This window comes from Nocardioides sp. CCNWLW239, from assembly GCF_037137035.1.
In the GTDB taxonomy this organism is placed as follows: Bacteria; Actinomycetota; Actinomycetes; order Propionibacteriales; family Nocardioidaceae; genus Nocardioides.
This window is the reverse complement of the sequence record NZ_JBBBNW010000002.1, coordinates 571,053-619,400: the sequence shown is the minus strand read 5'-3', so window position 1 is coordinate 619,400 and position 48,348 is coordinate 571,053. Positions and strand designations below refer to the sequence as shown.

Genomic DNA, 48,348 nt, shown 5'->3' with positions numbered 1-48,348 from the left:
GCGCCGGCCCCCCCCCCCGCCCCCCCGCCCCCCCCCCCCGCCCCCGCCCCCCCCCCCCCCCCCCCCCCCCCCCCCCCCCGACCGGGGTGACGTCTCGGTGAGCTGTGCCGTCCAGTGGGCGGAACGATCGTGTGTTTTCACATCCACTCGACTAATTCGAGTAATGTCCTCGACATTCGTAACCCGATCGACCTTGACTCGGCAGGGCAGAAGTGAGGAACCAGATGAAGAAGATCAAGGTTGCCGTGGCGTTGGCCGCGGCGAGCATCCTGGCCTTGACTGCGTGCGGTGGCTCCGGCGGCGGTGACGCGGAGTCGATCTCCATCGTCGGCTTCGCCGTCCCCGAGACGGCCAACAAGGCGATCGCCAAGGAGTTCAACAAGACTCCCGAGGGAGAGGGCGTCACCTTCGAGACCTCGTACGGCGCCTCGGGCGACCAGAGCCGCGCGGTCGAGTCGGGCCTGAAGGCCGACTACGTCCACCTGTCCGTCGGCACCGACGTGCAGCGCCTGGAGAAGGCCGGCCTCGTCGACGCCGCCTGGGATGACGGCGACAACAAGGGCATCGTGTCCAGCTCGATCGTCGTGCTCGGGGTCCGTGAGGGCAACCCGAAGAACATCCAGGGCTGGGAGGACCTGATCAAGCCGGGCGTCGGTGTGGTCACCGCCAACCCGGCCTCCTCCGGGGCGGCCCGCTGGAACGCTTTGGCCGCCTGGGGCTCCGTGGTGAAGAACGGTGGCAGCGAGGAGGAGGGCAAGGCGTACCTCGACAAGCTCTTCAAGAACGTCGTCACCCTCACCAACTCCGGCCGCGACGCCACCACCGCGTTCCTCGGCGGCACCGGCGACGTGCTGCTCGCCTACGAGAACGAGGCGATCCTCGCGGCCCAGCAGGGCGAGGGCTTCGAATACATCATCCCGGACTCCACGGTCCTGATCGAGAACCCGGGCGCCATCCTGAAGGACTCCTCCAAGCCGTCGCAGGACTGGCTCGACTTCGTCCTCGACCCGAAGGGCGGCCAGAAGCAGTTCGCGCTCACCGGCTTCCGCCCGGTCAACACCGCCGAGCCCGGCGTCGTGGACTGGGACGCGATCGGCCTGAAGCCGGAAGACATCAAGGGTGCCAAGGACCCGGCCGACCCGTTCCCGGCACCGAAGCAGCTCCTCACCCTGGAGAACGACTTCGGCGGCCGCGACTGGTCGGGCGTCAAGGAGAAGCTCTTCGGCACCGGTGAGGACGGCGAGGCGGTCGGCATCGTGACCGAGGCCATCGCCAACTCCGGCAAGGCCTCGCAGTAGTCCGGTCATGACCGCAACCATCCCTGAGGTCCGGCCGGCTACTCCTCGGCCCAGCCGGCCGGCCTCCACTCTGACAAGAACCAGCGGCATCGGGCTCGGCATCACGATGCTCTGGTTCAGCCTGCTCGTCCTCATCCCGCTGGTCGCGGTGATCATCACCGCGTCCAGCGGGGGCTGGTCCGCCTTCGTGGACCAGCTCACCAACGAGCAGACCGCCTCCGCGATCCTGCTGACGATCCGTGCGGCCGTCGTGGTCACCCTGATCAACATCGTCATCGGCACCGTCATCGCCTGGGTCCTGGTCCGCGACAGGTTCTGGGGCAAGGGCCTGCTCGAGGTCATCATCGACATCCCGTTCGCGCTGCCGACGATCGTCGCCGGCCTGGTGCTGCTCTCCCTCTACGGCGCCGAGTCACCGCTCGGACTGCACTGGGCGAACACGTCGATGTCGGTCTACCTGGCGCTGGCCTTCGTGACCCTGCCGTTCGTCGTACGCATGGTGCAGCCCGTCCTCGAGGAGCTGGACGCCGACGTGGAGGAGGCTGCGGCCTCCCTGGGAGCCTCGCGGTTCACCACGTTCCGGCGGATCATCCTGCCGTCGCTGGCCCCGGCCATCGCGGCCGGTGCGGCGCTGTCGTTCGCGCGCGGAATGGGGGAGTACGGCTCCTTGGTCCTGCTCTCCGGCAACCTGCCGTTCGAGTCCGAGGTCGCCTCGGTCCGGATCCTGTCCGCGATCGAGAACGACAACCCGGAGGGCGCGGCGGCGATCGCGGCCATGCTGCTGGTCGTCTCGCTGCTCGTCATCGTCGTCCTCGACCTGATCCAGCGGAGGATGGTGCGCCGTGGCTGAGACACGTCGAGCGCCGCGGACGCCACTGACGTACGTCCTCCGGCTGACCGTCATCGCCTACCTGGGGCTGCTGGTCGCGTGGCCGGTCATCCTCATCGCCTGGAACGCCTTCCATGTGCCTGACGTCGGGTTCACGACGGAGGCATTCGCCAGCATCTTCAGCGACCCGCAGATGATGGCAGCGATCCGGCTGACCTGCGTCGCCGCGGTGGTGGCAACGCTGATCAACCTGGTCTTCGGGGTCTCGGTCTCGCTGCTGCTGGTGCGTACGGAATTTCCCGGCAAACGCCTCCTCAGCGCGATGATCGACCTGCCACTGTCGGTCTCTCCGATCGTGGTCGGCCTGGCGCTCGTGCTCGTGTACGGCGGGCGGGACGGCTGGTTCGGGCCGGCGCTGGAGTCCGCGGGGATCCAGATCATCTTCTCGACCCCCGGGATCATCATGGCGACCGCGTTCGTGTCGCTGCCGCTGGTGATCCGCGAGGTCATCCCGGTGCTCGAGGAGATCGGCACCGAGCAGGAGCAGGCCGCCGCGTCCCTGGGCGCCAGCTCGTGGCAGACGTTCTGGCGGATCACGCTGCCGGGCATCAAGTGGGCCGTCATCTACGGTGTCGTGCTCACTCTGGCCCGCTCGCTCGGCGAGTTCGGCGCGGTCAAGGTCGTCTCCGGCAACGTACTCGGCCAGACCCGCACCGCGACCCTCGCCGTCGAGGAGAAGTATCTGAACTTCGACCAGCAGGGCGCGTACGCCGTCGCCTTCCTCCTCGCCAGCGTCTCGGTCGTCTGCATCCTCATCGTCTTCGTGCTGCGCGCCCGCGGTGCGCGCGTGCGCTGAAGACTCTGACACGAAAAGGGGCACATCCCATGAGCATCGAAGTAAGCGGTGTCAACAAGCGTTACGGCGACTTCGTCGCGCTGGAGGACATCAACCTGACCATCCCGACCGGCCAGCTGACAGCCCTGCTGGGGCCCTCCGGCGGCGGGAAGACCACCTTGCTGCGAGTGATCGCCGGGCTGGAGACGCCCGACTCGGGGTCGGTCGTGATCGAGGGCAAGGACGCGACCTCGCTGCCCGTCCAGAAGCGCAACGTGGGCTTCGTCTTCCAGCACTACGCCGCGTTCAAGCACCTCTCGGTGGCCCGCAACGTCGCCTTCGGTCTGGAGATCCGCAAGCGTCCCCGGGCTGAGATCCAGGCGAAGGTCGCGGAGCTGTTGGAGCTGGTGCACCTCTCGCAGTTCGCCGACCGGCTGCCCTCTCAGCTCTCCGGTGGCCAGCGGCAGCGGATGGCGCTGGCGCGTGCGCTCGCGATCGAGCCGTCGGTCCTGCTGCTCGACGAGCCGTTCGGGGCGTTGGACGCGAAGGTACGCAAGGAGCTGCGCGACTGGCTGCGGCGGCTCCACGACGAGGTGCACGTCACCACCGTCTTCGTGACCCACGACCAGGAGGAGGCCCTCGAGGTCGCCGACGAGATCGTCGTCGTCAACCAGGGCGGCATCGAGCAGATCGGGACCCCCGAGCAGCTCTACGACGAGCCGGCCAACGACTTCGTGATGTCCTTCCTCGGCGACGTGACCACGCTGGGCGGCTCGTTGATCCGTCCCCACGACGTCGAGGTCACCCCGTCGCCACTCTCCGAGCACTCGCTCGAGGGGACCGTCTCGCGCGTCCTGCGGATCGGCTTCGAGGTGCGCCTCACGGTCCTCACCGATGATGGCGAGGTCGTGACCGCCGAGCTGACGCGTACGCATGCCCGGGCCCTGCAGCTCGAGGAGGGCGTCAACGTCTTCGTCACGCCGTCGCCGGGGGCTTACACGATGCGGGCGCCTTCGTCGGCGGCGTAGGGCGGCGGCGCCGGGGGCGGCGGCCGTTCGTCTAGGTATGCAGAGAAACCGTCACTTCCCGTGCGGAACTCCGCGTGGGAAGTGACGGTTCGGCTGCGTACCTAGACGAACATCCAGCTGCTCAGTGAGGCAGCCAGGCCTCGTCGCGCGCGGTGCGGGTGGTGACCTCGTCGGGCAGCTCGCGGGCGGCGAGCTCGGCGATGGAGACCTTCTCGAAGACCTCGCGGAGGGAGTCGCGCGCGGCGATCCAGACATGCTGGAGGACCTCGGCGCGCTCGTTGTAGGTGACCGCCTCGGGGCGCAGGCCGTAGACCGAGACCAGCGGGCCGTCGACGGCACGGATCACGTCGGCGACGGACACGTCCGACGCCTTGCGGGCCAGGCGCCAACCGCCCGACTGCCCGCGCTGCGAGATGACGACGCCGGCCTTGCGGAGGTCGGCGAGGATCGCCTGCAGGAAGCCGTGAGGGATCTCCTGGGCGCGGCCGAGCTCCTCGGCGCTGACAGCTTTTCCGTCCTCGCGTGCGGCCATCTCGATGAGGGCGCGGAGGGCGTAGTCGGACTTGGCAGATACTCGCACGGCCACATTCTTGCAGATGAATGCAGAATTTCGCTCAATCTAGTGGTCAAGTCCACTTTCATTCGCGAGCGTCTCGGCCCGCGCCTTGAGAGCCTCCGCGTGACGCCGGAAACCCTCCGCGACCCGCTCGGGGCCAGCCAGCCCGACCAACGGGCCGGAGAACTCCTCCACCGTCTCGTAGTGCGTCGGCCGGCCCGGTCGCTGGGTCAACCGCTGGTGGCGTACGCCGCGGACCAGGCCGATCCGCGCCGGCCAGCCCTCGTAGACATAGGCGAGGTGGGCCTCTGCCGTCCCGTCCTCGCCGAGGACCGGCGCCTCGAGCGCCGAGATCCGCTCCGGTGAGCGCGCGCGGCCGCCGTCGGCCCAGGTCACGTACAAGACGATCGGGTTGCCGACGGCCGCCGGCTGCGCGGTCTCGGCGCGGACGACGAACGGGTTCCACGCCGCGTACGCCTCGGTCTCCACCATCACCCGCCAGACGGTCTCGATCGGAGCGTCGATCTCGACCGAGGCTCGCGGGTGCTCGTAGGCCACGGGTCAGCGGTAGTTGATGAACTGGACCGCGAAGTCGTAGTCCTGCTCCTTGACCAGCGAGATCACGGTCTGCAGGTCGTCGCGCTTCTTCGACGAGACGCGGAGCTCGTCACCCTGGACCTGCGCCTTGACGCCCTTGGGCCCCTCGTCGCGGATCAGCTTGGAGATCTTCTTCGCGTCCTCGGAGGAGATGCCCTCCTTGAGCGTGATCGAGATCTTCGACTGCTGTCCCGACTGGCGCGGCTCGCTGGCGTCGAGGATCTTCAGCGACTGCTTGCGCTTGATCAGCTTGTCCTGGAAGACCGAGAGCACCGCGCTGGCGCGGTCGTCGGCGGAGGCGGAGATCTCGATCCCGTGCTCTCCGCTCCACTCGATGGTCGCGTTGGTGCCCTTGAAGTCGAACCGCGTCGCGACCTCCCGCGCGGTCTGGCTCAGCGCGTTGTCGACCTCCTGACGGTCGATCTTGCTCACGATGTCGAACGACGAGTCAGCCATGACTCTCTCCTCTAGCTTCTGACCAGGTCTGTGGTGCCTTCACCCTAGAACCTCGTCCCGTTTTCGTACGCCGCCAGGCCCTGCGCTATTGTTTATTGCTGTCGCGATCCCCTTTGCGGGGGAGCGTGTACAACCCAGGCAGATTGCCCGAGCGGCCAATGGGAGCGGACTGTAAATCCGTCGGCTTTGCCTTCGAAGGTTCGAATCCTTCATCTGCCACGCCTGGGAGAACGCCCCGGTGACCAGCGGAAACGTTGGCCACCGGGGTGTTTCGCTTGTCTGGCCGTGTCGGGCGGCGTAGGAGGGTCACCGGCTGTCTGTGCCCTACGTGCGCCCTGAGCGAGATGGGCAGGCTGCACGTCGCCGAGAGCCCTGGGAGGCGGGGCCACGTCTCTGGCCGGACCCTGAGCACCAAACCGACGCCACCCAGCGGCCGTTTGCGGGACACAGCTGGTCCCCGGGCCTCTACCGTTTTTCGATCCGTTTTGAGAAAGTCCGAATATGGTGGGGCAGGGGGTATTGCGCGTTGCGGTGGTCAGCCCGCAGGAAGTCGTCATGCGCGGGATCGTCTCGATGCTCGCTGACTATCCCGACCGCGTGGTCGCCACTGCCGTTCCGTCCGCCCGCAGCGTCGGGGCCGGGGCCGACGTGATTCTGTACGACACCTTCGGCCTGTTCCTCGGTGGCGGCCCGGAGCTGTTCAGCCTGTTGGACGAGTCGGATGCGAAGGTGCTGATCTTCAGCAGAGACCTGCGCCCCGACCTGCTCGCCCTGGCCTACACCCTGGGTGCCAGCGCCTGGATCTCGATGGGCGTGCACGCCGACGAACTCGTGCGCAGCATCGAGCTCACTGCTGCCGGCGAGCCGATCAGAGAGCCTCAGGGCGATCGGCAGGGCACGATGGCTGGGCTCACCTCCCGGGAGATCGAGGTCCTCAAGCTGATCGCCGAGGGGCTGTCCAACCAGGACATCGCGGAGAAGCTCGCCATGAGTGGCAACACGCTCAAGAGCCACATCCGTCAGACGTACCGAAAGATCGAAGTCACGACGCGCAGCCAGGCGGTCGGTTGGGCGCGCGCCCATGGTCTGGCTTCGCCGGTTGAGCTCGGCTGAATCGGGCGCCGGCTGCCCCCGGGGCGCTCCGACTTATGCAGGCCGGTGTCTTCGCTGTGGCTCGCCCAAGACCGCGGCTTGCTGTGACCCGTTGGGCCAGCCGTTTCGAGGTATCTGCCCCGGCGGTGCCCCCGGCGTGCGCGCTCCCGACGTCTGTGCAGCGCGACGTACGTCCACGCTCTGCATCCTCGCCACGACTGTCACGTCCTCGAGGGCTTCCGCGGGCGCGGTAAGTTCCGGCCCATGGACCTCAACGCCTACCAGCAGGCGGCACTCCGCACGGCAGCGCCGAAGGACAAGCCCCACGAGGTCTTCCACCTGCTGCTGGGCCTGGTCGGAGAGACCGGTGAGATCGCCGAGAAGGCCAAGAAGATCGTGCGTGACCACGACAGCGACTTCGCCCGGTGGGACGTCGACGATCTGGCCAAGGAGCTCGGCGACACCCTGTGGTACGTCGCAGTCCTCGCCGACCATTTCGGGCTCGAGCTCGACGACGTGGCCGAGCGCAACATCGCGAAGCTCGCTGATCGTCAGCGGCGTGGTGCAATCAGGGGGAGCGGCGACGATCGCTGAGCCATCGAGAAGGAGCACCATGACAGTCGAGCCGACCCCCGCCACCGAGGGCGACGAGTTCTGGCGGGAGCGGCGACTCTGCTTCCTGACGACGAGCCGGCCGGACGGCAGCCCGCACCTCGTCCCGGTGGGGGTGACCTTCGATCCCGAATCCGGGATAGCGCGCGTCATCAGCAGCGCCGGCAGCAAGAAGGTCCGCAACGTACGTGACGCCGGACCTGGCGCGCAGGCGGCGGTCAGCCAGGTCGACGGGCGGCGGTGGTGCACGCTCGAAGGGACCGCGGTCGTCAAGGACGACGCGGAGTCGGTGGCCGAGGCCGAGCGGCGGTACGCCGCGCGCTACAAGCAGCCTCGGCCCAACCCGGAGCGTGTGGTCATCGAGATCACCGTACGTCGAGTGCTCGGCAACACCCGTCCTTCGGGCTGGTGATCCGGTCGAGGTGAGCTCCGTCCCTGGTGCCGAAAACCAGGTATGGCAACCGTTGCGGGCAAGGACGAGTGTGGAAGTATGACCACGAAACCTGCGTACGCCGTCGCCTGGATGAACGGCATGAACATCAACGACGACATCGTCGAGTATCTGCGCCGCGTCGACGCCACCCTCACACCGTTCCACGGTGAGTTCCTCATTCATGCTCCAGAGCTCGTCGTGGCCGAGGGCACGGCGGAGGGCATTCTGGTGGTCCTCCGCTTTCCGTCGACGGAGGCGGCCCAGGGGTGGTACACCTCCCCGGCCTACCAAGAGATCCTTCCGCTCAGGCTGAACAACATCGACCGCGAGCATTCGTTCGCGGTCCTGGCCGAGGGCGTCGCGCCGGGCTACTCCGCGAGCCAGAAGATCGCGGAGTTCATGTCCTAGCCGGATCAGCGGTCGGTGATCACGACTCGGTCGTTGAGGTCCTGGACGTCGCGGCGGTTGCCGGTCGGGAACATCGCGCGGAACTCGGTGATCTGGCGGGGTGAGGCGGTGATGGGGTCGGTGAGCATGACCCACTGGACGCCTTCGGTGTAAGGCGCGGTGGTGAGGGAGCCGTCGTAGCGGTAGGACGTGTGGCGGCGGGGCAGGAGGGCGCCGACGTCGATGTGGCCGACCGGGGCGTCGGCGGCACACTCGGAGACCAGGTGGTCGTAGAGGCGGCCGAGGGTCGGGTTGGGTGCCCCGGGGCGGACCCAGACACCGATGACCAGCGTGTGGCCGGTCGAGTCCTGGTGCACGAAGTGCATCTCGATCGGGTAGTCCCGGGCGGAGAGGAGATGCTCGCTCGGGGTGTGCCAGTGGAACTGCGCCAGGCCGTACGTCACCCCGGCGACCGTGAGCGAGCCGGCGCCGGTCGGGAGCTCGGCGCGTACGGTCTCCTCGTCGCCACGCACCGTGCAGCCGCCGGGTTCGCCGGCGTCCTCACGGACGTACGTCATCGTGACCGTCGTGTCGCGGGGGTAGTGCACGTGCAGGGTGGGCAGGTGTGCCGGCTCGGTGTCGCCGGGGAGGATCCGGATCGGACTCTGGTGCGGAGCCGGCCGGTCGGCCGGGGACGCGGAGGCCACCGTTGACGAGGACAGGGTGGTGAGCGCCGCGACGACGGCTGCTGCCTCGAGCAGGGCACGGCGGTTCAGGCCGAGGTTGGTACGCCTCATGGAGATCTCCCGAGATCTACCGAGTCGAGATGACCCGTGAACCGCCATACGTACCACGTCCGGCGGTGTCCGCTGAGGATGCCGCTCGGCGGGTGTCAGGCCAGGTCGGCAGCGAGCTGCTTGCCCGCGTCGGTGAGCAGCGGGACGGCGCGCTCGATGAGCTCGTCGGTCATCCGCCCGGTGGGCCCGCTGATCGAGATCGCCAGGCGAGGGGCGTAGTCGGGGACGGCGACGGCGACGCAGCGTACGCCTGCCTCCTGCTCGCCCTCGTCGATCGCGTAGCGACGGTCGCGGACCTGCTCGAGCTGGTCCAGATAGTCCTCGCGCGAGGTGATCGTGGTCGAGGTGTAGGGGACCATGTCGGTGCGGCGGAGGATGTCGCGGACGTGCTCGGGAGCCATGTCGGCGAGGATCGCCTTGCCGACGGCGGTGCAGTGCGGGGACACCCGGCGGCCGACCTCGGTGAACATCCGCATCGACTGGCGCGACTCGGTGTGGGCGACGTAGACGATCTGGTCGCCGTCGAGCATCGCCAGGTTGGCCGACTCGCCGACCTCGTCGACGAGCCGGGCGAGGTGGGGCCGGGCCCAGGTGCTGAGCATGCGCGAGGAGCTCTCACCGAGCCGGATCAGCTTGGGGCCGAGGACGTACTGCCGGTTGGTCTCCTGGCGGAGATAGCCGAGGTCGACGAGGGTGCGTACGAGCCGGTGGATGGTCGGCAACGGCAGACCGGAGGCGGCGGCGAGCTGGGAGAGCCCCATGGTCCCACCGGCGTCAGCCATCGTCTCCAACAGCGCGAAGGCCCGCTCGATCGACTGCACGGCCCCGGTGCGTGCCTTCGGCGCCTTCTCGTTCTCGCTCACCTGGACTCCCCTATCTTCCGGGCCCGATCTGGTGGGTATCTCGTAGTACTGACTTCCGGATGACGGAAGTCTAGCGTCGTGTAGAGGAAAACCGACGGTTGCGTCCCCTGGAGAGTGAGATTAATATCCGCAATGCGGAAAGAAGAATCCATTCAAAGGAAATTTGTGGCCCTGAGAGGGTGGAGCTCGTGAACATTCAGATCACCGGTGGCGAGGTCGAGCGAGGAGCCGAGATCCTCACGCCCGAGGCCCTCGACTTCGTGGCCGAGCTGCAGCGACGCTTCGGGGCCCGCCGGGACGAGCTGCTGGCCACCCGTAGAGTCCGCCGCGACGAGGTCGCGCGCACGGGACGGCTCGACTTCCTGCCGGAGACGGCCGACGTACGCGCCGGCGACTGGACCGTGGCACCGGTGCCCGAGGACCTCCTCGACCGCCGTGTCGAGATCACCGGTCCGACGGACCGGAAGATGACCATCAACGCTCTCAACTCCGGAGCGCGGGTCTGGCTGGCCGACATGGAGGACGCCAGCACGCCGCACTGGAGCAACGTCGTCGGCGGCCAGGTGAACCTTCGCGATGCCATCAGGAGGGACATCTCCGCGATGTCTCCGCAGGGCAAGCTCTACGAGCTCAAGCAGGACCAGCGCCTCGCCACGATCGTGATGCGCCCGCGCGGCTGGCACTTCGACGACCAGCACGTGCTGGTCGACGGCAAGCCGGTCGTCGGCGCCCTGGTCGACTTCGGGCTCTACTTCTTCCACAACGCCCGCGAGCTCGTGGAGCGCGGGAGCGGGCCGTACTTCTATCTTCCCAAGCTGGAGAGCCACCTCGAGGCGCGGCTGTGGAACGACGTGTTCACCTTCGCCCAGGCCGAGCTCGGGATCCCGCACGGCACCGTGCGCGCGACGGTGCTCATCGAGACCATCCCGGCCGCGTTCGAGATGGACGAGATCCTCTACGAGCTGCGCGACCACGCCTCCGGGCTCAACGCCGGCCGCTGGGACTACCTGTTCAGCCTGATCAAGTACTTCCGCGACGCCGGACCGTCGTTCGTCCTGCCCGACCGCGCCACGGTCGGGATGACCTCGCCGTTCATGCGTGCGTACGCCCAGCTGCTCGTGAAGACCTGCCACCGCCGCAACGCCCACGCCATCGGCGGCATGGCCGCCTTCATCCCGAGCCGCCGCGACCAGGAGGTCAACGCCACCGCGTTCGCCAAGGTGCGCGACGACAAGGAGCGCGAGGCCGGCGACGGATTCGACGGCTCCTGGGTCGCTCATCCCGACCTGGTCCCGATCTGCCGGCAGGTCTTCGACGGAGTCCTGGGTGACCGGCCGAACCAGGTCGACCGCCAGCGGGACGACGTCTCGGTCGCCGCCGAGGACCTGCTCGACGTCTCCTCCGCGGACGGCGCGATCACTCGTGCCGGGCTGCGCGACAACGTCGAGGTCTCGCTGGTCTATCTCGACGCCTGGCTCCGGGGCTCGGGGGCGGTCGCCATCCACCACCTGATGGAGGACGCCGCCACCGTCGAGATCTCGCGCTCGCAGATCTGGCAGTGGGTGCACAACGAGGCGAAGCTCGACGACGGGACGGTCGTGACCGCAGATCTCGTACGCCGGGTCCTGGACGAGGAGATGGCGAAGCTGCTCGCGGCGGCCGACGGGATCGAGCACCGGCTGGAGCAGGCGCGGGCGATCTTCGAGGAGGTCGCCCTCGCCGACGACTACGTCGACTTCCTGACCCTGCCGGCCTACGACCAGGTGGTGGGCGCATGAGCGAGCGCCAGCGAGCGAATCACAGGAACTTCATGCGACCGCGTCCGTATCCTGGCGCTTGCGCTACGGAGGTGGGCGCATGAGCCACTTCGAGGATCTGGCTGCGCGGCTCGACCGCGAGCTCGCCGACGCCGACGCGGCGCTGGCCGCTGACTATCCGGGGGATCGTGGCGTACGCCAGCCGGTGCACACCGTCTACGTCCCCGGCGACCGGTATGACGAGAAGACGGTGGTGGAGTGGTCGGCCGATTCGGTGACCGCCCTGGATGAGTTCGGCGGATCGGCGGCCGAGGTCGCGGCGGTGTTCGACCTGGATCCCGAGCTGGCCGAGACGATCTACGACCGGGTGCGGGCCAAGCTGTCCGCCGAGCCCATCGAGGACCTGCGGATCGACTTCGAGGACGGCTACGGAGACCGGCCCGACGCGGAGGAGGACGCCGCGGTCGAGGCCGCTGCCCGGGCGCTCGCCGCCACCGTCAGGGACGGCTCGGCGCCGCCGTTCCACGGCATCCGGATCAAGTCGTTCGAGGCGCCGACGCGACGGCGGGGGCTGCGTACGCTCGATCTCTTCCTGGCGTCGGCCGACCAGGGTGTCCTGGGGAGCGGCTTCGTCATCACCTTGCCCAAGGTGACCTCGGTCGAGCAGGTCACCGCGATGGTCACTGCGCTGTCCGTGCTCGAGGACGCCCATGGGATCGAGAGCGGCAGTCTCCGGTTCGAGATCCAGGTCGAGACGCCGCAGGCGATCCTCGGCTCCGACGGCACGGCGCTGGTCGCCCGGATGATCTCCGCCGGGGACGGCCGGGTGACGGGTCTGCACTACGGGACCTACGACTACTCCGCCTCGCTCGGTGTCGCGGCCGCCTATCAGAGCATGGAGCACCCGGTCGCCGACCATGCGAAGGATGTGATGCAGGTGGCTGCGGCCGGCACCGGTGTCTTCGTCTCGGACGGCTCGACCAACGTGCTTCCGGTCGGAGATCCCGAGGCCGTACGTTCGGCCTGGCGGCTTCACTCCCGCCTGGTGACGCGCTCGCTGACCCGCGGGATCTACCAGGGCTGGGACCTGCACCCGGCCCAGCTGCCCAGCCGCTATCTCACGACGTACGCGTTCTTCCGGGACGGGCTCGAGGTCGCCTCGGCCCGCCTGCGGGCGTACGTCCACGGGGGCGACTCGAGCTATCTCGACGAGCCCGCCACGGCTGCTGCGCTGGCCGCGTTCGTGCTGCGTGGCGTGGAGTGCGGAGCGGTTGCGGCCGACGAGATCGAGCGGCTCGCCGGGATCGACCAGGTCAAGCTGGCCGAGCTGGCGCGTCGGCGGATCGGCTGACGCCGGCCGGTTCGCGACACCGGGCACGGCGGCAGGCTGGGTAGCCTGCCGCCATGCGTGTCGAAGCCGAGTTCACGACCGAACCGTTCCGTGGCGAGGGAGAGCCCCCCGAGCATGCGACCGCGGCGCTCGAGGTCGCGCGCGCGGCCGGCTTGGAGTGTGACTTCGGGCCGCTGGGCACATCGGTGCGTGGCGAGCGCGAGGCGGTCCTGGCGACGCTCGCCGAGGTGGTGGCTGCCGGGCTGGACCACGGCGCCGACCAGATCACCTTCCAGGTGCGGGTCGAGGGGCACAGCGCGCCGCGGCGTACGGCCAACGGGTTGGAGGGGCTGCTCGCCGAGGTCACCGACGAGCTCGGCGGTGACCTGTCGACGCTGGACCGGCGCGGGAAACAGCGCGCCGTCCGGCTGCTGGAGGAGCGCGGCGCGTTCGACTACCGCAAGAGCGCCGAGATCGTGGCTTCGGCCCTCGGCGTCACCCGGTTCACCGTCTACAACTACCTGAACCGCGAACGAGACTAGTTCGAAACCTGACTGTCACCTGCGCTCTCACTCTTTGCTCCAAGATTTTCAACAAACTGTTGACGGTGACGTATGACACATGTCACTGTGGTTGCGTGGAAATACTTTTCCGCATAGTGAGAGAGCGAAGGTTATGGATCTCCAAACTTTCAACACCGCTTCCCCGGACGAGGTCCGGCCCGTTCTGCAGGCCTGCTGCGACGCGCCGACCTGGGTCGCCGCGGTCCTGGCCGGTCGCCCCTACGCCGGCGCCGGCGATGTCCTCCGCGCCGCCGACGAGGCCGCCCGCCGGTTCACCGCGGCCGACGTCGACCAGGCGCTGGCCGCCCACCCCCGGATCGGGGAGCGAGCCGAGGGCGACCACGCCGAGGCCGCCTGGTCGCGGCGCGAGCAGGCCGCGGTCGGCACCGGCGAGGACACGGCACGAGCCCTCGCCGAGGGCAACCGGGCGTACGAGGAGCGTTTCGGCCGGGTCTTCCTGATCTGCGCCTCGGGCCTCTCGGCCGACGAGGTGCTCGCCTCCCTCCGCGACCGACTCGGCAACGAGGACGACAAGGAGGCGGCGGTGGTCGCCGACGAGCTGCGCAAGATCGCGCTCCTGCGCCTCGAGCGGGTCCTCGCCGAGGAGGGCTCGCGATGACCGGGCCGACCAGCACCAGCGCCATCACCACCCACGTGCTCGACACCGCGCTCGGCCGTCCGGCCGCCGGTGTCCCGGTCCGGCTCAGCCGGATCGACGCCGACGAGTCGCCCGTCGTGCTCGCCGATGCCGTCACCGACGACGACGGCCGAGTGACCGACCTGGGACCCGATCAGGTCCCGGCCGGCACCTATCAGCTCCGATTCGGCACCGCCGCCTACTACGCGGCGACCGGCCAGGAGTGCTTCTACCCGGAGATCACCGTCACCTTCGCGGTCACCGACCGGCGGCACCACCACGTGCCACTGCTGCTGAGCCCGTTCGCCTACTCCACCTACCGAGGGAGCTGACATGCCCATCCACCTTGGCCCGAACCAGTACGGCAAAGCCGAGAACCGCGTCGTACGCATCTACCGCGACACACCTCGTCACCAGATCCGGGACCTCAACGTCTCCACATCCCTGCGCGGCCACTTCGACGACGCCCACACCAGCGGCGACCAGAAGGACGTGCTGCCGACCGACACCCAGAAGAACACCGTCTTCGCCTACGCGAAGAAGATCGGTGTCGCCTCGATCGAGGAGTTCGCGCTCGCTCTCGCCGACCGCTACCTCGAGGCCTGCCCGGCCGCCGACGGTGCCCGGGTCGAGGTCGACGAGTACGCGTGGGACCGGATCCAGGTCGACGGCGCGGGACACGACCACTCGTTCGTGCGGTCCGGGGGTGGCGTACGGACGACGGTGGTGAACGTCGACGGTCGCGGCAGCGACCGGGTCGCTCATGTGGTGTCCGGCATCAAGGACCTCGTCGTGCTCAAGTCCACCGGCTCGGAGTTCCACGGCTTCCTCAAGGACGAATACACGACCCTCCAGGAGACCACCGACCGGATCCTGGCGACCTCGCTGGTGGCCCGTTGGCGCTACGCAGGCACCGACATCGACTGGGACAAGTCGTACGACTCCATCCGGGCCCTGCTGCTGCAGCGGTTCGCCGAGATCCACAGCCTCGCGCTGCAGCAGACCCTGAACGGGATGGGCACCTCGGTGCTCGAGCAGCACCCCGAGGTCGCCGAGATCAAGTTCTCCGCACCCAACAAGCACCACTTCCTCTCCGACCTCTCGCCGTTCGGCCTGGACAACCCCGGCGAGGTCTTCTACGCCGCGGACCGGCCCTACGGCCTGATCGAAGCCTCGGTCGTACGCGACGAGGCCCCCGATGCCGGCAACGCCTGGCACGCCATCCCCGGATTCTGCTGAGGGCCGGCTCGTGTTAGGTCGCAGAAGGCAGGCCACCGCATCTGCCCCGACCAGACCGGAGGACGAACGGCATCCGCCGGGCCAGCTCCTCGCCTACGGCACGCAGCACATCCTGACGATGTACGGCGGCGTGATCGCGCCGCCGCTCATCGTCGGGGGTGCCGCCGGTCTGTCGGGCACGGACCTGGCGCTGCTGGTGACCGCGGGCCTCTTCGTCTCCGGCTTCGCGACCCTGCTGCAGACGCTGGGTCTCGGGCCGCTGGGAAGCCGGCTGCCGATCGTGCAGGGCATCTCGTTCGCGAGCGTGTCGACGATGGTCACCATCGCCAGCGAGGACGGGCTGCGCCCCGTCTTCGGCGCGATCATCGTCGCGGGCCTGATCGGGCTCGTGCTGTCCTCGTTCTTCGCACAGCTCGTCCGGCTCTTCCCGGCCGTCGTCACCGGCACGATCATCACGGTCATCGGGTTGTCGCTGATGCCGGTGGCGTTCCGGTGGGCGATGGGCAACGACGCCACCGCGCCGGACTACGGCTCGATGACCAACATCGCGTACGCCGGGCTGACGCTGCTCATCATCCTGGTGATCAGCCGGGTGTTCCAGGGTGCGATCTCCCGGCTCTCGATCCTCATCGGGCTCGTCGTCGGGACCGTGATCGCCGCGATCGCCGGGCGGGCCGACTTCTCGTCGGTGGGGGCTGCCGACCTGGTGGCGGTGCCGCCCCTGCTGCACTTCGGGAGCCCGACGTTCGAGGTGGGCGCGATCGTCTCCATGACGATCGTGATGCTGGTGATCATGACCGAGACGACCGCTGACATCCTGGCGATCGGGGAGATCGTGGAGACCGACGTCGACGCTCGCCGCGTCGCTCGCGGACTCCGTGCCGACATGGCCGCCACCACGGTCGCGCCCTTGTTCGGAACCTTCCCGTGCAGCGCGTTCGCGCAGAACGTCGGGCTCGTTGCTCTGACAGGCATAAGAAGTCGGTACGTGGTCGCCACCGGTGGCTTCGTCCTGCTGCTCCTCGGGCTCCTGCCGGTCGTCGGAGCGGTCGTCGCGGCGATCCCGTATCCGGTGCTCGGCGGTGCCGGCATCGTGCTGTTCGGATCCGTCGCGGCCTCCGGGATCCGCACACTGTCCCGGGTCGACTACGAGGACAACCTCAACATGGTGATCGTCTCCGTCGCGATCGCCGTCGGCATCCTGCCCATCGCGGCGCCGACCTTCTGGGACGCCTTCCCGGAGTGGCTCGGGGTCGTCATGCACTCCGGCATCAGCGCCACCGCTCTGGTCGCCGTCGTCCTCAACCTGCTGTTCAACGAGATCACCATCGGCAACCGCCCCGGTGCCTCCGTCTTCGCCGCCTCGGAGGACCGCCGCGACAAGTTCGGCGCCCGGCTCGACGACGACATCGAGCGGTCGTGAGTGACTGAGCAGTGACGTACGGCGCAGCGCCCGTCGGCAACGACCCGGCGGGTGCTGCGCGTCGGTGGCAGCCGGCCGACGTAGCGCTGCGGATACCTCGAGCTATGCCGCCACGCGAAGCTCCACGACCCAGCCGTTGAAGGTCAGCTCGGGGAATGCGTCCTGCTCCGCGCCGTACGACTCGCGCACGTCGAGCAGGCGCTGCGACCCGGGCACGGGGTAGTGACAGGTGTCGTTCGGCTTCAGCTGTGCGAAGTCGCCCCACGCGCGCTTGATCGCGACGACCGTGCCGGTGAGCTCGGAGAGCACGTCCTCGTACTCATGGCGTTCCATCGAGTGGGTGATCGACGAGGCGATCTCGTCTCCGACCGTCGCCTTCAGCCAGTCCATGTCGGGATCGCGTACGTCCCAGGAGACCCGGTCGCCCACGGCGAACGGCTCGCCACAGCATTCGATCTGCCAGTCCGACACCCAGATCATCACCCGCATGTCGGCCAGGATCGCAGATCGCGGCGCCGCCGACCGAACGAGTTTCAGCCGACGAAGTGCGCGTCCGGCGCGCTGACCTGCTCTCCCTCGATCCACACGCTGCGTACGTCGGCGGGGGTGCCGAGGGCGAACATCCGCGCCAGAGCGTCGTCGGCGTCGGCGGCGTGAAAGAGACCGATGTCGAGGGGCGTGTTGTGGGCCGGCTTGATCCACTGGGCGTCGAAGCGGCGGCCGAGGGAGAAGTCGCCGACCGCGGACGCCAGGCCGAGCGCCTCGGCGCCGGCCATCGTGGCGAGGTGGAGGAGCTGGGCGGGCGTCAGTGGGTGGCCGGCGTCGCCGAGCTGCTGCTGGGCGACGTACGCCGCCAGGCCCTCCTTGAGCAGGGAGAACCCGGTGCCGGCGCCGACGTCGGAGCCCATCGCGACACGTACGCCGTGGGCGCGGTGGCGGGCGAGGGGGAAGAGGCCGCTGCCGAGGGCGGCATTGCTGGAGGCGCAGTGGGCGACGGTCGCGCCGCGGGCGGCAAGCAGAGCGAGCTCGGGGTCGGTGGGGTGCACGTTGTGCGCCAGGACGGTGCCGGGGCCGACCAGGCCGTGGCGGTCGTAGGAGGTGACGTAGTCGCAGCCGCACAGCTCCTCGACGGTCTCGATCTCGCGGAGGTTCTCGTTGACGTGCGAGGTGAGCATGGCTCCCGGTATGGCACGCAGGACATCGGCACAGGCCGCGAGCAGCGGCTCGGAGCACGACAGCGAGAACCGCGGGGTGACGGCGTAGCGGGCGCGCCCGACACCGTGCCAGCGGGCGGCGAGCGCGAGCGACTCCTCACGAGCCCGGTCGGGGTCGGTGAACAGGTCCTCGCGGATGAGCCGGTCGCTGACCACGAGACCGCTGGTGATCCGCAGCCCGACCCGCGCGGCCTCGGCGAAGACCGTGTCGACCGCCGGGGCGAAGTGGCTGCCGAAGACCAGGGCGGTCGTGGTGCCGGCGCCGACCAGGCCGCGTACGAAATCGGTGGCCACGCCCGCGGCGTAGGCGGTGTCGGCCAGGCGAGCCTCCTCGGGGAGGGCGCACTGGTCGAGCCAGTCGAGCAGCGGCAGGCCGAGGCCGCCGATCACGCGTACCTGGGGGAAGTGCACGTGAGTGTCCACGAAGCCGGGCAGCACGAAGCCGCCGGAGAGGTCGACGACCGCCTCCTGGGGGTGCTGCCCGTGCAGGTCGGCGAACGACCCGCGGGCGCGGATCACGCCGTCGCGTACGAGAAGGGCACCGTCCTGTTCCGTGCGGAGCCGGCCGCCGGTGAAGGGGTCGTCGGGGGTGTCGAGGAAGGTCCCTCGGAAGAGCGTCATCGTGGTTCTTTCTTGGTGGTCGAGCTGGTGGTGACCGCGGTCGTCGAGGTCCCTGTGAAGAGCTGCAGCAGACGCGCGGCGACGCTGACGGCGATCGTGGCGGGCTCCTTGCCACCGAGATCAGGGAGCCCGATCGGGGTCGTGATGCGGGCGATCGCCTCGGGCGCATGGCCCTCGTCGGCGAGCTTGGCCCGGAACCGGCTCCACTTGGCGCTCGAGCCGATCAGTCCGATCGAGGCCAGGTGGGAAGCACGGAGTGAGGCGTCGCAGAGCGCGGCGTCCTCAGCATGGTCGTGGGTCATGATCAGGACATGGGTGCCTTCGGGCAGCCCGCCCATGACGAGCTCGGGCAGCACCGGCACCTGATGGACGTGGATCCCGGCGACGGCGTCGTCGAGCCCGCGCAGGTGCGCGGCGGAGAGCTGGGCGGCGCGGGAGTCGACGAGGTGCAGCTCGAGGTCGTGGCGGGCCAGGATGCGCGCCAGCTCGACCCCGACGTGCCCCATCCCGAAGATGGCCACGGACGGCACCACGGGCAGCGGCTCGAGCAGCAGCTCGACCTCGCCGCCGCAGCACTGGACGCCGTGCTGGTAGGGCGCCTTGTCGGACAGTGACACCTTCAGAGTCTCCGGCACCGAGACGTCGTCGGCGAGCATCGCCCGGGCGCGCTCGATCGCGACCGCCTCGAGGTTGCCACCGCCGACGGTGGCCCAGGTGCGGTCTGCCGAGACGACCATCTTGGCGCCGGCCTCGCGGGGCGAATGGCCGCGCACGGACGTCAGGGTCACGAGTACGCCGGGGACCCGCTGCTCGCGCAGCCGCTGGACCGCCTTCAGCCACTCCATGTCATCACCTCTCTCCGGCCAGGACCGGCTCGGCGCCGGTGTCGCGCGGCTCCGGCACCTGGGGCGTACGCGCCTTGTCGAGGGCCCAGTACACAGCCTCCGGGGTGGCCGGGCAGCCGAGGTCGACGCTGGTCCCGCCGGGACCGAATGCCGCGGCCGCCTCACGCAGCGCCTCACGTACGGAGAAGGCGAGCATCAGCGGGGGCTCGCCGACGGCCTTGGAGCCGTAGACGGCGCCCTCTTCGTGAGCCTTCTCGAGCAGCTTCACCCGGAAGTCGTCGGGCATCTCGGAGAAGCTCGGCAGCTTGTAGGTGCTCGCCGCCTGCGTCGCCAGCCGGCCGCGGTTGGGGCCGTCGGAGGTGTCCCAGCGGAGGTCCTCCAGGGTCAGCCAGCCGGCTCCCTGCACGAAGCCGCCCTCGATCTGACCGATGTCGATCAGCGGGCTCAGGCTGTCGCCGACGTCGTGGACGATGTCGACGCGGCGCACCGTGTAGGCACCGGTGAAGCCGTCGACCTCGACCTCGGAGGCGGCGACACCGTTGGCGAAGTACTTGAACGGTTCGCCCTGCATCGTGTTGGCGTCCCAGTGGAGACCCTCGGTGCGGTAGAAACCGGCCGCCCACAGCTGCACCCGCTGGTGGTACGCCGCGTTGACCAGCTCGTCCCACCCGATCTCCCCGGAGGCGGGGGACAGGCCGCGGACGACGCCGTCGTCGAAACGTACGTCGTTCGGGCTGATCCCGAGACGGCCGCCGGCGACCTGGGCGAGCCGCTCGCGGATCTGCTCGCAGGCGTTCTTGATCGCGGCGCCGTTGAGGTCGGCACCGGAGCTCGCCGCGGTGGCGGAGGTGTTGGGCACCTTGTCGGTGCGCGTCGGCGCCAGCCGGACCCGGGACAGCGGCAGGCCGAGCGCGGTGGCCGCGACCTGGAGCATCTTGGTGTGCAGGCCCTGGCCCATCTCGGTGCCACCGTGGTTGATCAGCACCGAGCCGTCCTTGTAGACGTGCACCAGGGCGCCGGCCTGGTTGAAGGCGGTGAGGTTGAACGAGATGCCGAACTTCACCGGCGTCATCGCCAGGCCCCGCTTGGTGTGCGGGTGGCGGCGGTTGAACTCAGCGATCTCGGCCCGCCTCTGGGCGATCTCGCCCGACTCGGCGACCTGGTCCCAGCAGGCCGCGAGCCGGTCGGCCTGACGTACGGGCTGGCCGTAGGGCGTCGTCTGGTCCTGCTGGTAGAAGTTCCGGCGCCGCAGCTCGAGCGGGTCGATGCCCAGCAGCGGCGCGCACCGGCCGAGCAGGTCCTCCATGACGAGCATGCCCTGGGGGCCGCCGAAGCCGCGGAAGGCGGTCTGCGAGGTCTTGTTGGTGCGCGCGACCCGGCCGTCTACCCGGATGTTGGGCACCCAGTAGGCGTTGTCGATGTGGCACAGCGCGCGGGCCAGCACCGGCTCGGAGAGGTCGAGGCTCCAGCCGCCGTCGGCGGTGAGCGTGGCCTCGAGCGCGACGATGTGTCCGTCGTCGTCGAACCCGGCGCGCCAGGTGCTGTGGAAGCCGTGACGCTTGCCGGACAGGGTGATGTCCTGGGTGCGGTTGAGCCGCAGTCGCACCGGCCGCCCGGTCAGTCGAGCGCCGAGCGCGGCGATGGCGGCGTAGCCGTGCGGCTGCATCTCCTTGCCGCCGAACGCGCCACCCATCCGCAGGCACTGCACGGTGATCTCGTGGCTCGGCACACCGAGCACGTGAGCGACGATCTCCTGGGTCTCGGAGGGGTGCTGGGTGCTGCTGTGCACCAGCACCTGGCCGCCCTCGTCGACCAGCGCCAGCGAGACGTGGGTCTCCAGGTAGAAGTGCTCCTGACCAGCGAACTCGAACTCGCCCTCGAAGACGTGGGCGGCGCTCGCGAAGGCAGTGGCGACGTCGCCGCGTGCGAGGTTGCGCGGGGTGCCTTGGAAGCTCTCGGCCGCGATCGCCTCCTGCACGGTGACCAGCGAGGGCAGCGGCTCGTAGTCGACCTCGACCGCGGCCGCGCCCAGCCGGGCGGACTCCAGGGTCTCGCCGAGCACCCAGCACACCGCGTGGCCGTGGAACATCACCTCGGTCGGGAAGAGCGGCTCGTCGTGCTTGACGCCGGCGTCGTTGACCCCGGGTACGTCCTCGGTGGTCAGGACGCGTACGACCCCCGGCACGTCGTAGGCGGGGGCGGTGCGCAGGGCCGTCACGAGGGCATGGGTGTGCGGCGCCTGGACCGGCCAGGCATGCAGTGCGCCCGTGAGCCGTCCGACGAGGTCATCGGTGTAGAGCGCCTCGCCGGTGACGTGCAGCGCGGCGCTCTCGTGCGGGAGCGGGATCCCGACCACGGGGTTGTCTGGGCGTTCGGACAGGTGGCTCATGCGGGCACCTCCTCGGCGGATGCTGACCGAGTTACCTCGGTCTGGGTGCAGTGCCTTCGCGGAACTCCACGAAGGCAGTGGCCGCTCACCGAGTTACCTCGGTGAACATTCAGCGGGCCGCTCATGCGGGCACCTCCTCGCGGTGGGTGTGGGCGTGGAACAGGCGCAGCAGGGACTGGCCCAGCATCGCCGAGCGATAGGACGCGCTGGCGCGGTGGTCGTCCATCGGTGTGCCCTCGGTGGCGAGGACGGCTGCGGCGCGGCGTACGGAATCTTCGGTCCAGGGCCGGCCGACCAGGGCGTCTTCGGTGGCGACGGCCCGGATCGGGGTGGCCGCGACGCCGCCGAGGCCGATCCGGGCGCGGACCACGGTGCCGTCGGCGATCTCGAGCGCGTAGCCGACGGCCACGCTGGAGATGTCGTCGAAGCGGCGCTTGGCGATCTTGTGGAAGCCCACGAGCGGCGCCAGCGGCAACGGCAGACGTACGCTGCGGATCAGCTCGTCGGCAGCGCGGACCGTCTCCCGGTAGCCGGTGAAGTAGTCGGCCAGCGGGACGACCCGCTCGCCGCGCGGCGAGGCCAGCACGATCTCGGCGTCGAGCGCGAGCAACGCCGGCGGGGCATCGCCGATGGGAGAGGCGGTGCCGATGTTGCCGCCGAGGGTCGCGCTGTTGCGGATCAGGCGCGAGGCGAACTGCGGGAACAGCTCGGCCAGGAGCGGGACCCGGCCGTTGAGCTTGCGCTCGATCTCGGTCAGGGTGAGGGCCGCGCCGATCTCCACGTGGCCGGTCCGGAAGGAGAGCTCGCGCAGCTCGGGGAGCCGGTCGATCGCCACCACCAGGTCCGCGCGACGGCCGCGGATGTTGACCTCGACGCCCCAGTCGGTCGAGCCGGCGACTACCTGGGCCTCCGGCCGTTCGGTGATCAGGTCGAGCGCCTCGGTGAGCGTCTCCGGGCGTACGAACTCGGCGCCGTCGACCGCGATCCGGGTCGGGCGCGGCTCGGGCGGTGGCTGCTGTTGGCGCGCGGCGAAGGCGTCGTCGGCCTCGGGGCTGCCGAGAGCGTAGGCGGCGTCGCGGATCGGGCGGTAGCCGGTGCAGCGGCACAGGTTGCCGCTCAGCGCGTGCAGGTCGACGCCGTTCGGGCCGTGCTCGTGGTCGCAGGAGGATCCGTCGGCGGACGGCTCCCGGCTCGGGCGGTAGTACTCCGCGGCCAGGCTGCAGACGAAGCCGGGCGTGCAGTAGCCGCACTGCGACCCGCCGCGTACGGCGAGCTCCTGCTGGACCGGGTGCAGGTCGTCGCTGGAGCCGAGCCCCTCGCTGGTGACGACCTCTTGGCCGTCGAGCGCTGCGATCGGGACGAGGCAGGCGTTGACCGAGGTCCACTCGGTCGGTGAGGTGGTGCCCGGCCGGGCGACCATCACCGAGCACGCGCCGCACTCGCCCTCCGCGCAGCCCTCCTTGGCGCCGGTCAGGCCGCGGTTGCGCAGCCAGTCGAGGGCGGTGGTGTGGGTGGCGACCCCGGTCAGGGGCACCTGGTCGCCGTTGACGGTGACAGAGGGAGCAGATGGAGCAGAGGGGACAGCGGTATCGGTCATGGCTGGCTCCGGATCGGGTTGCGGGTGCGGGCGCTGTGGATCGGGTTGGCGTCGCGCAGGAAGTCGTCGAAGCGGTGGCCGGCGATCTTGGCGATCTCGACCAGCGCGGCGGCGTGCTCCTGCCGCTCACAGTTGCCGAGCCGGGCCCGGCCTTCGGCGAGGATGCGGTCGAGCGAGTCGGAGTCGCGTACGGAGATGACCAGCGGGAAGCCGAACCGCTCGTGATAGGCGTCGGTGAGCGAGGTCAGTGCCTCCTGGTCCGGCTCCGCCAGGTGGGTCAGCCCCTTCGAGGACTGGTCGCGCAGCGACTCCTCGCCGACGCTCCCGTCCGAGACCAGTCGCGAACCGAGCTCGGGGTAGGCCTCGATCAGCTCGCGCTGCTCCTCGACGGAGCCGCTGAACAGGGCGTCCTGGAAGGCGCGGCGCAGCGCGTGGGTGTCGGCGAACGGCCGCTGCTCCCAAGCCCGCTCGACCATCCAGCGCGGCCCCTGGAAGAGCCCGTCGAACGTCTCCACGAACTCGGTGCGACCCATCTGGTTGACCTGGTCGAGCCGGACCCCGTCACCGGGCTGGCCGGCGACGGCCGGGCCGTAGTCGGGGCCGACGTGGTGGAACAGGATGTTGAGCAGGATCGCGGTCAGGCTGCCGAGGGTGATGCCGCTGCCGAAGATGATCTCGGCCCACCCCGGGACGGCCTGGGAGACCTCGGGCTGCGCGGTGACGTACATGGCCAGACCGACGCTGGTCGCCACGATCACCACGTTGCGGTGGTCGTGGAAGTCGACCTTGCTGAGCGTCTGGAAGCCGACGACGGCGACCGTCGCGAACATGGCCAGGGCGGCACCGCCGAGGACCGGGTGCGGGATGCCGGCGACGATCGCGCCGACCTTGGGGAGCAGCCCGATGCACACCATGATCAGTCCGGCGGCGGCGACGACCCAGCGGCTCTTGACCCGGGTGAGCCGGACGAGGCCGACGTTCTCGGCGAAGCAGGTGTAGGGGAAGGAGTTGAAGACACCGCCGATGGTGGTGGCCAGCCCGTCGGCACGCAGGGCGCGGGCGATGTCGGTGCGGCCGATCCGCTTCTCGACGATCTCGCCAGTGGCGAAGACGTCGCCGGTGGTCTCGACGGCGGTGATCAGCATGACCACGATCATCGACACGATCGCGGCCGCTGAGAACTGTGGCCAACCGAAGTGGAACGGGGTGGTGACGCCGACCCAGTCGGAGCCGGCGACCGCGTCGAAGTGGGCATCCCCCAGAGCCCACGCGACCAGGGTGCCGACGACCAGGCCGATCAGCACGGCGACGGTGGCCATGAAGCCCTTGAAGACCCGCTGGATGACCACGATCAGGGCCAGGGTGCCCAGGGCGTACGCCAGGTTGCGGCCGCTCGTGGGGTCCGAGGTCGGTCCGGCGCCACCGGTCGCGTCCGCGGCCGCGACGGGCAGCAGCGCGATCCCGATGATGGTGATCACCGAGCCGGTCACGACCGGCGGGAAGAACCGGATCAGCCGGCTGAAGTAGGGGGCGATGAAGAAGGTCGCCAGGCCGGCGACGATCACGGCGCCGTAGATGACGAGCAGCCCGTCGGTGCCACCACCGGCCGCCATCCCGATCGCGATCATCGGGGAGACGGCGGTGAAGGTGACACCCTGCAGCAGCGGGAGACGTACGCCGACCTTCCAGAAGCCGACCGACTGGATGATCGAGGCGATGCCGCAGGTGAAGAGGTCGGCGTTGATCAGGTGGATCAGCTCCTGCTGATTCAGCCCGATCGCGTTGGCGAGCAGGATCGGCACGATCACCGCACCGGCGTAGAACGCGAGTACGTGCTGGAGACCGTAGACGGCGAGCTTGCCGGCCGGCAGCACCTCGTCCACGGGGTGGGTGGGGCGGCCACCCTCCTTCTTCTGGGGCCGTATCGACCTCAGGACTGCTCTCGCGTTCATCCTCACACCTTTCTCGGGGGCGCCCTGATGGGCAGGTGAGCTGTGACTTACCCCACAGCCTGCTCGCTCGGGCCCCTGCGCGGCACCCGCCGATCATCCGAAGATGGAGCCGTCGCGGATCCGGGCTCTGTGTGATCCTCCAGGATGGCCCGCGGGGCGTTTCGAGCGCGTTTCTCTGGCGTGAAACATCGGGCCGGATCGCGTGTAACACGCTGTTCGTAGCACTATCCGGTCGTTTATTGAGGGCGAGTAGTACTACGAACGACGTGTTACACGAGCTGCGGCGGTCGGTGGCTCACAACGAGCGAAGTGCGAGGAAGACGTCGACGCGGTCCTCCATCGTGGTCAGGTCGCGGCCGGTGAGCTCCTCGACCCGGGAGATCCGGTAGCGCACGCTGTTGACGTGGAGGTGGAGAGACTCTGCGGTACGCGTCCAGGAGCCGGCGTACGTCAGGAACCGGTCGAGCGTCAGCACGAGGTCGCTGCCGGTGCGCTGGTCGTGCTCGAGGACGGGGCCGAGGACGCGCTGGGCGTAGGTGCGGCGGATGTCGTCGGGGACGGTGGCGAGCAGGAGTACGTGGGAGGTGACCTCCTCCGAGCTGGACAGCGCGACCGCGCCGCCGCCGGAGCGGGCGACCCGGTGCGCGAACCGAGCCTCCTCGAGCGCACCGGCGAGGGCGTCGAGGCCGCTCTCCCCGCTCAGTCCGACCGACAGCGAACCGCGGACGAGCGCCGGAGCCAACCGGGTGAGCGAGCGGCGCAGCTGGTCGGTGAGGTCCGGGCGGGAGGGGAGGAAGGCGACCGCGCAGCCGTCGCGCGCGCCGGCGACGACGGACGGCCCCAGGCCGAGGGCCACGTCCTCGAGCACCGCGGCCACCGCGTCGGGCGGGCCGCCGGGCCCGAGCTCGGCCATGGCGAGGACGAGCGGCTGATCGGGGTCGAGCCCGGACTGGCGCAGCCCGGCCGCGATCTCGGCAGGTGAGGCGCCGGCCTCCAGATGGGCGAGGGTCGCGGCAGCGAGCGGCCGCCGGACGCGGAACCCTTCGTCGCGGCGCGAGCGGTCCAGGGCTGTGATGGCCCCGAACTCGTGGACCATGTCGAGGTCCTCCCGCGGCCACGTGGTGTGGTCGCCCTCGACCACCACGGTCCAGCCTGTGAGCCGGTCGGCGAGGCCGGAGCCGACCGGGAACAGGGAGAAGCGACGGTCGCCGACCTCGGCCACGGCGGGAAGCAGGCCGGCGGTCAGGAAGCGGTGGGTCAGGGCATCGACCGTCTCGGGATCGAGCTCTCCGGGACCGGGTACGACGTGCCGGCCGCTGGCCGTCACCACGCGGCATGCGTGGCCGATCTCGGAGGCCACTCGGGCGGCCAGCTCGTCGAGGCTGCGGCCCGAGGCGATGGCGGAGAGGAGCTGGCGCTGGCGGGCCAGGCTGGCCGACATCCGGGCGCTCTCACCGGCGGCACCGGCGGCCGCGACGTACTCGGTGACGTCGGCGAACGCCACGTCGCCGGGGACCTCGACCAGAGCGACCTGATGGCGGTCGCAGGCCTCGACGAGGTCGTCGGGCACCGCGCCGAGCAGGGCCGCACCGGCCAGCAGGCAGGTCGCGCCGCCGGACGCGATCGAGGACACGAAGGTCTCGCTGTCCTCGGGTCCGCGGCGCCAGACGAGGCCGGTGAGCACGAGCTCGCCGCCGTTCAGGTAGCGGCCGGGTTCGAGCAGGTCGATCGTGATCGTGCGGCCGACGGGACGCTCCAGCGATCCCTCAGGGGCATGCAGGAGCCGCAGGCCCAGGCTGGGCGTCTCCAACAGCTCGGCAAGTAGCACGGATGCCTCCACGGTCTGTCGGTCCGAAGCCGCGTCTTGGAGGAACGTACAACGCCTGCGTACGTGCGCGGGAGGCCCGTTGTCGTTTCTTCATCAGTTTGCGGCGTCGTCGCGCTCGGGGTTGACGTGACTCCGCTCACATCCTTATATTTCGAATGTCAGAAATCAAATTCCGCAATACGGAAGGAATGGTGAGGATGTCCCACCAGCTCCGCTACGAGGTGAACTGCTCGATCCTGTTCACCGAGCTCCCGCTGCTCGAGCGCCCGGCGGCGGTGAAGGCCGCCGGCTTCGACGCGGTGGAGTTCTGGTGGCCGTTCGCCGAGGCGGTGCCGTCCGACAAGGTCGTGGACGCCTTCGTCGCCGCCGTGCAGGACGCCGGGGTCCAGCTGGTCGGCCTCAACTTCTTCGCCGGCGACATGCCCGCCGGCGACCGCGGCCTCGTCTCCTGGCCTGCCCGGTCGGCGGAGTTCCGCGACAACATCGACGTCACCATCGGCATCGGCGAGCGGCTCGGCTGCACCGCGTTCAACGCGCTCTACGGCAACCGCGACGAGGACGTGGCGCCCGAGGCGCAGGACGAGCTCGGCGCCGAGAACCTCGCCCTGGCCGCCCGCGCCGCGGCCCGCATCGGCGGCACCGTGCTGGTCGAACCGGTCAGCGGCGCCGACCGCTACCCGCTGCTCACCGCCGCCGACGCGGTGGCCGCGATCGACCGCGCCGGCGAGCCCAACATCGGCCTGCTCGCCGACCTCTACCACCTCGCCGTGAACGGTGACGACGTCGACGCGGTGATCGCTGCGTACGCCGCCCGCATCGCGCACGTCCAGATCGCCGATGCTCCGGGACGCAACGAGCCCGGCACCGGTGACCTGCCGCTCGAGCGGCAGCTCGCCGCTCTCGAGGCGGCCGGGTACGCCGGCTGGGTCGGGCTGGAGTACAAGCCCTCGACCACCTCGCCCGAGAGCTTCGACTGGCTGCCGCGGGAGCGCCGCGCCGCCATCACCGCCACCCACTGACGACCCCGTAGGAGGGAACATCATGACCACCATCGCCTTCATCGGCCTCGGCATCATGGGCAGCCCGATGGCCGCCCACCTCGTCGAAGCCGGACACACCGTCGCCGGCTTCGACCACAACCCCGAGCGCGCCCAGGCCCTGGCCGCCGCGGGCGGCCGCGCCGCCACCTCCACCGCCGACGCCTGCCGTGACGCCGAGGTCGTCTGCGTCATGGTCCCGGACTCGCCGCACGTCGAGGAGGTCCTCGCCGCCGAGGGTGGAGTCTTCGAGGCCGCCCCCGCCGGCGCACTGATCATCGACTTCTCCAGCATCCGGCCCGACGTCACGGCGGCCCTCGCCGAGCAGGCCACCGCCCGCGGCTTCCGCATCCTCGACGCCCCGGTCTCCGGCGGTGAGGCCGGTGCGAAGAACGCCGCCCTCTCGATCATGGTCGGCGGCTCGGCCGACGACTTCGCGACCGCGAAGCCGCTCTTCGACGCCGTCGGCAAGACCATCGTCCACGTCGGCCCGAGCGGCGCCGGCCAGACGGTCAAGGCGGCCAACCAGCTCATCGTCGCCGCCAACATCCAGGCGCTCTCGGAGGCGGTCGTCTTCCTCGAGGCGTACGGCGTGGACACCAAGGCCGCCCTCGAGGTGCTGGGTGGCGGGCTCGCCGGATCGGCGGTGCTCAACCAGAAGAAGGAGAACATGCTGACCCGCTCCTTCCAGCCGGGCTTCCGGATCGACCTGCACCACAAGGACATGGGGATCGTGACCGCTGCTGCCCGCGAGGCCGGCGTCGTCGTCCCGCTCGGCTCGCTGGTCGCCCAGCTGATGGCGAGCGCCCGGGCCAACGGCGACGGCGACCTGGACCACTCCGCGCTGCTGCGGGGCGTCGAGCGCTTCAGCGGGGTCTCGACAAGCTCGACCACCGAATCGGAGGAGAGCTGACATGGCACGCATGCGCGCGGTCGACGCCGCCGTCCTGATCCTGGAGAAGGAGGGTGCGACCCAGCTGTTCGGCCTTCCCGGTGCCGCGATCAACCCGTTCTACAGCGCGATGCGTTCACACGGTGGTCTCGACCACGTGCTCGCCCGTCACGTCGAGGCGGCCTCCCACATGGCCGAGGGCTACACCCGTGCGAAGGCCGGCAACATCGGCGTCTGCATCGGCACCTCGGGTCCCGCCGGCACCGACATGATCACCGGTCTCTACTCGGCCTCCGCCGACTCGATCCCGATCCTGTGCATCACCGGACAGGCACCGGTCGCGAAGCTCCACAAGGAAGACTTCCAGGCGGTCGACATCGCAGCCATCGCCGGCCCGCTCACCAAGATGGCCGTCACCGTGATGGAGCCCGCCCAGGTCCCCGGCACCTTCCAGAAGGCCTTCCGGCTGATGCGCGAGGGCCGTCCCGGCCCCGTTCTGATCGACCTGCCGCTCGACGTCCAGCAGGCCGAGATCGACTTCGACATCGAGACGTACGAGCCCTTGCCCGTCGCCCGGCCGGTGGCCAGCCGCGCCCAGGCGGAGAAGGCGCTGACGATGATGCTGGCCTCAGAGCGTCCGCTGATCGTCGCGGGCGGCGGCGTGGTCAACGCCGACGCCGCCGACCTGCTGGTCGAGCTCGCCGAGGTCACCGGGGTCCCGGTCGTCCCGACGCTGATGGGCTGGGGAACCATCCCCGACGACCACCGGCTCAACGCAGGCATGGTCGGCCTGCAGACCTCCCACCGCTACGGCAACGCGACCATGCTGGCCAGCGACTTCGTCCTCGGCATCGGCAACCGGTGGGCCAACCGTCACACCGGCTCGGTCGAGACCTACACCCGGGGACGTACGTTCGTGCACATCGACATCGAGCCGACCCAGATCGGCCGGGTCTTCGCGCCGGACTACTCGATCGTCTCCGACGCCCGCGCGGCGCTGGAGGTGCTCGTCGAGGTCGCCCGCGAGTGGGCGGCGTCCGGCCGTCTCGCGGACCGTACGTCCTGGGCCGAGGAGTGCGCCGAGCGCAAGCGGACCCTCCACCGCAAGACCCACTTCGACAACGTCCCGATCAAGCCGCAGCGGGTCTACGAAGAGATGAACCGCGCGTTCGGACCCGACACCCGGTACGTCACCACGATTGGCCTGTCCCAGATCCAGGCCGCGCAGCTGCTGCACGTCTACAAACCGCGGCACTGGATCAACGCAGGTCAGGCCGGACCGCTCGGCTGGACCCTCCCGGCCGCGCTGGGTGTCGCGACCGCCTGTCCTGACGGTCAGGTCGTCGCGCTCTCGGGCGACTACGACTTCCAGTTCCTGATCGAGGAGCTGGCGGTCGGCGCGCAGTTCAACATCCCCTACATCCACGTCGTCGTGAACAACTCCTACCTCGGCCTGATCCGCCAGGCCCAGCGCGGGTTCGAGATGGACTACTGCGTCCAGCTCGCCTTCGACAACGTCAACAGTCCCGAGGTCGACGGCTACGGTGTCGACCACCTCAAGGTGGCCGAGGGGCTGGGCTGCAAGGCGATCCGGGTGACCGACCCTGCCGATCTGGGTGCCGCCTTCGAGAAGGCCAAGGCGCTTCAGGCGGAGTATCGTGTGCCGGTGCTCGTCGAGGTCATCCTCGAGCGGGTCACCAACGTCTCGATGGGCCTCGAGATCGACGGCGTCGTCGAGTTCGAGGAGCTGGCCGAGCGCGGCGAGCACGCCCCCACCGCGCTCGTCCCGCTGGACTGAGGGGCATCGCCACGTGGTCCGCGTGCTGATCGCCTCCGACAAGTTCAAGGGATCGCTCACCGCTGCCGAGGTCGCGACGGCGGTGAGCGCGGGCCTACGCCGGGGGAGGCCCGACGTGGTCGTCGACGCGATCCCGGTCGCCGACGGCGGCGACGGCACCCTGGCGGCGGCCGAGTCCGCCGGGTACGCCCTGGTGCCGGTCACCGTGACCGGACCGACCGGTGCACCAGTGCCTACCGCGTACGCCCGGCGGGACGACGTCGCCGTCGTCGAGCTCGCCGACGCGGCCGGGCTCTCTCGGCTGCCGGGAGCGCCTGACCCACTGGGCGCCTCCAGCCTCGGGGCCGGCCAGGTCATGGCGGCCGCGATCGACGCCGGCTGCCGCCGGGTGGTGCTCGGCATCGGCGGCAGCGCCAGCACCGACGGCGGCGCGGGTCTGCTCCGCGGGCTCGGCGCCCGGCTGCTGACCGCCTCCGGGTCGCCGGTGCCCGACGGCGGAGCCGGTCTGGAGCAGGTGGCTCGGCTCGAGCTCGACGAGCTCCACCGCAGGGTGGACGGGGTCGAGATCACCGTCGCCTGCGACGTGGACAACCCGCTCACCGGACCCCGTGGCGCGGCTGCGGTCTACGGACCGCAGAAGGGTGCCGATCCCGACCAGGTGGACCGTCTCGATGCCGCGCTCGGGCACTGGGCCGACATCGTCGCCGAGGCGACCGGGTCCGATCTCCGGGACCACCCCGGTGCCGGCGCCGCCGGAGGCGTGGGTTTCGCCGCCCTCGCGCTCCTCGGCGCCGAGCTCCGCTCGGGGATCGAGCTCGTCCTCGAGCTGGTCGACTTCGCGTCCGGGCTGGAGGGCGCGGCCCTCGTCGTCACCGGAGAGGGAGCGCTCGACGAGCAGACCCTGCACGGCAAGGCCCCGGCCGGCGTCGCCGCCGCGGCTGCCCGCGCCGGCATCCCGGTCGTAGCGGTCTGCGGCGTCAACCGCCTCGACCACGACCGGCTGCAAGAGGCGGGGATCGGGGCTGCGTACGCGTTGACGGACATCGAACCCGACCGGCAACGCTGCCTGACCGACGGCGCCGCCCTGCTCGCGCAGATCGCCGAGCGGATCGCCGCCGACCATCTGATCAAGGAGGAGGCGTGAGCGAGGAGCGGAATGTTCACCGAGGTGACTCGGTGAGCGGTCACTTCCTTCGTGGAGTTCCGCGAGGGGAGTGCATCGAGACCGAGGTAACTCGGTCAGCATCCGAGGTGGCCGCAGCGGCAGCCCGCGGGAATGCTCACCGAGGTGACTCGGTGAGCGCCCACCTCCTTCGTGGAGTTCCACGAAGGAACCGCAACCAGACCGAGGTACCTCGGTCAGCATCCGAGGAGGCGACATGAGACTGCTGAGCGTGGGACTGCCGGGCGCGGAGCGCCCCGCGGCCCTCGACGACCAGGACGTGCTGCGTGATCTGTCGGCCGCGGTGCCGAGGATCGACGGCGAACTGCTCGGCGACCCGGTGCGGCTCAGGTTGATCCAGGATCTGATCGCCTCGGAGCGTCTCCCCGTCGTCCCCGACGGCACCCGGATCGGACCGCCGGTGGCGAGACCCGGCAAGGTCGTCGGGATCGGGCTCAACTACGAGGACCACGCCGAGGAGGCGGGGGTCGCGATCCCGGACGAGCCGGTCGTCTTCCTCAAGCCCTCGAGCACGATCGTCGGCCCGTACGACGCGATCGAGCTGCCGCCCGGATCGACGACGACCGACTACGAGGTCGAGCTGGGTGTGGTCCTCGGGCGCCGGCTCTCCCGGTGCACGGACCCGCAGCGAGCGTTGGCCGCGGTCGGCGGCTACCTCACCGCCGACGACGTCAGCGAGCGGGCGCGGATCGCGGCCGGGCCGACCTGGGCGAAGGGGAAGTGCGCCGACACCTTCACGCCCATCGGTCCCTGGCTCGTCACTCCGGACGCCGTGACCGATCCTCAGGACCTCCGCCTGGAGCTGTGGGTCGACGGCGAGCGGAGACAGTCCGGTGCCACCACACGGATGGCGCTGAGCGTCGGCGGGATCCTCGCCTTCCTCAGTACGCTGATGACACTCGAGCCCGGCGACCTGGTCCTGACCGGGACGCCTGGCGGGGTCGCAGCGTTGCGGCCCGAGCCCCGGCCCTTCCTGCGGGAGGGGCACGTGGTGGAGGCCGAGGTGACCGGCCTCGGGCGCCAGCGTACGCAGGTGGTGGCAGTCGACGTTGCAGGACTCGATGAGGCGGAGGTGAGGGTGTGAGTCGAGATCTCGATCTCGTCATCCGGGCGGCGCGGATGGTGACGCCGGACGGTGAGAAGCCGGGCAGCGTCGGAGTACGCGACGGGAAGATCGTCGCGGTCGAGCCGACCGCGTCCGGCCTGAGCGCGGCCCGCGTGGTCGAGCTCGCCGACGACGAGGTGCTGATGCCCGGCGTCGTCGACGCGCATGTGCACGTCAACGACCCGGGCCGGACCGAGTGGGAGGGGTTCGCCTCCGCGACCCGGGCCGCGGCCGCGGGCGGGGTCACCACCATCGTCGACATGCCGCTCAACAGCATCCCGCCCACCTGCGACCTCCCGGCGCTCGACCTCAAACGCAAGACGGCGGCCAGCCAGGCCTTCGTCGACGTCGGGTTCTGGGGCGGCGCCATCCCGGGCAACGTCCCCGAGCTGCGCGCCCTGCACGAGGCCGGCGTCTCCGGGTTCAAGTGCTTCCTGCTGCACTCCGGCGTCGACGAGTTCCCGCCGCTCGACCCGGAGCAGCTCGAGCTCGCGATGCGCGAGATCGCGTCCTTCGACGGGCTGCTGATCGTGCACGCCGAGGACGCCCACGCGATCGAGCACGCGCCAGCGGCGGCGGGTGCGACGTACCGACGTTTCTTGGGCAGCCGCCCGCGGGACGCCGAGAACCTCGCGGTCGCCGGGGTGGTCGAGCTCGCCCGGGCCACCGGGTGCCGGGTCCACATCCTGCACGTCTCCAGCTCCGATGTGCTCGCGACGATCGACGCGGCTCGCCACGACGGCGTCCCGATCACGGCTGAGACCTGCCCCCACTACCTGACCTTCGCCGCCGAGGAGATCCCCGACGGCGCGACGCAATACAAGTGCTGTCCGCCGATCCGAGAGGCGGCCAATCGTGAGCTGCTCTGGCAGGGGCTGCGTGACGGCGTCCTGGACATGGTCGTCACCGACCACTCGCCCTCGACGCCCGACCTGAAGGCCCTCGACACCGGTGACTTCGGTGTCGCCTGGGGCGGCATCTCCTCGCTCCAGCTCGGCCTGGCGGCGGTCTGGACCGAGGCCCGGGCCCGTGGGTTCGCCCTCACCGACATCGCCCGCTGGATGTCGGCGGCCCCCGCCCGTCACGCCGGGTTGCCGAGCAAGGGGCAGATCGCGGTCGGCCACGACGCCGACTTCGCCGTCCTCGCCCCCGACGACACCTTCGTCGTCGACGCCGCGCGGCTCCATCACAAGAACGCCGTCACGCCCTACCACGGCCGGACCCTGGCAGGCGTCGTCCGCCAGACCTGGCTGCGCGGCGAGAAGATCGACATCGATGCCGCGCCCCAGGGCCGGCTGCTCAGCAGAGTCACCACAGAAGGAGCCCGACCATGAGCGAACCTCGCTACTACGCCCCCACCGGCGGCCACCCGTCGCAGCGTGAGCTGACCACCGACCGGGCGGTCTTCACCGAGGCGTACGCCGTGCTCCCGCGTGGCACCATGCGCGACATCGTCACCAGCAAGCTCCCATTCTGGGAGGGCACCCGGCTGTGGGTCATCGCCCGGCCGCTCTCGGGCTTCGCCGAGACGTTCTCGCAGTACATCGTCGAGGTCTCGCCCGGCGGCGGCAGCGACAAGCCGGAGCTCGCCCCGGGTGCCGAGGGCGTCCTGTTCGTGGTCGAGGGGACGCTGACGCTCTCGATCAAGGGGGAGAAGCACGACCTGGCCCCGGGCGGCTACGCGTTCCTCCCGCCCGGTTCCACCTGGACGCTGCACAACACCAGCGACCAGGTCGCCCGCTTCCACTGGATCCGCAAGGCCTATCAGCGGGTCGAGGGCATCGACGTGCCGGAGCCGTTCGTCACCAACGAGGTCGACGTCCCCGGCGGCGAGATGCCGGGCACCAACGGCGCCTGGAAGACCCAGCGCTTCGTCGACCCCGATGACGTACGCCACGACATGCACGTCAACATCGTCAGCTTCGAGCCGGGCGGCGCGATCCCGTTCCCGGAGACGCACGTGATGGAGCACGGGCTCTACGTCCTCGAGGGCAAGGCCGTCTACCTGCTCAACAAGGACTGGGTGGAGGTGCAGGAGGGCGACTTCATGTGGCTGCGGGCGTTCTGTCCGCAGGCCTGCTACGCCGGTGGTCCCGGCCGGTTCCGCTATCTGCTCTACAAGGACGTCAACCGCCACGCGGTCCTGTCGCGGCAGTTCGGCTGATGCCGGTCGCGGTTGTCACCGGCGCCGGTTCGGGCCTGGGTCGAGTGATCGCCCAGGCCCTGGACGGCGCCGGCTTCCAGGTCGCTCTGCTCGGGCGGACCACGGCTTCGCTCGAGGAGACCGCGTCGGTGCTGGCGCGGTCACTCGTCCTGCCCACCGACGTCGCCGACGCGGCTGCGGTGGAGGCGGCGTTCGCTGCGATCGTCGGGAGGTGGGGCCGCGTCGACCTGCTCGTCAACAACGCCGGCACCTTCGGCCCGAGTGGGGATCCGGACGAGGTCCCGCCCGAGGAGTTCGCCGCGACGCTGGCGGTCAACGTCACCGGCTCGTTCCTGTGCGCCCGCGAGGCCTTCGCCCAGATGAAGCGGCAGGACCCCCGCGGCGGACGGATCATCAACAACGGCTCGATCTCCGCCCACGTACCCCGCCCCGGAAGTGCCGCCTACACCACTTCCAAGCACGCGATCACCGGCCTCACTCGCTCGCTCGCCCTCGACGGCCGCGCCCACGACATCGCCGTCGGTCAGATCGACATCGGCAATGCTGCGACCGAGATGACCGCCGGCATCGCCACCGGCGCCCGCCAGGCCGACGGCACCGTACGCCCCGAGCCGACGTTCGACCCGCAGCACGTCGCCGACGCGGTCGTCGCCATGGCCCAGCTCCCGCTCGGCGTCAGCGTGCCCACGATGACCATCATGGCGACCGGGATGCCGTACGCCGGCCGCGGCTGACGCGGACCAATCCGATTCGCCCCGGTGACCGAAGACCGGGTGACAGCGCCTCCGCGCTGATCGCCCACTTCGACATCGAGGAGCCGGATGAGCAGTCCCGACCAGGAACCGCGTCGGGTTGCGGTGGTGGGCAGCGGCGTCGCCGGACTGACCGCGGCCTACGTCGCCGCCGGCCACAGCACCGTCACGCTCTTCGAGGCCGACGACCGGCTGGGCGGCCACGCCGACACCCACCGCGTCACCGCGCCCGACGGGAGCGAGCTGGCGATCGACACCGGGTTCATCGTGCACAACCGGCGTACGTATCCGACCCTGCTCCGGCTCTTCGCCGAGCTCGACGTGCCGACGCAGGTCTCCGAGATGTCGATGTCGGTGCGTTCGCAGAGCGCCGGAGTGGAGTACGCGGGCGCGCGCGGGCTGCGCGGGGTGCTGCCCGACCGCCGTGCGCTCCGCCCGGCGCACCTGCGGATGCTCACCGAGATCCCGCGGTTCCACCGGGCGGCGCGGGCGCTGCTCGCAAGCGACGAGCCCGACGATCGCACTCTCGAGGCATTCTTGAGCGAGCACGGGTTCACCGCGCACTTCCGCCGCCACTTCATGGCCCCGCTGGTCGCCGCGGTGTGGTCCTGCGACCCGGCCACGGCGTTGAGCTACCCGGCGCGCTACCTCTTCGAGTTCCTCGGTCACCACGGCATGCTGCAGATCTTCGGCTCGCCGCGCTGGCGCACGGTCACCGGCGGATCGGCGACGTACGTCGAGAGGGTCGCCGCCGCGATCCGCGATCGTGGCGGCCGGGTGCTGACCTCGACGAAGGTGGTGAACGTCGTCGAGACCGGCGCGGGTGTCGAGATCACCGACGGCAACGGGCGCACCGAGCTCTTCGACGCGGCCGTGCTCGCGACCCATCCGGGACAGTCGCTGGCGATGCTCGGCGAGCCGACGGCGGCCCAGCGGGAGATCCTGGGTGGGTTCCCGTACTCCGCCAACCAGGCTCAGCTGCACACCGACACCAGCCTGCTGCCGGACAGCGAGCACGTCCGCTCCTCGTGGAACTACCTGGAGCGCCCGGGCCGTGGTCAGGTCACGGTCACCTACGACCTGACCCGGTTGATGCGGCTGCCGGCTCCGGGCGGCGTACGTCACCTGGTCACGCTCGGTGGGGCCGACCTGATCGACCCGGAGCAGGTCATCGCCACCATGGAGTACGAGCATCCGCTCTACACCCCGGAATCGGTCGCCGCACAACAGCGGGCCGACGAGCTGGACTCCGACGCGCTGGTCTTCGCCGGCGCCTGGCGTGGCTGGGGGTTCCATGAGGACGGCGCCCGCTCCGGTGTCCGTGCGGCTGAGCGGCTGGGACTGTCCTGGACGGTCCCGGTGGAGCGGCCCGACGACGCGACCGGGGTGTATCGCACCACGATCAGCCACACCCGGCGGGGACCACTGCGGAACCGGTTCGTGCACCGCTCGCACTGGCAGGTGGTCGATCTGGACCGGCTGCCCGATCACGGGCCCCTCGGCAGCTTCGAGGCACGTGACCATCTCGGCGATCCCGAGCTCTCGATCCGGGAGAACCTCGCCGCGTTCCTGAGGCTCCACGACATCGACCTGGGCGACGCGCGGGTGCTGATGGCGGCTCAGCCGAGGGCCCTCGGGTTCAGCTTCAACCCGATCAGCGTCTACTGGTGCACGGCCGCCTCCGGGGAGCCGCTGGCCACCGTCGTGGAGGTGCACAACACCTACGGCGACCGCCACGCCTACCTCGTCCACCCCGACGAACGGCATCGGGCGCAGGTCGCGAAGGCGATGTACGTCTCGCCGTTCCACGGCGTGGACGGCCACTACGAGCTGACCGTGCCGCCACCCGACGGGCGACTCCGGGTCGCCGTCCGGCTCACCACCGAGGACGGGACCGTCTTCGACGCCTCCGTCCGCGGCTCTCGGGTCGAAGGGCGGTTCGGGGACACGCTCCGATCGGCTCCCGCCGCGATTCTCGGCGCGGTCTGGATCCGCATCCACGGCGTGGCGCTGTGGCTACGACGCCTGCCGGTCCACAGACGGCCGTTGCACCATCAGGAAGGAGTCCGATGAAGACCATCGAAGCCCCCGCCGCCCAGACCCTTGTCGGTGGGCGTTGGCCGATGCTGCAGGAAGCACCCAGCGGCCCGGTGACCCGAGGCACCGCAGCTGCCGCGGCGGCTGTGTTCCGGGCCGCCACGAGACGTCTCGGCATCAGCGTGAGCGAGGACGGCAGCCCCGCTGACATCGTGCTGCACCGGCCCGAAGAGTTCTACGCCAGGCTCAGCCGGCACGGGCTGATCGGCTTCGGTGAGGCGTACCTGACCGGTGCCTGGGATGCCCCGGAGCTGGGGGAGACCCTGACCGTGCTGTGCCGGGACCTCGACGGTCTCCTCCCGGGGTGGGCGCAGCGGCTGCGCGGGGTCTACGAGCGGCGCCGCGGTGCGAAGGACCTGAACACGCCGGAGAACGCGCGCGAGCACATCGGGCACCACTACGACCTGTCGAACGAGTTCTTCGCGCTCTTCCTGGACCCGACGATGAGCTACTCGGCTGGCCTCTTCTCTTCCCTGCCCTCGACGGAAGACCTGGCGCTCGCCCAGCACCGCAAGATCGATCGGATCCTCGACGAGGCGGGCGTCGGAGCGGGCACGCGTCTGCTGGAGATCGGGACCGGCTGGGGTGAGCTCGCCCTGCGGGCCGCCGCCCGGGGCGCCCAGGTCACCTCGGTGACCCTCTCCGCCGAGCAGGCCGCGCTGGCCCGGCGCCGGATCGGCGCGGCCGGTCTGGGCCATCGAGTCGACGTCGAGCTGCGCGACTACCGAGCCGTGGAGGGGACGTACGACGCGGTGGTCTCGGTCGAGATGATCGAGGCGGTGGGTGAGCGGTTCTGGCCGGTCTACTTCGCGAAGATCGACGAGGTCCTGGCCCCGGGTGGCACCGCGGTGATCCAGGCGATCACGATGCCCCCCGACCGGATGCTCGCGACCAGGAACACCGAGACCTGGATCACCAAGTACATCTTCCCCGGCGGCTTGCTCCCCTCGACCGAGGCGATCACCGGTGTCACCGAGGCGCACACCCGGCTCCGGGTGCGGAGCCGGCTCTCGTTCGGCGCCCACTACGCCGAGACCCTGCGGCGCTGGGACCTCGCCGTACGCGACCGCGCGGACGAGGTCCGGGCGCTCGGGTTCGACGAGACGTTCCTGCGGATGTGGCACTTCTATCTGGAGTACTCCCGGGCCGGGTTCGCGGCGGGTTACATCGACGTCCAGCAGCTCACCTTCACCCGGGACGAGGCCTCGACCGGCAGCTGATCCTTGGGGTGTTCGCGAGTACTCAGACGGTCGGGACGGTGCCGCCGTCGATCACGTACTCGGCACCGACGATCGCCGAGGCGCGGTCCGAGACGAGGAACCCGACCAGGTCGGCGATCTCCTCGATGTGCGCGAACCGTCCCAGGGGTACGCCTCCCAGGGAGTCGAAGATGGTCTGCTTGGCGGCTTCACGGGTGAGCCCGTTGCCCTCGGCGATCCGGTCCACGAACTGCTCGTAGGCCTCGGTCTCGATGCCGCCGGGGCTGATCGCGTTGACCCGTACGCCGCGCGGGGCGAGCTCGTTGGCGAGCCCTTTGCTGTACGTGCGCAGCGCGGCCTTCGCGGCTGCGTACGGCAAGGTCGCGTCGTGCAGGGGCAGTTCTCGCTGGATCGAGGTGAAGTGCAGCACCACGCCCGACCCGGCCTGAACCATCGCCGGGAGGAGGGCTCTGTCCAGCCGTACCGCCCCCAGCAGGTTGAGGTTCAGCTCGGTGTTCCACTGGTCGTCGGTGATGACCGCGAATCCTCCGGGCGGCGTCGATGACCCGCCGACGACGTGCACCAGGATGTCGAGCGTGCCGACGTCCTCCGCGATGCGAGCGGCCACGGCGTCGGTGCCTTCTGCCGTCAGGATGTCCGCTTCGATGAACCGGTCAGGGTGCTCGTAGCCGTCGGGCATGGTGCGCGCTGTCACGTACACGTCGGCGCCCAGCTCTCGCAGCCTCGCGACGACGGCCCTGCCCGAGCCTTTCGAGCCGCCCGTGACCAGTGCCCGGCGACCGTCGAGACGGTCGCGATCTGAGATAGACATTGTTCTCCTGTGAAGATCGAAGTGGTGTGGTGTGGTCAGGCCGGATGGTTGGCGATGACGAGATCGGTGATGAGGGCGTCGCGCAGCGTGAACCGGTAGTCGAGCTCGGCGAGGCCGCCCGGGAAGGTGCCCTCGAGCCGCAGGGTGACCACCCAGTGGGCGTCGTCGACGCGGTGGGCGCCGATCTGCTCGGTCGTGTACTCGAACTCGGACCCGGCGTCCCGCAGGAACGCGTGGACCACCTCTCGTCCGCGGAAGGTCTGGTCCTGGTCGACGATCACCGCGTCCTCGGTGAGGAACGAGGAGGCGGTGTCGGCGTCGTAGGCGATGTGCGCGGTGAGGAAGTCACGCACGGTGGTCGGGAGCAGGTCGGACGGGATCTCGGTGTGCTGTGTCATGCGTCCACCGTGCGGCCTCTCGGCGTGGGAGGGTCAAGCGGTGGACTCTCCCCCAGGGGGAGAGTCCACAATGAGCGCGTGCTGACCATCGGGGAGTTCTCGCGGCTGACCCACCTGAGCGTGCGGACCCTGCGCCGGTACCACGAGGCGACCCTGCTGGAACCCGCCGTGGTGGACGAGGCCACCGGTTACCGCTACTACGGCGTCGACCAGATCCCGACCGCGCAGGTCATCCACCGGCTCCGCGAGCTCGACGTCCCCCTGAGCGATGTCCAACGGATCCTGCGGACACCGGACCCGGGTGTCCGCGCGGCCTTGGTCGCGGACCACCTGCAACGCCTCGAGGACGTGCTCGACCGCACCCGGGCCGCGGTCGTGTCGCTGCGTCGCCTGCTCCAACCCGACCCGACGCCGATCGACGTCGAGCTGCGTGCGGAGCCCGCTCGGACGGTCGCCGCGGTGGAGGCCGTCGTCGGGCATCGTGACATCGAGACCTGGTACGCAGGCGCGATGGCCGAGCTGGAGTCGGCCGTCGGCAGCGCCGTGACCGGACCGCCCGGCGGCAGCTACGACAACGCCCTCTTCGAGCAGGAGCGCGGTCACGCGCTCGTCTACCTGCCGACCGCTGCACCACCTCGCAGCGGCCGCGTGCACCCCGCGACCCTGCCGGCGGTGGAGCTGGCCGTCACCACCCACGTCGGCGAGCACGACGGCATCGAGGTCACCTACGGCGAGCTCGGGACCTGGGTGGTGGAGAACGCCATGTCGGTGGCGGGGCCGGTCCGCGAGGTCTACCGCGTCGGCCCTCGCGACACCAGCGATCCCGCTGCGTGGCGCACCGAGATCGGCTGGCCGGTCTTCCGCCTCACCTGAGACGAACGGGACGAACGAGGCCCCGACCAGCGGGGGACTGGTCAGGGCCTCGAGCTGTGGGGCAGCCGCAGATCAGCCGCCGTGCTGCTCAAGGATCTGCGCGATCTCGGTGAACCCACGGTTGCGGGCGTGCTCGAGCGGCGTCACGCCGTCGCGGTCGGCGATGCTCGGGTCGGCGCCGTGGGCGAGCAGGCTGCGGACGATGCGCTGCCAGCGGTCGGAGCCCTTGCCCAGGATCACGGCCTCGAGGAGGGCGGTCCAGCCGAGGTCGTTGACGTGGTTGATGTCGATGGACGTCTTGGCCACCCGCTCGACGTAGTCCGCATGTCCACGCTCGCTGGCGGGGATGATCGAGACGCCGCCGTAGCGGTTGCGTACGGTCAGGTCCGGGTCGACGCTGAGCAGCAGCTCGGCCATCGGGACGCTCCCGGTGACCCCGGTGACCAGCCAGGGGGTGTCGTGCTGGCCGTCGAGGGCGTCCGGGTCGGCGCCCAGGAAGACGAGCAGGCGGGCCACCTCGAGGCGGTCGTCGGTGACCGCGAGCAGCAGTGGCGTACGCCGGTTGTCGTCGCGCGCCTCCAGGTCGGCGCCGCTGCGGAGAGCGACCGCAGCCGAGTCCGCGGAGCCCGCTGACGCGGCCCGCAGCAGCTGGGCGTCGCTGTCGGAGACCCGCTCCGAGGCCGCCCGCAGCGTCGACACGATCGCGTCGAAGCCGCGCTCCTCGGCGTGCTGGAGGGCGGTCTTGCCGTCCCGTCCGGCCTTGATCGAGATGTCCACGCCGGCCGCGACGAGGACCCGTACGGTGTCGGCCGCGTCCGGGCCGTCGTCGCCCAGCACGACCGCCTCGTGCAGCGCGGTCCAGCCCAGGTTGTTGACGTGGTCCAGGTCGATCCCGGCCTGCACCAGTCGGCCGACGATGTCGGCATGGCCGCGCTCGGCGGCACGGATCAGCGCGGTGCCGTCGTAGGAGTCCTTGGCGTTGACCTCCGCGCCGTTGCGGAGGGTCAGGTCGAGCAGGTCGACGTACCCCTCGCTCGCGGCGATGAGGTAGGCGCTCTGCTGGGTGTCGTCCTGGTAGTTGACGTCCGCGCCGTCCTTGATGAGCTGTCGGGCGCGGGCGACGTCGTTGTCCCAGGCGGCCTTGATCAGCTGCTCGTTCATCCGCTGTTGCTCCTCGGGGTCGGGGGTGCTCTTCGCCGCCTCGGACGCGGCGGACGCCGAGCTCGACGCAGGGTTCGACGGGGAGGCCGACGGAGACGGTTGCGCCGTCTCCGACGGCGCTGCGCCGCAGCCTGCCACAAGCACGGCCATCGCCGCGGCGGCCAGGGGCCACCGCGAGCGCGGCCGTGCCGAGGTGGACAGGGTCATCGCGGCATCCGTGCGGTCACGATCTCGTACGGCCCCTGCGCGGTCTGCTCGTCGAAGTGGCTGTCGACGAGCAGGAGCCGGCCGCCGAGCAGCTTGCCGGTGGTGAAGACCCGGTCGGGGTCGGTCGCGCGCGACGAGACGAGCTCGGCGGAGGTCGCCGACGGGTTCAGCTCGAGGTGCACGATCTGCTTGTCGAAGTTGCGGATCACGGCGAGGTCGCGGCCCTGACGGATGAGGCCGTCGGCGTTGCGCAGGTTCGCCCCGTCGGTGTCGATCTCGCTGACCTCGCCGGTCGCGATCGAGAAGCGCCACAGCTGCCCGGTGTTGCCCTGGGCGACAACGAAGGCGGAGCGGTCCGTGCTCGTCACGATGCCGCCGAGGTTGAAGCCCTCCTGGCGGGTGATCAGCGAGCTGCCGTCGGCCCACTCGGTCGCTTCCCAGCCGGAGGCACCCTCGGCGACGCGGATGATCGTGGGGTCGTTGGAGTTGGTGAAGTACGCAGCCCCGTCCGGTCCGATCGCGACATCGTTCAGGAACGCGTCGTTGTCGGGGACGCGGAGAGCGGTCAGCAGGTCGCCCTCGGGGCTGTAGACCCACAGGTCGGGACGGTCGTTGCCGGTGCCGTTCGGGCCGCCGGCGATGTAGATGCGGCCCTCGTCGTCGACGGTGATGCCGCGAGCGGTGTAGCGGCCGTCGGTGCCGTCGCCGGCCAGCCACTCCTCGGCCTGGGCGTTGTCAGCGGTGCCGCGCTGGATCTCGCCGCCGGTGACCTCGCTGACGTAGAACGCGCCGCGCTCCTTGTCCACGCCGATGCCCTCGAACTTCGAGCCGCCCTGGGCGAACGACTCACCCTCGAGCAGGTACGAGGCCGGCCGGCCGTTGCCGTCCGCGGCGGTGGCCGCGGTGCCGGTGCCGAGCGCGGTGAAGGACAGGGTGGCCGAGGCGGCGATGCCGGCGAGCCCGGCGAGGGCGGCGATTCGGGACGTACGCATGGTGGTTCTCCTCAGATGTTCAGTCCGGTTGTCGAGCTGATGCATCAACCATCGCTCTCAGGTCGGGGCCCGGACATCGGGTGACCGGCGACGTCTGGATAGCCGTCCGGCGACACCCCGGATAGCCGATCGGATGATGCCAGGATGCCGCGACCGGCCTAGCCTGGAACGACCATGTCGACCGATGCCGCGCCCGCCGCCGGGCCCAGTTCTCGAGCCGGTGGGATCCTGGCCGGCCAGTCGATGCTCGACCGCTGGCTTCACATCTCGCTGGTGGTGCTCGTCGTCGCCTCGGTCGTGCGCTATCTGCAGGGCCACGGCCTCGGCGACCAGGCCGAGGTCGTCCTGCCGGGCGCCGTCATCCTCCTGGTCGCGTACGCAGCCGGCCGCCGCCTCACCGGCACCGCCGCGGTCGTCTGGCTGGCCGCGGTGATCGCCTGCTGGACCGTGCTGGCGCTGATCGCACCGTCGTTCTCGTGGGCCGCCGTGCCGCTGGTCTTCCTGGCGCTGCGCGTGCTTCCGTTCCGCTGGGCGGTGGCAGTGACAGTTTTCCTGGTGGCCGTCGTCGCCTTCGCCTGGAGCAAGATGACCGGTCTGGCCGATCCGACCGTGCTGCTCGGGCCGGTCTGCGTCGCGGTGCTCGCGGTGACCGCCTACCGCGCGCTGGAGCGCGATGCGGCGACGAGGCGTGCCCTCCTCGCCGAGCTCGAGGCGGCCCAGGACGAGGTCGCCGACGCCGAGCGCAGAGCCGGCGTCGTGGCCGAACGAGCACGGCTTAGCCGGGAGATCCACGACAGCGTCGCCCAGGGTCTGACCAGCATCAACCTGCTGCTCCAGGCCGCCGACCAGGAGTGGGACACCCGCCCGGCCGATGCCCGCGCTCACGTCGACCAGGCGGCCACGATGGCCCGATCCTCGCTCGACGAGGCCCGGCGGGTCGTCCGCGATCTCGCCCCCACGGAGCTGACCGGCGGATCGGCCCTGGTCACCGCCGTACGCCAGGTCGCCGACGACGTCGCCGCCACCACCGGCCTGGCCGTCCCGGTCCACGTGCACGGCGACCCGCACGAGGTCGGCGGCCGCGTCGCGACGGCCGTCGTCCGCACCCTGAGAGGGGCCCTCGCCAACGTCGCCGAGCACGCCGGCGCGAGCACGGCGGTCGTCTCACTCACCTTCCACGAGGGCGGGGTCGCCCTGGACGTGCGCGATGACGGCGCCGGGTTCGACACGACCGCGCTCGACGACGACCCGGAGAGCCTGCGTGGACACGGCCTGACCGGAATGCGGGCCCGCGCCCGTCTGCTCGGGGGAGACTTGGTCATCGAGAGCGCCCCGGGCGAGGGCACGGTCGTCGCGGCCTCGTTCGCGGCCGGACAGCTGGGAGCGGAGGAACGTCGTGGTTGAGCAACGAATCCGGGTGGTGCTGGTCGACGACCACCCGGTCGTCCGGGCAGGCGTACGCGCCCTGGTGGACGCCCAGGACGACCTGGACGTCGTCGGCGAGGCGGCCGACTCCGCCCAGGCCGTCGCCGTGGTCGGCGAGACCACGCCGGACGTGGTGCTGATGGACCTCAGCCTCGGTGAAGGGCCGGGCGGCGCCGAGACCACCCGGCTGCTCCGTGACCTGCCGGAGCCGCCGCAGGTGCTCGTGCTGACGACGTACGACACCGAGGCCGATGTCCTGGAGGCCGTCGACGCGGGTGCGGCCGGCTACCTGCTCAAGGACGCTCCGCCCGACGAGCTGTTCCGCGCGATCCGCGGCACCGCGCGCGGCGAGACCGTGCTGGCCCCCTCGGTCGCCACCCGCCTCCTGCAGCGGGCCGCGTCCCCGGCGCCGAAGGTGAGCCCGCGCGAGGTCGAGATCCTGCGCCTGCTCGCCAAGGGTCTGGGCAACAAGGAGATGGCCCGCGAGCTCTTGGTCAGCGAGGCCACGGTCAAGTCCCACCTCTCCCACATCTACACCAAGCTCGGTGTCGATACCCGTGCCGGCGCCGTCGCTACGGCCATCGAGCGCCGCATCCTGCGACCCTGAACTTGCCGGCGTCAGCAGGTCGCCAGCAGCATCGGCTCGAGAAGGAGCGCGAGGTCGTACGGCGGCTCGGCGGCGCCCGTGTAGTCCCGGCCGGTCCAGGCGAGGGTGATCTGCCGGCTTCCGTCGCGAGAGCTCCAGTTGATCGACTGGGTGCCGAAGTGGGCGCCGTCGTGGCCGTAGAGGTACTCACCGGCGGTGCAGGGATCGGCGACGCGATAGATACCCAGGCCGTACGCCGGGTCGGCGCTGCCCGCGAGCGGCGGCAGCATGGCGTCGACCGAGGCCGGTGAGACCAGGCCACCGGTCAGCAGCGCCTCGTTGAGCGAGGCCAGATCGCGGGTGGTGCTGGTCCCGGCTCCGGAGGCGTGGAAGACGCTCGGGTCCAGGTCGGTCAGGGCCTGCCATCCGGTCGTGTCGGTCATGATCGCGCCCTCGAGGAACGGCCCGCGGTTGTGCGAGGTCTCGGGATAGTCGGAGCGGTGGGCCCCGGCGGGCTTGAAGATGCGCCGGCGGAGCAGGTCGTCGAGGTCCTGGCCGGTCTCCTTCTCGAGCATGACGCCGAGCGCGACGTAGCCGTAGTTGGAGTAGGAGAACCCTGTGCCCGGCTCGAAGAGCCAGCCGGCGGAACGCATCGCGGCGAGGTGCTCGGCCTCGGAGTAGTGCTGCCCGACGGCGTCGATGAACTGCTCCCACGAGCTGGGGTCGTCGATGCGGGTCAGCAGCAGCTCCTCCGGGCCGCGCGGGGCTCCCGAGCGGTGGCTGAGCAGGTGCTCGATCGTCACGCCGTCCGGGAAGATCCCGGGCAGGATGTCGTCAGCCGGGGTGTCGAGCGCCCAGGTGCCGCGTTCGACCTCCTGCATGACCAGGGTCGCGATCAGCGTCTTGGTGTTGCTGGCGATGTGGAAGCGGTCGCCGTCCTTGACCTTCCGGGGCGATCCCGCCTCGCGTACGCCGCCCGCCCCCGACCATTCCAGGTCGGGCGTCTCGACCCGTGCGGTGACACCCAGGGCACCGTCGGCGACGAGTGCGTCGACGGCACGGTCGAGCTCAGCGGCGACCGGCGTGGCCGAGCGGGACCGGGATCGCTGCTGCTTGGCGGCGGCCCGCTCGGCGATCGCGGTCGCCTCGCGGGTCAGCGCGGTCGGGTCCGGGGCGACCGCCGTGGGTGGTGCGGCGGGGTCGGGATCGGCGTACGCGGGGACGGCGGTCAGTGGAAGGAGCACCGCGGCGATCGCTGCGGTGCCCGTGCGGACGATGGTCCGAGACATGGCTGCTCCTGTCGTCGTTGACTGTCGCGATCAGCCTCACCCGACGGGGCGTGCGGCCACATCAGCCTCGAGTCGGAGATCGGGGCTACTTCGGGATGACCTCTCAGCCTCGAAGCTGCCGCCGCAGAGCACGCGCGGCCTTGCCCTTGCGGGAGAACAGGTCGCGACGTTCGGCAGGCGTCATCGGGGCGAGCTTCTCGAGGACCGAGGACGGGAAGCCGGCGACCTCGGGAGCCTCGCCGATCGGGACGGTGGTGTGCACGACCGGGGCGCCGGGGACACCGCCGGCCCCGTCGTCGTAGAGGTGGACCAGCGAGATCGCCTGATGTCCGTCGACGGAGGCGGAGTAGCGGTCGAGGGTCGCCGGAGCGGCGGTGTAGCAGCTCGCGGAGGCGACCGAGACCGGGATGCCGGCGAAGGTCGCGCTGGTCGAATAGTGCAGGTGACCTGCGAGGATGGCGCGTACGTCGGTCCCGGCCAGCACGGGAGCGAGCCGGTCCTGGCCGTCGAGCTCGATGATCACGCTGGCCTCGTTGAGGGGGAGCGGGAGCGGCGGGTGATGCATGGCGAGCAGGGTGCCGTGCGGCGCGGGCGTCGCCAGCACCTCGGCGAGCCACTCCAGCTGGGCCTCGGTGATGTCGCCGTGGTGCCAGCCGGGCACGGTGGTGTCCACGGCGATGATCCGCAGCCCGGCGATGTCGTAGACCCGGTCCTGCGGTTCGCCCGACGGCGACCCGAAGAGCACCTCGGAGTAGACCTCGCGCTCGTCGTGGTTGCCCATCACCCAGATGATCTCGGCGCCGAGGTCCGCGGCCACCGGCTCGACCTGCTTCCGGAGCCGTACGTAGGCCTCGTGTTCACCGAGGTCGGCGAGGTCACCGGTGAAGACGATCGCCTGCGGTGGGATCGTCATCCCGCGCAGCCGGTCCAGCGCGCGCTCGAACCCGGGTGCCGGATCGACCTTGCCGAAGATCCGCCGGTCGCCTGCGTACAGGTGAGGGTCGGAGAGGTGGGCGATGGTGTGGCGCGGGGCCGGATACTGTCCGAACTGCACCTCGTCAGGTTAGCTCCGAGCGCGGCCGAGCCGGGGTAGTGCGGGGGCGGCCAGCCCCGTAAAAGCCCGGGGAATGGGGCGGGGCGCCCCGCCCACCCCCCCCCCCCCCCCCCCCCCCCCCGCCCC

General features: G+C 70.4%; 46 protein-coding genes and 1 tRNA gene. 29 read left to right on the top strand and 18 right to left on the bottom strand.

Annotated elements, in window-relative coordinates:
* Positions 1-224: 224 nt before the first annotated feature.
* The 4 genes from WBG06_RS08915 to WBG06_RS08900 are packed head-to-tail and all read left to right on the top strand — an operon-like array spanning position 225 to position 3,990.
* The gene (locus WBG06_RS08915; RefSeq protein WP_336736233.1) at positions 225-1,298 is read left to right on the top strand and encodes a sulfate ABC transporter substrate-binding protein; all 1,074 of its coding nucleotides are present in this window, start codon (positions 225-227) and stop codon (positions 1,296-1,298) included.
* Positions 1,299-1,305: 7 nt separating this feature from the next.
* The gene (gene cysT / locus WBG06_RS08910; protein WP_336736232.1) at positions 1,306-2,148 is read left to right on the top strand and encodes a sulfate ABC transporter permease subunit CysT; all 843 of its coding nucleotides are present in this window, start codon (positions 1,306-1,308) and stop codon (positions 2,146-2,148) included.
* Entirely contained in the window at positions 2,141-2,983 is an 843-nt protein-coding gene (locus WBG06_RS08905; RefSeq protein ID WP_336736231.1) for a sulfate ABC transporter permease, read from the top strand. The genes cysT and WBG06_RS08905 overlap by 8 nt, the downstream gene beginning before the upstream one ends.
* 29 nt (positions 2,984-3,012) lie before the next feature.
* A complete protein-coding gene (locus WBG06_RS08900) occupies positions 3,013-3,990 on the top strand; it encodes a sulfate/molybdate ABC transporter ATP-binding protein (RefSeq protein WP_336736230.1) in 978 nt (325 codons plus the stop codon).
* 121 nt (positions 3,991-4,111) lie between these two features.
* On the opposite strand, the gene WBG06_RS08895 is transcribed toward WBG06_RS08900, so the two are convergent.
* The 3 genes from WBG06_RS08895 to WBG06_RS08885 are packed head-to-tail and all read right to left on the bottom strand — an operon-like array spanning position 4,112 to position 5,599.
* The gene (locus tag WBG06_RS08895; RefSeq protein ID WP_336736229.1) at positions 4,112-4,570 is read right to left on the bottom strand and encodes an RrF2 family transcriptional regulator; all 459 of its coding nucleotides are present in this window, start codon (positions 4,568-4,570) and stop codon (positions 4,112-4,114) included.
* 39 nt (positions 4,571-4,609) lie between these two features.
* Positions 4,610-5,104 (bottom strand): SRPBCC domain-containing protein, encoded by a 495-nt coding sequence (locus tag WBG06_RS08890; RefSeq protein WP_336736228.1) that lies wholly within the window; start codon positions 5,102-5,104, stop codon positions 4,610-4,612.
* 3 nt (positions 5,105-5,107) lie between these two features.
* Positions 5,108-5,599, bottom strand: a complete 492-nt coding sequence (locus WBG06_RS08885) for a YajQ family cyclic di-GMP-binding protein (RefSeq protein ID WP_336736227.1) — start codon at positions 5,597-5,599, stop codon at positions 5,108-5,110.
* Between the two features lie 137 nt (positions 5,600-5,736).
* Between WBG06_RS08885 and WBG06_RS08880 the strand changes: the two genes are divergently transcribed.
* From WBG06_RS08880 to WBG06_RS08860, 5 genes are all read left to right on the top strand, one after another.
* Positions 5,737-5,818, top strand: a tRNA-Tyr gene (locus WBG06_RS08880).
* A 282-nt stretch (positions 5,819-6,100) separates the two neighbouring features.
* The gene (locus tag WBG06_RS08875; RefSeq protein ID WP_336736226.1) at positions 6,101-6,712 is read left to right on the top strand and encodes a response regulator transcription factor; all 612 of its coding nucleotides are present in this window, start codon (positions 6,101-6,103) and stop codon (positions 6,710-6,712) included.
* 243 nt (positions 6,713-6,955) lie between these two features.
* Positions 6,956-7,285 (top strand): nucleoside triphosphate pyrophosphohydrolase family protein, encoded by a 330-nt coding sequence (locus tag WBG06_RS08870; RefSeq protein WP_336736225.1) that lies wholly within the window; start codon positions 6,956-6,958, stop codon positions 7,283-7,285.
* A 19-nt stretch (positions 7,286-7,304) separates the two neighbouring features.
* Complete coding sequence (locus WBG06_RS08865; protein WP_336736224.1) at positions 7,305-7,715, top strand: pyridoxamine 5'-phosphate oxidase family protein; 411 nt, start codon at positions 7,305-7,307, stop codon at positions 7,713-7,715.
* 78 nt (positions 7,716-7,793) lie between these two features.
* Positions 7,794-8,144 (top strand): DUF1330 domain-containing protein, encoded by a 351-nt coding sequence (locus tag WBG06_RS08860; RefSeq protein WP_336736223.1) that lies wholly within the window; start codon positions 7,794-7,796, stop codon positions 8,142-8,144.
* Positions 8,145-8,149: 5 nt separating this feature from the next.
* On the opposite strand, the gene WBG06_RS08855 is transcribed toward WBG06_RS08860, so the two are convergent.
* Both WBG06_RS08855 and WBG06_RS08850 read right to left on the bottom strand, forming a co-directional pair.
* On the bottom strand, positions 8,150-8,920 hold the full coding sequence (locus WBG06_RS08855) for a carbonic anhydrase family protein (protein ID WP_336736222.1): 771 nt from the start codon (positions 8,918-8,920) through the stop codon (positions 8,150-8,152).
* Positions 8,921-9,015: 95 nt separating this feature from the next.
* On the bottom strand, positions 9,016-9,783 hold the full coding sequence (locus WBG06_RS08850; RefSeq protein WP_336736221.1) for an IclR family transcriptional regulator: 768 nt from the start codon (positions 9,781-9,783) through the stop codon (positions 9,016-9,018).
* A gap of 188 nt (positions 9,784-9,971) precedes the next feature.
* On the opposite strand from WBG06_RS08850, the gene aceB reads away from it, so the two are divergent.
* The 7 genes from aceB (at position 9,972) to WBG06_RS08815 (ending at position 16,732) form a co-directional block, all read left to right on the top strand.
* Positions 9,972-11,561: a malate synthase A gene (aceB, locus tag WBG06_RS08845; protein ID WP_336736220.1), complete on the top strand. Its 1,590-nt coding sequence runs from the start codon at positions 9,972-9,974 to the stop codon at positions 11,559-11,561.
* 79 nt (positions 11,562-11,640) lie between these two features.
* Entirely contained in the window at positions 11,641-12,891 is a 1,251-nt protein-coding gene (locus tag WBG06_RS08840; protein WP_336736219.1) for a DUF6986 family protein, read from the top strand.
* Positions 12,892-12,944: 53 nt separating this feature from the next.
* The gene (locus WBG06_RS08835; RefSeq protein ID WP_336736218.1) at positions 12,945-13,412 is read left to right on the top strand and encodes a helix-turn-helix domain-containing protein; all 468 of its coding nucleotides are present in this window, start codon (positions 12,945-12,947) and stop codon (positions 13,410-13,412) included.
* A 133-nt stretch (positions 13,413-13,545) separates the two neighbouring features.
* Positions 13,546-14,052 (top strand): 2-oxo-4-hydroxy-4-carboxy-5-ureidoimidazoline decarboxylase, encoded by a 507-nt coding sequence (uraD, locus tag WBG06_RS08830; protein ID WP_336736217.1) that lies wholly within the window; start codon positions 13,546-13,548, stop codon positions 14,050-14,052.
* Complete coding sequence (gene uraH, locus WBG06_RS08825) at positions 14,049-14,402, top strand: hydroxyisourate hydrolase (RefSeq protein WP_336736216.1); 354 nt, start codon at positions 14,049-14,051, stop codon at positions 14,400-14,402. Before uraD (WBG06_RS08830) ends, uraH begins: the two co-directional genes overlap by 4 nt.
* 1 nt (position 14,403) lies before the next feature.
* Positions 14,404-15,309, top strand: coding sequence for a factor-independent urate hydroxylase (gene pucL / locus WBG06_RS08820; RefSeq protein ID WP_336736215.1), 906 nt, complete (start codon positions 14,404-14,406; stop codon positions 15,307-15,309).
* A 10-nt stretch (positions 15,310-15,319) separates the two neighbouring features.
* Entirely contained in the window at positions 15,320-16,732 is a 1,413-nt protein-coding gene (locus WBG06_RS08815) for a nucleobase:cation symporter-2 family protein (RefSeq protein ID WP_336736214.1), read from the top strand.
* Between the two features lie 102 nt (positions 16,733-16,834).
* Here WBG06_RS08815 and WBG06_RS08810 read toward each other — a convergent pair whose 3' ends face one another.
* The 7 genes from WBG06_RS08810 to WBG06_RS08780 all read right to left on the bottom strand — a co-directional run bounded on the left by WBG06_RS08810 (position 16,835) and on the right by WBG06_RS08780 (position 27,178).
* Positions 16,835-17,221, bottom strand: coding sequence for a DUF6578 domain-containing protein (locus WBG06_RS08810; RefSeq protein ID WP_336736213.1), 387 nt, complete (start codon positions 17,219-17,221; stop codon positions 16,835-16,837).
* A gap of 44 nt (positions 17,222-17,265) precedes the next feature.
* The gene (locus WBG06_RS08805) at positions 17,266-18,567 is read right to left on the bottom strand and encodes a guanine deaminase (protein ID WP_336736212.1); all 1,302 of its coding nucleotides are present in this window, start codon (positions 18,565-18,567) and stop codon (positions 17,266-17,268) included.
* Complete coding sequence (gene xdhC, locus WBG06_RS08800) at positions 18,564-19,412, bottom strand: xanthine dehydrogenase accessory protein XdhC (protein ID WP_336736211.1); 849 nt, start codon at positions 19,410-19,412, stop codon at positions 18,564-18,566. Before xdhC ends, WBG06_RS08805 begins: the two co-directional genes overlap by 4 nt.
* Positions 19,413-19,416: 4 nt before the next feature.
* Entirely contained in the window at positions 19,417-21,801 is a 2,385-nt protein-coding gene (xdhB, locus tag WBG06_RS08795) for a xanthine dehydrogenase molybdopterin binding subunit (protein ID WP_336736210.1), read from the bottom strand.
* Positions 21,802-21,922: 121 nt separating this feature from the next.
* Positions 21,923-23,398: a xanthine dehydrogenase small subunit gene (locus WBG06_RS08790; RefSeq protein WP_336736209.1), complete on the bottom strand. Its 1,476-nt coding sequence runs from the start codon at positions 23,396-23,398 to the stop codon at positions 21,923-21,925.
* Positions 23,395-25,350 carry a 2-oxo-4-hydroxy-4-carboxy-5-ureidoimidazoline decarboxylase gene (gene uraD, locus WBG06_RS08785; protein WP_336736208.1) on the bottom strand — a complete coding sequence of 652 codons (1,956 nt, stop codon included), beginning with the start codon at positions 25,348-25,350 and terminating at the stop codon, positions 23,395-23,397. The genes WBG06_RS08790 and uraD (WBG06_RS08785) overlap by 4 nt, the downstream gene beginning before the upstream one ends.
* A gap of 295 nt (positions 25,351-25,645) precedes the next feature.
* Positions 25,646-27,178 carry a PucR family transcriptional regulator gene (locus WBG06_RS08780; RefSeq protein ID WP_336736207.1) on the bottom strand — a complete coding sequence of 511 codons (1,533 nt, stop codon included), beginning with the start codon at positions 27,176-27,178 and terminating at the stop codon, positions 25,646-25,648.
* A gap of 197 nt (positions 27,179-27,375) precedes the next feature.
* Between WBG06_RS08780 and WBG06_RS08775 the strand changes: the two genes are divergently transcribed.
* The 10 genes from WBG06_RS08775 to WBG06_RS08730 all read left to right on the top strand — a co-directional run bounded on the left by WBG06_RS08775 (position 27,376) and on the right by WBG06_RS08730 (position 39,426).
* Positions 27,376-28,197, top strand: a complete 822-nt coding sequence (locus WBG06_RS08775; protein WP_336736206.1) for a hydroxypyruvate isomerase family protein — start codon at positions 27,376-27,378, stop codon at positions 28,195-28,197.
* 22 nt (positions 28,198-28,219) lie between these two features.
* On the top strand, positions 28,220-29,128 hold the full coding sequence (locus WBG06_RS08770) for a 2-hydroxy-3-oxopropionate reductase (protein ID WP_336736205.1): 909 nt from the start codon (positions 28,220-28,222) through the stop codon (positions 29,126-29,128).
* 1 nt (position 29,129) lies between these two features.
* Positions 29,130-30,905, top strand: a complete 1,776-nt coding sequence (gene gcl, locus WBG06_RS08765; protein ID WP_336736204.1) for a glyoxylate carboligase — start codon at positions 29,130-29,132, stop codon at positions 30,903-30,905.
* 22 nt (positions 30,906-30,927) lie between these two features.
* Positions 30,928-32,049: a glycerate kinase gene (locus WBG06_RS08760; protein ID WP_336736203.1), complete on the top strand. Its 1,122-nt coding sequence runs from the start codon at positions 30,928-30,930 to the stop codon at positions 32,047-32,049.
* A 235-nt stretch (positions 32,050-32,284) separates the two neighbouring features.
* On the top strand, positions 32,285-33,172 hold the full coding sequence (locus WBG06_RS08755; protein ID WP_336736202.1) for a fumarylacetoacetate hydrolase family protein: 888 nt from the start codon (positions 32,285-32,287) through the stop codon (positions 33,170-33,172).
* Positions 33,169-34,527: an allantoinase AllB gene (gene allB, locus WBG06_RS08750; RefSeq protein ID WP_336736201.1), complete on the top strand. Its 1,359-nt coding sequence runs from the start codon at positions 33,169-33,171 to the stop codon at positions 34,525-34,527. Before WBG06_RS08755 ends, allB begins: the two co-directional genes overlap by 4 nt.
* Positions 34,524-35,357: a bifunctional allantoicase/(S)-ureidoglycine aminohydrolase gene (locus WBG06_RS08745; RefSeq protein ID WP_336736200.1), complete on the top strand. Its 834-nt coding sequence runs from the start codon at positions 34,524-34,526 to the stop codon at positions 35,355-35,357. The genes allB and WBG06_RS08745 overlap by 4 nt, the downstream gene beginning before the upstream one ends.
* Entirely contained in the window at positions 35,357-36,091 is a 735-nt protein-coding gene (locus tag WBG06_RS08740) for an SDR family oxidoreductase (RefSeq protein WP_336736199.1), read from the top strand. Before WBG06_RS08745 ends, WBG06_RS08740 begins: the two co-directional genes overlap by 1 nt.
* A gap of 87 nt (positions 36,092-36,178) precedes the next feature.
* Positions 36,179-38,182: an FAD-dependent oxidoreductase gene (locus tag WBG06_RS08735; protein ID WP_336736198.1), complete on the top strand. Its 2,004-nt coding sequence runs from the start codon at positions 36,179-36,181 to the stop codon at positions 38,180-38,182.
* Complete coding sequence (locus WBG06_RS08730; RefSeq protein WP_336736197.1) at positions 38,179-39,426, top strand: cyclopropane-fatty-acyl-phospholipid synthase family protein; 1,248 nt, start codon at positions 38,179-38,181, stop codon at positions 39,424-39,426. The genes WBG06_RS08735 and WBG06_RS08730 overlap by 4 nt, the downstream gene beginning before the upstream one ends.
* A gap of 22 nt (positions 39,427-39,448) precedes the next feature.
* On the opposite strand, the gene WBG06_RS08725 is transcribed toward WBG06_RS08730, so the two are convergent.
* Complete coding sequence (locus WBG06_RS08725) at positions 39,449-40,237, bottom strand: SDR family oxidoreductase (protein ID WP_336736196.1); 789 nt, start codon at positions 40,235-40,237, stop codon at positions 39,449-39,451.
* 35 nt (positions 40,238-40,272) lie between these two features.
* Positions 40,273-40,635: a nuclear transport factor 2 family protein gene (locus tag WBG06_RS08720; RefSeq protein ID WP_336736195.1), complete on the bottom strand. Its 363-nt coding sequence runs from the start codon at positions 40,633-40,635 to the stop codon at positions 40,273-40,275.
* Positions 40,636-40,713: 78 nt separating this feature from the next.
* Between WBG06_RS08720 and WBG06_RS08715 the strand changes: the two genes are divergently transcribed.
* A complete protein-coding gene (locus WBG06_RS08715; RefSeq protein ID WP_336736194.1) occupies positions 40,714-41,508 on the top strand; it encodes a MerR family transcriptional regulator in 795 nt (264 codons plus the stop codon).
* A 72-nt stretch (positions 41,509-41,580) separates the two neighbouring features.
* Here the strand turns inward: WBG06_RS08715 and WBG06_RS08710 are convergent, their stop codons facing one another.
* Together WBG06_RS08710 and WBG06_RS08705 are read right to left on the bottom strand one after the other, a co-directional pair.
* Positions 41,581-42,876, bottom strand: coding sequence for an ankyrin repeat domain-containing protein (locus WBG06_RS08710; RefSeq protein WP_336736193.1), 1,296 nt, complete (start codon positions 42,874-42,876; stop codon positions 41,581-41,583).
* Entirely contained in the window at positions 42,873-43,868 is a 996-nt protein-coding gene (locus WBG06_RS08705) for an SMP-30/gluconolactonase/LRE family protein (RefSeq protein ID WP_336736192.1), read from the bottom strand. Before WBG06_RS08705 ends, WBG06_RS08710 begins: the two co-directional genes overlap by 4 nt.
* Before the next feature lie 174 nt (positions 43,869-44,042).
* On the opposite strand from WBG06_RS08705, the gene WBG06_RS08700 reads away from it, so the two are divergent.
* Positions 44,043-45,272 carry a sensor histidine kinase gene (locus WBG06_RS08700; RefSeq protein ID WP_336736191.1) on the top strand — a complete coding sequence of 410 codons (1,230 nt, stop codon included), beginning with the start codon at positions 44,043-44,045 and terminating at the stop codon, positions 45,270-45,272.
* On the top strand, positions 45,265-45,900 hold the full coding sequence (locus WBG06_RS08695; RefSeq protein ID WP_336736190.1) for a response regulator transcription factor: 636 nt from the start codon (positions 45,265-45,267) through the stop codon (positions 45,898-45,900). Before WBG06_RS08700 ends, WBG06_RS08695 begins: the two co-directional genes overlap by 8 nt.
* 11 nt (positions 45,901-45,911) lie before the next feature.
* Here the strand turns inward: WBG06_RS08695 and WBG06_RS08690 are convergent, their stop codons facing one another.
* Positions 45,912-47,168: a serine hydrolase domain-containing protein gene (locus WBG06_RS08690; protein WP_336736189.1), complete on the bottom strand. Its 1,257-nt coding sequence runs from the start codon at positions 47,166-47,168 to the stop codon at positions 45,912-45,914.
* Between the two features lie 103 nt (positions 47,169-47,271).
* Entirely contained in the window at positions 47,272-48,222 is a 951-nt protein-coding gene (locus WBG06_RS08685; protein WP_336736188.1) for a metallophosphoesterase, read from the bottom strand.
* Between the last annotated feature and the right edge of the window lie 126 nt (positions 48,223-48,348).

Excerpts from the sequence above, each read along its gene's own strand:
- xdhB (WP_336736210.1), bottom strand. The coding sequence starts at position 21,801 with ATGAGCCACCTGTCCGAACGCCCAGACAACCCCGTGGTCGGGATCCCG.
- WBG06_RS08725 (WP_336736196.1), bottom strand. The coding sequence starts at position 40,237 with ATGTCTATCTCAGATCGCGACCGTCTCGACGGTCGCCGGGCACTGGTC.
- WBG06_RS08730 (WP_336736197.1), top strand. The coding sequence starts at position 38,179 with ATGAAGACCATCGAAGCCCCCGCCGCCCAGACCCTTGTCGGTGGGCGT.
- WBG06_RS08840 (WP_336736219.1), top strand. The coding sequence starts at position 11,641 with ATGAGCCACTTCGAGGATCTGGCTGCGCGGCTCGACCGCGAGCTCGCC.
- WBG06_RS08775 (WP_336736206.1), top strand. The coding sequence starts at position 27,376 with ATGTCCCACCAGCTCCGCTACGAGGTGAACTGCTCGATCCTGTTCACC.
- uraH (WP_336736216.1), top strand. The coding sequence starts at position 14,049 with ATGACCGGGCCGACCAGCACCAGCGCCATCACCACCCACGTGCTCGAC.
- WBG06_RS08875 (WP_336736226.1), top strand. The coding sequence starts at position 6,101 with ATGGTGGGGCAGGGGGTATTGCGCGTTGCGGTGGTCAGCCCGCAGGAA.
- WBG06_RS08870 (WP_336736225.1), top strand. The coding sequence starts at position 6,956 with ATGGACCTCAACGCCTACCAGCAGGCGGCACTCCGCACGGCAGCGCCG.
- WBG06_RS08915 (WP_336736233.1), top strand. The coding sequence starts at position 225 with ATGAAGAAGATCAAGGTTGCCGTGGCGTTGGCCGCGGCGAGCATCCTG.
- WBG06_RS08860 (WP_336736223.1), top strand. The coding sequence starts at position 7,794 with ATGACCACGAAACCTGCGTACGCCGTCGCCTGGATGAACGGCATGAAC.
- pucL (WP_336736215.1), top strand. The coding sequence starts at position 14,404 with ATGCCCATCCACCTTGGCCCGAACCAGTACGGCAAAGCCGAGAACCGC.
- cysT (WP_336736232.1), top strand. The coding sequence starts at position 1,306 with ATGACCGCAACCATCCCTGAGGTCCGGCCGGCTACTCCTCGGCCCAGC.
- WBG06_RS08720 (WP_336736195.1), bottom strand. The coding sequence starts at position 40,635 with ATGACACAGCACACCGAGATCCCGTCCGACCTGCTCCCGACCACCGTG.
- WBG06_RS08735 (WP_336736198.1), top strand. The coding sequence starts at position 36,179 with ATGAGCAGTCCCGACCAGGAACCGCGTCGGGTTGCGGTGGTGGGCAGC.
- WBG06_RS08810 (WP_336736213.1), bottom strand. The coding sequence starts at position 17,221 with ATGCGGGTGATGATCTGGGTGTCGGACTGGCAGATCGAATGCTGTGGC.
- uraD (WP_336736217.1), top strand. The coding sequence starts at position 13,546 with ATGGATCTCCAAACTTTCAACACCGCTTCCCCGGACGAGGTCCGGCCC.
- WBG06_RS08900 (WP_336736230.1), top strand. The coding sequence starts at position 3,013 with ATGAGCATCGAAGTAAGCGGTGTCAACAAGCGTTACGGCGACTTCGTC.
- WBG06_RS08805 (WP_336736212.1), bottom strand. The coding sequence starts at position 18,567 with ATGACGCTCTTCCGAGGGACCTTCCTCGACACCCCCGACGACCCCTTC.
- WBG06_RS08705 (WP_336736192.1), bottom strand. The coding sequence starts at position 43,868 with ATGCGTACGTCCCGAATCGCCGCCCTCGCCGGGCTCGCCGGCATCGCC.
- WBG06_RS08745 (WP_336736200.1), top strand. The coding sequence starts at position 34,524 with ATGAGCGAACCTCGCTACTACGCCCCCACCGGCGGCCACCCGTCGCAG.
- WBG06_RS08835 (WP_336736218.1), top strand. The coding sequence starts at position 12,945 with ATGCGTGTCGAAGCCGAGTTCACGACCGAACCGTTCCGTGGCGAGGGA.
- WBG06_RS08710 (WP_336736193.1), bottom strand. The coding sequence starts at position 42,876 with ATGACCCTGTCCACCTCGGCACGGCCGCGCTCGCGGTGGCCCCTGGCC.
- WBG06_RS08865 (WP_336736224.1), top strand. The coding sequence starts at position 7,305 with ATGACAGTCGAGCCGACCCCCGCCACCGAGGGCGACGAGTTCTGGCGG.
- WBG06_RS08740 (WP_336736199.1), top strand. The coding sequence starts at position 35,357 with ATGCCGGTCGCGGTTGTCACCGGCGCCGGTTCGGGCCTGGGTCGAGTG.
- uraD (WP_336736208.1), bottom strand. The coding sequence starts at position 25,350 with ATGAACGCGAGAGCAGTCCTGAGGTCGATACGGCCCCAGAAGAAGGAG.
- gcl (WP_336736204.1), top strand. The coding sequence starts at position 29,130 with ATGGCACGCATGCGCGCGGTCGACGCCGCCGTCCTGATCCTGGAGAAG.
- WBG06_RS08755 (WP_336736202.1), top strand. The coding sequence starts at position 32,285 with ATGAGACTGCTGAGCGTGGGACTGCCGGGCGCGGAGCGCCCCGCGGCC.
- WBG06_RS08690 (WP_336736189.1), bottom strand. The coding sequence starts at position 47,168 with ATGTCTCGGACCATCGTCCGCACGGGCACCGCAGCGATCGCCGCGGTG.
- WBG06_RS08855 (WP_336736222.1), bottom strand. The coding sequence starts at position 8,920 with ATGAGGCGTACCAACCTCGGCCTGAACCGCCGTGCCCTGCTCGAGGCA.
- WBG06_RS08700 (WP_336736191.1), top strand. The coding sequence starts at position 44,043 with ATGTCGACCGATGCCGCGCCCGCCGCCGGGCCCAGTTCTCGAGCCGGT.
- WBG06_RS08885 (WP_336736227.1), bottom strand. The coding sequence starts at position 5,599 with ATGGCTGACTCGTCGTTCGACATCGTGAGCAAGATCGACCGTCAGGAG.
- WBG06_RS08790 (WP_336736209.1), bottom strand. The coding sequence starts at position 23,398 with ATGACCGATACCGCTGTCCCCTCTGCTCCATCTGCTCCCTCTGTCACC.
- xdhC (WP_336736211.1), bottom strand. The coding sequence starts at position 19,412 with ATGGAGTGGCTGAAGGCGGTCCAGCGGCTGCGCGAGCAGCGGGTCCCC.
- WBG06_RS08770 (WP_336736205.1), top strand. The coding sequence starts at position 28,220 with ATGACCACCATCGCCTTCATCGGCCTCGGCATCATGGGCAGCCCGATG.